Consider the following 57,671-nt stretch of genomic DNA (forward strand, 5'->3'; position numbering starts at 1 on the left):
CGTGCTTACCTTTTGCTAGGTGAATTTCTAGTTTCACCCAACACTTTTTCCAATACATAGACGTGGCAACGATTGAATAACCTTGGCGGTCTCGCGCACCCATTAAGCGGTCAATTTCTCGTTTGTTCAGCAACAATTTGCGAGCACGCTCTGGGGCTGCGATGACGTGGGTAGAGGCTTGATTCAGCGGACTAATTCTACACCCTACCAAATACGCTTCGGCATTCTGGATAATAATGTACGCATCGGTAATGTTCACTTTACCGGCACGAATACTTTTAATTTCCCACCCTTGAAGCTCAAGTCCGGCTTCGAACTTGTCTTCTAGGAAATAGTCGTGACGCGCTTTTTTATTCTGCGCGATATTTCCTGTGGTGTTTTTGTTGGCTTTATTCTTTTTCATGCTGGCTATTATACTGATTGTTCAAAGGAATGTCTTTAGTTGTCATTGTTATCTTATATTGGGGCATTTGGTTCAAAACCGAATACGAGCGAACCAAATTTTCTGTGATACAATGCGGCCAAGAGTTTTAATTGTAGTGGAATCAATGCCAAGTATTCATAGAAGCGCGCTGGTAGCCCATAGCGCAGAAGCCATGTTTAACTTAGTCAACGATGTAGCTTCCTACCCAGAGTTTTTGCCAGGCTGTACCGATAGCAAAATCCTCGACACGTCAGCGCAAAGCATGAAAGCGTCATTGTTAGTTGCAAAAGCAGGTATTAAGCAATGGTTTACAACGCACAATGTTTTAGAGCCAGGTAAAAGTATTCAAATGCAACTGGTCGACGGTCCGTTTCGCTCGCTTACCGGTGGCTGGACATTTTCAGCGTTATCAGAAGAAGCCTGTAAAATTGAATTAAACCTAGAGTTTGAATTTAGCAATAAGCTAGCTGAAATGGCTTTTGGTAAAGTGTTTAACAGTTTAGCCAGCAGTATGGTTGCAGCGTTTACAGACCGAGCGCGGAGCGTGTACGCATGAGTAAGAAGCTCATCAATATTGAGGTTGCCTACGCGTTACCCACCAAGCAAACTATCATTGATGTTGCTATTCATGAAAATGCGACGGTGGAAGAAGGGATAAACGCGTCTAACGTGCTTGAGCAGTTTCCCGAGATTGATTTGAAAGCAACAAAAGTGGGTATTTGGAGCCGCGTGGTTAAGCTTCGCGACACGCTTACCGATGGCGACCGTATTGAAATTTACCGCCCGCTTATTGCTGACCCTAAAGAAATCCGCAAGCGCCGTGCTGAGAAAGCGAAAGAGGAAGGGCGCGCTGACAAAATCACAGGTGGAAAGGTAAATCCACTTAAGGCGAAGTCATAGCAGTCAGCTGAGCGCTTCTACGCCAGCGCCAAAGATAGATACAAAAATGGCCTTCAAGTGAAGGCCATTTTTTTAAAGAAGACAAAGGCTATTAGCTTTTTTCTGAAATACTGCCTAACTCCAGGAAAGGAGAGGCATCAATATCTTCAGCATCCATCATGCTAGCAATTCGCTGAACGGTAGCGACCATTTGGCTTTGCTCCCACTCTTTAAGCTGTGAAAAACGCTCGACAAAGTGTTCTTGAAGCGGGCGAGGTGCGTCAACCACTGCCTCTTTACCGCGTTCGGTTAAGAATACGCCCACTTTTCGTTTATCTTGCGTACTTCTTATGCGCGTAGCTAAGTCTCGCGATTCTAGTCTATCTAGAATATTCGTGATGGTTGCAGGGCTTAAGTTAATATTCTCTGCAATTTCGCGCACCATTATACCCGGGCGCTCTTCAATATTTTGCATCACCAATAACTGTGGGCCTGTTAAACCCACGTGTTTACTTAGCTGCTTGCTGCGTAGGTCTACAGCGCGTATTACGCGCCGTAGTGCCACTAATAGTTCTTCTTCTTTTCGCATGTTACTTCCAACAAATGCGTAACCCAGCGGTTACTTAAGCAAATGAATAAAATGTTGGTGCTTATGATAGTGATCGATGACGTCATTAATGACCGAAATCTTCGACCAGCCCATAATATCATAGTTCTGACCACCTTCACTAAGGTGCACTTCGGCGCGATAGTACGTGGCCTTTTTGTTTTCGTCCAGTGCTGGTGCGTCACTTGGACCAAATTCAGGCTGTTCTGTCGATACAGGATGCACAGCATAAATGAACTCAGGGTCATTGCCCATATCAACGGTTAATACGAGTGCTTCGTCCGTATCTTCAATTTTTATTTCAAATTGCTGCGCTTTAAACTCCTCGCTTACTTCTGTTAGCGCAGGCTTCACCACTTTGTTGATGTAACGACGAACGGCAGTTTCATCTGGAAAGGTCACAATATTTTCAAGGCGCTCTTTCCAGTTTTTGTCAGAGTCATTATGCTGCGGTGTACCCGTTAGTACTTGTAAACTTTCACGTTTGTACGCCTCGATACGAAGGGCTTTCAATAGTCCCGATATAGCGATAAGCAACACAATAGCAAATGGCAGTGCGGCGGCAATCGTCATAGTTTGCAGCGCGCCAAGCCCACCAGCGTAAAGCAGCACTGAACTCACCACACCAACGCCAACAGCCCAGTATACTCGTTGCCACAACGGCGTATTGTTTTCACCGTGTGAACACAGCATATCGACAACCATGGCACCCGAATCACATGAGGTTACAAAGAACACAATGACCATCAATACTGCTATAAGGCTTAGTACTGAAGCGAAAGGGAACTGCTCTAAAAATACAAACAGTGCCACTGAAGTATCTTCATTTACCATTTGTGCAAGTACGTCTTTACCTTGCACTAACACCTGATCAATAGCGGCGTTGCCGAATACGGTCATCCAAAATAGTGTAAATGCTGATGGAATAAGCAGTACGCCCATTACAAATTCACGGATGGTTCTACCGTATGAGATACGCGCGATAAACAGGCCAACAAACGGTGCCCATGCTAACCACCAACCCCAGTAGAAAATGGTCCAGCCACCAATCCAATCTGTTTTCTCATAGGCGAACAGGTTAAATGTGTTGCGCACTAAATCAGACAGATAAGCCCCTGTGTTTTGCATAAACGCTTGTAGTAAAAATACGGTTGGGCCTAAAACAAGAACAATTAAAAGTAGCAGTAAGGCTAAAACCATATTGGTTTCTGAAAGACGGCGTATGCCTTTTTCCAGGCCAGTAGTTACAGAAATTACGGCTAAACCAACAACGCCTGCCATTATAGCTATTTGAACACCAGTATTTGACGGTAGACCAAATAAATAGTTAAACCCCGCATTTACTTGCGAAGCGCCAAAGCCTAGCGACGTCGATACACCAAACACCGTTGATGTAACCGCGAATATATCAACCACGTGCCCCGGCCAGCCGTAAATCCGGTCACCAATTAATGGATATAAAGCTGAACGCAGTGTAAGAGGTAAGTTTTGACGGTACGCAAAATAGCCCAAAATCAGCGCCACTACCGCATAAATTGCCCAAGCATGAACACCCCAATGGAAAAATGTGGTTTTCATTGCTTCGCGAACAGCATCAATACTTTCAGCCTGTGCAGTGGGGGGCGCTAAAAAGTGCATTAAGGGCTCGGCAACGCCAAAGAACATAAGCCCAATTCCCATTCCTGCTGCAAACAACATACTAAGCCAAGTCCCAAAGCTAAATTCGGGGCTTGCGTGATCTGGGCCTAACTTAATTTCGCCGTAGCGTGACATGCCGAGGAAAACAACAAACACCACAATTACTGCGACAGTAAATACATAAAACCAACTACCGTTGGTCACAATTGCGCTCTGAAGCTTTTGGAAAAGCGCGTCTGCTGTTTCAGGAGTACCAGCAGCGAAGATAAGTAAACATAGGATTAAAGCTGACGATGTAATAAACACCGGCTTGTTGAGTGGAGATTTATTTTCGTTCTCAATCACGCAGTAAATTCCTTTCACCTTTTATAAATTTCGGTTTATACGCAGAAATATACCGCATGGAGCATTTTTTATAAACATCAGATGAAATTATTTGATTTGTATGTATTTGGTCAATGAGTCAAAGTGCAGTCTTTTTTTTGCAGTTGTTTTTACGATAAAAATTAGACTTTCTGCTAGGTTTTAGGTGTTTTTGGTTAATTATTAATCGTTAGAGTAGAAATAATTAATAGATTGTGTATCGTAATATATGATCTTTTTGATATGTGTTTTAAGTAAACACTGTCCGAAGAATAAAAAAACAATTGAAGGAAACACACACAAATGCGAAAAACTCAGCTTAGCTGTGCAATCATCGCTGCACTGGCATCCACCTCTCTGGCTGCGCAAGAATCTAAGGCGCCCGCTAAACTTGAAACCATAGAAGTTACCGCCACGAAAAGAAGTGAATCAATCCAAGATGTCCCTGTCGCAGTCTCTGCGTTAGATGGAAAAGCATTAGAAAACCTCGGTATTGATAACTTCCAAGACTACGTAGAGTTTTTACCGAATGTGGTATTCCAAGGTACAGGTCCAGGGCAAAACGAAATATACATTCGTGGTGCGGCGACCACGCAATCAAGCATTACCCTGTCATCTGTTCAAGCACTTCAGCCCTCAGTGGCTTTCTATCTTGATGAAATGCCTGTTTCTATGGCTGGCCGAAACTTAGATATTTTTGCTACCGACGTTGAGCGTGTAGAGGTTCTACCTGGGCCGCAAGGTACGTTATTTGGTGCGAGTTCTCAGGCAGGTACAGTCCGCCTAATCACAAACAAGCCAGATCATTCTGGATTTGCTGCAGGCTTCGATACCAGTATCTCTACCACAAAAGGCGGAGATATGAGTAACACGGTGGAGGCATATTTCAACGTTACTCCAACTGACAACCTTGCGCTGCGTGTGGCTGCCTACAATGAAAGTCAGGGCGGTTGGATTGACAACATTGAAAATGAGCCAGGAAATGGTGGTTACATTGGAAGTGCAGTAGTTATTGATCGTATTTCTGGAAATGCATTGCAGAAACAGGGCATCGATCCGGCTGCTATGGATGCACGTCGTGAAATCAATGGTTTTACCCGCAGTGAAGCCGCCGTTGTATCGCCAAGAAACAGTGAACATGTTGAAGATAACTTTAATGACGCGGTCTACTCAGGGGCGCGATTCGGGTTGTCTTACATTATCAACGAAGATTGGGATGTTCTGGTTCAACACACTCAACAAACACTTGATACTGAAGGTGTGTTTGCCTACGACCCCACAGTGGAAGGCGAAAGCTCGGCAATTCGCTTTCAAAGCGATGAAAACTCCGACGAATTTGGCTTAACCACATGGACCCTAAATGGTCGTTTGGAAAAACTAGATGTGGTGTATACCGGTGGTTACCTCGATCGTGAAATAGACACGCTTACCGATTACACAGGCTACACCAACGGCGGCTTATTTTCCGCGTACTATGTGTGTACGCACTATGAAACGCCAGATAATCCAGATGACGCGCGCTGCCTCGATCCGAGTAAATACTACAAAGAAGACACTACTAGCACTCGCTTAACCCACGAACTACGTTTCAGCACAACGATGGATACACCATGGCAGCTGACGGCGGGTGTGTTTTATGACGAACAGGAAGTAGGCTCAGTAGGCCAGTTTAAAATCGCAAGCCCTGAAATCTTTGAGAACCTTGCAAGTTCATGGAATGCGCTGGCGGGTGACCGTGGAATTAACAGCGATGGTGGCCCTTTCTCTCCTGAAATTAGCTTTGTAAACGATGTTACGCATACTATCGAGCAGATCGCAGTATTTGGTCAGCTAGGCTATGAAATTACTGATACGCTTACCGCTACCATTGGTGCACGCTGGTATCAAATTGACGATATTTATCGCGGCGCTACATCAACACGCGACGTAACAAGCCGATTAGAAGCCTATGGTCAAGGCGTGCTAGATCCCGCCGTTTATGATGGTTTGGGTCTTGACGGCCAAGGTGTTGTCGATGCTATCCAAGATGGTTCATTGGAAATTGGCTTACTAGACGGTGACGGAGTACTCACGGTTGACGATACCATCTTCAAATTTGGCCTCGACTGGAAAGTAAATGAAAACGTATTGCTTTTCGCGAACTATTCAGAAGGCTTCCGTCCACCAGTAACAAACAGACTAGGCGGTGACGCAGCGGCAAATGACACTGGGGCGTTTGCGGATTTCCGTGTTCCGGTTTACTCAACAACAGATACGCTGGATAACTACGAAATTGGCCTGAAAGGTGACTTCTTAGACGGTATTTTGCGTGTTAATGCCACTGGTTACTATTCAGAAATCAGCGACTTGCAAACGTCGCGTTTTGATCCTGCGAATATTAGTTTCTTAGTCTTTACCGATAATGTTGGTGATGCAGAAGTTAAAGGGATTGATGCAGACATTACTTGGTTAGCGACAGATAACCTAGTCATTAACGCGGCATTTAGCGTACTGGATACTGAACTGGTTAGTATTAACCCTGAACTAGAAGGTATTGCGGCTGGCGTAGGCAGTGAGCTTCCGTACTCTGCTGATTTCTCAGGTAACATTAGCGCACGTTATTTCTTTGAGTTAGACGGCGGTAAAGAAGGGTATGTTAATGCATCACTTACCTACACCGGCGACCGTCTTGCTGGCATGGTGATGAACGCTTATGCCATGGAAGATGCAACTCGATTGATTTATGGCACGGGCTCGGGTCTGAAAATTAAAGATGAGGGTGACGAGTTTAAAGGTGCAACGTACCCAGGTGCAGATGGTGAAACAATTCGCGGTGGCCGCTACATTCAGGAAAGTTACGTGATTGGTAATGTATCTGTGGGGATGACGTATCAAAACTGGAAAGTTGAAGCATTCGTTGACAACGTTTTCGACAAATCAGCAATCTTGAACATTGATACACAGCAGTATACGCCTAAGGTTGTGACTAATCGCCCTCGTACTATAGGTCTTCGCTTCTCTTACGATTACTATTAATAGTCGTTTGTCGTAAACGAAGAAGTAGATTGTACACAGTGCATTAAACGGCAGGCCTAGGCCTGCCGTTTTCATTACTTATCTTAGAAAAATTCGGTAGTATTAAATACATACCCTTTTGGCTTTCGCCAATTATCACCTGCGCTACCAAGAATTATAACGAAGGCTATGACAACAGAAGATTTTCAACATCAAGTTCGCGCTATTAAGCAAGCGCTTCAACGCGGTCAGTTATCAACTGCGAAATCGTATATTCAAGATTTATTGCCCTTGTCGCTAAATGAGCAGCAAGAAGCAGAAGTACTTTATTTGGCCGCTGTCACTTACAGGCTCTCGAACCAACATAGCGATGCTTTTAAGGCTATCGACACTCTTCTATCTCTTCGCCCAGATTACGGCAGGGGATACCAAGAGCTTGCTTACTGTCATGAAGCTGTGGGAGACCAGCAAAACGCAGCAAGTGCGTTCTTTAAAGCAACGCATTTTAACCCCGCTCTTATAAGCAGTTGGAAAAAGCTGCTCTTAATCTATCAAAATCATCGTGACGCTACCGCTGAACAAATGGCATCAAATCAGATTGCGCATTTGCAGTCTCTTCCTCCGCCAATTCTGGGTGCCTACGACCTTATGTACGAAAAGCAGTTCGCTGCGGCAGAGCAAGTGTGCCGCCAATTTTTGGCTAAACAGAAGCATCACCCTGAAGCTATGATGTTGTTGGCTGAGATTGGTATGCAGTTGAAGGTGTACAGTGATGCAGAATTTTTGTTGGAAAGTTGTGTGGAATTATACCCGGACAACGAGCGAGCGGCGCTAGCGTATCAAAACGTGCTTTCAAAGTTGGGTAAGTTTCCAGAGGCCGTAAACGTTGCGCGACAAAGACTCTCAAAAAGCCCAGACAGTTTTGTTATTAAAACCAGTCTTGCCCATGCGCTTGTTGGTGTAGGGCAATTAGATGAAGCGATAGATATTTACCATGGCGTACTAGAACAAACGCCAGATAGACCTAAAGTTTGGGTGTCGTTGGGTCATGCACTAAAAGCCAAAGGCGATACTGCCGATGCGGTTAATGCTTACGAAAAAGCGGTAGATTTTGCCCGCGACTATGGTGATGCCTATTGGAGCTTGGCGAATACGAAGACGTATAAGTTTAGTGACAAGATGCTTAAGCAAATGACTGAGCAAGTCAGCAATGATGCAATTAACTTAGATGATAGAATTCATATTTGTTTTGCGCTCGGGAAAGGGTTTGAAGATAACGCTCAGTATGACAAGGCCTTTGCGTATTACCAGCAAGGTAATGCGCTTAAACGCAGTACGCTTCAATTCGATATTGGGAAAACCGAGCAAGCATTAGATGCTCAGCAACAGGCTTTTAGTCAAGACGATTTCAAAAAAACACAGGGTTGCCAAGCGCCAGACCCTATTTTTATTGTCGGCCTTCCACGTGCTGGCTCTACACTGCTTGAGCAGATCCTAGCGTCGCACTCTAATGTCGACGGAACCATGGAGCTGCATGACATTCTGGGTATAGCGTCTTCGCTCAGCCACCAATCTACGCCATATCCGTTCAATGTTTCAGCATTGAGTGAAGAAACACTGGCGAAACTTGGTGAGCAATATATTCAGCAGACCCGTGCATATCGCCAAGGCGCACCGTTATTTATTGACAAAATGCCCAACAATTTCATTCATATTGGGCTTATTAAAAAGATACTGCCTAACGCTAAGATTATTGACGCGCGAAGGGATCCAATGGATTGCTGTTTTAGTGGGTACAAACAACTATTTGGTGAAGGGCAGGAGTTTAGCTACTCGCTAAGTGATATTGGCCGATATTACAATGCGTATGAAAAGTTGATGTCACATTGGCATACGGTGATGCCCGGCGACATTTTAACGGTGCAGCACGAAGATGTGCTCGACGATTTAGAAGGGCAGGTTAAGCGTATTCTGGCGTTCTGCGGTTTAGAGTTTGAAGAGGCATGCTTAGCGTTTCATAAAACCAAGCGGATAATCAAAACTCCAAGTTCAGAGCAGGTTCGTCAGCCTATTTACAAAACGGGGATGGGGCAGTGGAAGCCATTTGAATCTAACTTGGAAGCGCTGAAGGACGCGCTTAAGACGCAGTAGAAGCGCCTTGCGTTGAGTAGCCGTACCTAGCCTGACTCGACTGAACTTGGGCTTTATCCTAAGCCAAGCTTTTGAAACTAGACGGTTACTTATTTACAGCGTTACAGCACCTTTAGAATAAAACGAGGCACGATTTTTACCGTGCCTCGTGTTTTTTGACACTTAAAGGCGTCAAGCCTGTGCCATTAGAGCTATTCCTAACGCTTATGGCTGATAAGGTAACGAAGATTGGTGAAGGATAATTCTAATTTTACCGTCGTCGCATTGCTTGAAGACAAAGCTCTTGTTCACAAAAATATGGCTGTCGTCTGCACCAATAAAATGTACGTTGCATTGAACAATGGCTAACTCGCCGTTCAATATGAAATCTTCCTTGCTATACCAAACCTTTACCCAAGGCTTAAGCTTGAACCCATTGTCGTTGGGGTAGTCGCTATTGCCACCTACGAAGTATGAAAGCGCCCCTTCTTTTGTTGGGCGAAATGTTTGAGCACCAAACGTTAAGGTAGGCTTAAATAGCACCTTGCCATTATCATAATCGTAGTTTTCAGATAAAACCTTTGATGCGAAAGCTTTCACATCGCCACCTTCAGCGTGTACTTTTCCCACCGCAACAACATTGTCGCACCAAGTCTGAAGGGCTGTATGTACCATCTCTTCTGTAAACATGACGCTAACTCCTTTAATTAATGGTTATGTTATACTGTATCAATTGCGTTTAAACAATATCGCTAAATCAATGAAATGTAACTGATTATCCGTGATAGATAATTGCTATCAGCGAAAGGTCACGGAGCATGCGATGATGCTAGCCACTAAAGAAATTAGGAGCTTCCGCTAACTATTATAAGAACTGGTTTTAACCTATACTTCATACAAAATAGACGCATTGCCATAATAATAATGAGATCTCTATTAGCCACCATTTTATTATTCCTAGCGCTTTTTGTATTTCATGCAAATGCCGCGATTAAAGATATTCAGCCTCTTTGCCAGGATAGTGTCGACGAATGTTTATCGAAAATCAGAGCGCAGCAATCTCTATTAGATAAGAACACACCACCATGGTGGGACCTTCAAGTAAGAAGGTTTGATATCTTATTTAACTTTCAACGTTATGATGAGCTTTATGCCCTTCTAAGACCATGGCTTGAGGCTACAAATTTGAAAGGAATGCCAGAGTACAAGCCACTAGTTTCTCTGTTTTTCGGCAAGTGGTTACGTGCCAGCGGCCGAGAGCAGGAAGCAAGAATAGCGTTAACTAAATCTTTGACGGGCTTGAGAGCACAATATGAAAAGATGCCGTCCCCTCAATTAGGTATAAGAATTTTAAATCTTTTGACTGTGCTTGGTAAAACGAAAGAAGCGCAGGACTTTGCTGAGCAACTGGAAGGTGAAAACTATAATGCGCCTGTCTTTTACCATGAGATCTTTGCTGAGCTTGGGCACGCCGCGCTAAAAGAAGGCGATAACGCAAAACATATTGAATATCGAATTAAATCGTTGAATTGGGCGTTGAAGCTACCCGATTATCAACAGCAAGCTATCGCCTACAGCAATTATGCTGTAGCGCTTCGCAACAATAGGAATTATCAGGAGGCAGAGCAGGCTTTCCTGAATGGTTTAGCATGTGCGGAGCAAGCGAAGGATATCGCTCAAATTAACAGTATTAAGTTACGGATAGCGGAAAACGCTACGCTTGGCAACGACCCTGAAAAAGCGAGACGTTGGCTCAAGCAAATATCTGTTGAGGGGCTTCCATCTTTACAGCTATCGCGCTACCGAAAATTGGTAAAAGATAACGCACCGCATTAATCGTTAGGTTCATTTCGATTAGCTGCAGGCAAAATGCACATTGCGGCACGCTTTTTTTACCAATTGTTAGATTCACTAATACTTACGGCGCTTCAGTCCAGTCTCGGCTAAAATCTTTGCCGAAATTTCTTCTATAGAATATTTAGTACTGTTCAAAAACGGAATTTTTTCCTTTCTATACAGGTTCTCAACTTCACGAAGCTCCATCCTACATTGTGGTAGCGATGCGTATTTACTGTTTGCACGTCGCTCTGAACGTATCTGATGTAGTCTATCGGCTTCAATCGTTAGCCCGAAGAGTTTGTTTTTAAATCGTCTTAGGGCAGGAGGCAGTTTCAGCATGTCTCCCATGTCTTCTTCTGTAAAAGGGTAGTTCGCTGCTTTTATTCCGTATTGAAGGGCTAAGTAAAGACTTGTTGGCGTTTTACCCGAGCGTGAAACACCAGTAAGAATGATGTCTGCTTCATCATAATCTTTTAGATTAGAGCCATCGTCATTAGCCAATGCGTAGTTTACGGCCTCAATTCTAATATCGTAGGTGGTTTCGTGAATACTGTGTGTGCGATGTTTTTCTGGTTTTGAAGGAACACCCAATACTTTTTCCAGTGGCGCTACGAATTGATCGAGAAAATTATAGTTAATGCCCACAGATTTCGAGATTATTTTGCGAATATCTACATTCACAATTGTATAAAAAACGAGCGGCCTTTCTCCGGTGTCTTGAAAACTTTCAGAAATTTGCTGTAAAACTTTGTGAGCTTGTTCCTCAGTTTCAACGAAAGGAATGGTGTTGTGATTGAAAGAAACGGGAAACAGGGAAAGCAGGGCGTGGCCGAAGACCTCTGCAGTGATGGCTGTACCATCTGAAATATAAAAAGCTGTGCGCACAACATATCCTTAACATTGGTGTAATTTTATTACAAAAGTAATAAAGGGTTTACATTCTGAATTTCCCCATTCTAAGATGATTTCGTCGAAAAGCTACACGGTTCTTGTGAATGATGGCAAATATCAATAGGTTTGCTGTCAAACGTAATGGACAGCGTTAACAGTGGTTTTCACCACATATCGACTACAATTTGATGAGTTTCAGGTGACAAAAAGCACAAACCTGAAATTAACCTCATACCCTACACATAAAAAAGCTGGAGGCTTGGGCTGTGCAAGAATACGTACTTTGGTATCAAGAACTGGGCATGCATGATGTGGGTCGCGTAGGCGGCAAAAATGCATCATTAGGCGAGATGATTTCAAACCTGGCGAACGCCGGTGTGCAGGTGCCGGGAGGTTTTGCTACCACCGCCGAGGCATTTAATGAGTTTCTAGAGCAAAGTGGCCTAGAAGCGCGCATTCACGAAGTCTTAGACTCGTTAGACGTAGATGACGTAAACGCACTGACCGAAGCGGGTAAGAATATCCGCCAGTGGATCATCGACACACCTTTCCAAGGAAAGCTAGAAGAAGAAATCAAAACTGCGTTTGTCACATTACAGGGTGATGCAGGTGAAGAAGCGTCATTTGCAGTGCGTTCATCAGCCACGGCTGAAGATATGCCTGATGCGTCTTTCGCAGGTCAACAAGAGACTTTCCTAAACGTTAAAGGCTATGAAGCCGTGCTTGTGGCAATTAAGCACGTGTTCGCATCGCTATTTAACGACCGCGCTATTTCATATCGCGTTCACCAAGGATACGACCACAAAGGTGTGGCGCTATCTGCAGGCATACAACGCATGGTGCGTAGTGATATCGCATCATCAGGCGTTATGTTTACTATCGATACAGAGTCTGGCTTTGAAGACGTTGTATTTATTACCAGCTCATTTGGTTTAGGTGAAATGGTGGTGCAGGGTGCGGTTAACCCTGATGAATTCTATGTTCACAAACCAACACTTGATAAAGGCCTGCCTGCTATCGTTCGTCGTAACCTTGGTAGTAAGCTTACTAAAATGGTGTACTCAGATGATGAAGCACACGGTAAGCAAGTGTCTATTGTCGATATTGATGCAGCTGACAGCAAAACCTTCTCGTTGACTGATGACGAAGTAATGGAGCTTGCTAAACAGGCGCAGATCATTGAAAACCACTACAAGCGTCCTATGGACATCGAGTGGGCAAAAGATGGCGCAGACGGCAAACTTTACATTGTTCAGGCTCGCCCTGAAACAGTACGCAGCCGTGAAGACTCACAGAGCATCGAACGATTCCAGTTGAAAGGTCAAAGCAACATTGTTTGTGAAGGCCGTGCAATTGGTCACAAAATCGGTGCTGGTGTAGCGAAAGTGCTTGATTCGATTGAAGAGATGGACAAAATCCAGGCTGGTGATGTTCTGGTAACTGACATGACAGACCCTGACTGGGAACCTATCATGAAGAAGGCTTCTGCTATTGTTACCAACCGTGGTGGCCGTACTTGTCACGCTGCAATCATCGCGCGTGAGTTAGGTATTCCAGCGGTTGTGGGTTGTGGTAACGCGACTGACAGTATCAAGAACGGCGACAAAATTACTGTGTCTTGTGCTGAAGGTGACACTGGTTTTATCTACGGTGACGAACTAGAGTTCGACGTAGTGACCTCACGCATTGACGCAATGCCTGACCTACCGCTGAAAGTCATGATGAACGTGGGTAACCCTGACCGCGCATTTGATTTTGCTCGCTTGCCAAACGCAGGTGTTGGTCTTGCGCGTCTTGAGTTTATTATCAACCGCATGATTGGTGTGCACCCTAAAGCACTACTTAATTTCGACAGCCAGCCTGAAGAGTTGAAAGAAGAAATTAGCGATATGATTGCAGGCTACGAGTCGCCTACGGAATACTACATCGAGAAATTGGTGGAAGGTATTTCAACCATTGGCGCTGCATTCTCGCCAGAGAAAGTTATTGTTCGTATGTCAGATTTCAAATCGAACGAATACTTCAACTTAGTGGGCGGTTATCAATACGAGCCAGACGAAGAAAACCCAATGTTGGGTTTCCGTGGTGCAAGCCGCTACATCTCTGAAGATTTCCGCGATTGTTTTGCCCTTGAATGTGAAGCCATAAAGCGCGTTCGCAACAAAATGGGCTTGACCAATGTTGAGATCATGATCCCGTTTGTTCGTACATTAGAAGAAGGTCGTCAAGTTATCGAGCTTCTTGAAGAGCAGGGACTTAAGAAAGGTGAAAATGGCCTTCGCGTTATTATGATGTGTGAACTGCCATCAAACGCTTTGCTTGCTGATAAGTTCCTAGACATTTTCGACGGTTTCTCTATTGGGTCTAACGACTTAACGCAGTTAACCCTAGGTCTAGATCGCGACAGTGGTCTTATCGCGCACTTGTTTGATGAACGTGATGAAGCGGTCAAAGCATTGTTGTCAATGGCAATTCAGGCAGCGAAGAAGCGTGGAAAATACGTAGGCATTTGTGGTCAAGGTCCATCAGATCACGAAGACTTCGCCGCGTGGCTGGTACAAGAAGGGATTGATTCGGTATCACTTAATCCTGATACCGTGGTTGAAACCTGGCTTTACCTGGCTGAAAAGCACGGTTAATCACGCAGCTCGGATGTGAAGGCTAGAAAGCTTAAGGGCTATTTAGTTTTCCATCTAACGTCGTGTTATTTCACGACGTTATCGCTTTGATATTATTGAAAAAGAGACCATAAGGTCTCTTTTTTTGTTAGGCAACGTAAAGTGATGGCCACTCATCTAGAAGCAAATCTTTGCTCAAGTTTCATTCCTTAAAAAAACTGTGGTTATTTAGCAAAACTATGCATTTTTGCGTGTTGATAACATGACTTTGTGTAATTAAAAATGTAATATTACAAAGTGACTTTCACTTTGAATCTTTGATTAATAATTAACTTGGTTGAATTCTCATGGCACATAATGACAGCGCAGTTTCAGTAAATACTTCCGAAGAAAACGTTATGCAATCACGCTCTGTGGTAGAGCAGTTGGCGGAAGCGCAAAAAGAAATTAACGAGCTTAAAATGCAGTTAATGTGGATGGAACGCAACTACGAGTAAGAATAACCTATTAGAATAAGGCGGGAATTAACCGTCCAACACTGAAAGTGTTTTCCTTTTAATTGTAAGCTTACAGGTTGATTTACAGTTTGAATAAAAGGAGGTCATGTTGGCCTCCTTTTTTGTTTCTAATGGTTGTTTGTTTGCTGCTCTGTAGCAATGGCTTAGTTAGTTGGAAATGGCGAATATGCTAATGACTAGGTTTTTTCGCCTTTTTGATGTGCAACAAAACTCAAGACCTTCTTATATTACTTGGTTAAATTATGTCCGGTTGGATTAGTGTGCTATTGTAGATAGCGTTTGGCTAGCAGTATGCATGAGGCAGGGAGGGAAACTGAGATGGCTTATAAATTTAAGTTTTTTGCACAACCTGTAATCAGTAACATCAGAACGTTCTGTGAAGCAGCGCTGGTTGAATTCACTATAGGTCTGATATGTGCAGTTTTCGCCTATGCAAGTTATGGTGTTTTTATTCACCTTTTTGTTGCTTGCGTTGTTATCTCGATAGCGTGTTTTTGCCTAAGTATCTATAACTTATATAGTCTTTTCTATTATTCATAAAGCAATTCGTTTTTTCGCTACTATTGAGACACACCAGAATACAGCATACATCCATAAAAAAGGGTTAACACAGTGTGTGTTAACCCTTTTTGATATGATTGCTTGTCTTAAATAGCGTTAGTATTTATTCATCAAACCAGCGATTAAGCCGAATCTATAGAATGCTTACGCTTTAAGCTGGTTACCAATAGGTAGCTGGCGAATACGCTTACCGCATGCAGCAAAAATGGCATTGCACAGCGCTGGCGCATACACGGGGGTTGCAGGTTCACCTACACCTGCTGGCGGCGCATCGCTTTCAATTACTTCAACTTCTACCTCTAGTGGTGAATCGCTCATGCGCGGTACACGGTAGTTGTGGAAGTTACTCTGCTGTACACGCCCTTTATCAAACGTTATACCGTCACTGATAGCTGTTGTGATACCGTAAACCGAGCCGCCTTGGGTTTGGTTTTTAACCGTATCGGTGTTAACTACAGTACCTGCATCAATAGCTACCCATGATTTAATCACGCTAAGATCGCCAGCGTCAGACACCTCAACTTCAACCACAGTAGCAACGTAAGTTAAAAAGCTACGGTGCGCAGCAATACCCAGTCCGCGGCCTTTAGGCATGTTGCGGCCCCAGCCTGCCATGTCAGATACTTTCTCAATTACACTACGAAGACGGCCTGTATCCAAAGGATAAACCGACTTATCACCCCAATAGTTTTGATATTCGGCTTTTTGATCCGTCACATCAATAATTCTATCAGGACCAATTACTTCCAATAGGTAATCTTTAGCGTCTTTGCCTGCTTTGTGGGCTGCTTCATTAATAAACGACTGTACAGCAAACGCGTGGAAGATGTTCGATACTGAACGCATCCATCCAATACGGGCTTTGGCTGGCGCTTCACCGCGCTCTAACTTCATGTTGGGCGTAAGAATAGGGTTATCCGTAAAGCCCAAATCTAACTCAAAGCTAAAGGGGGCGTTCGCGCCCTCTTGGAACGTAGAGGCAATAGGTGAAAACGCGGTTCTGTGAAGATAAGCGTCAATTTTACCGTTTTCATCTAGTGCAGCTTCAACATGTTGAGCAGAAACTGCGTGATAGAAGCCGTGCTGAATATCATCTTCGCGTGTCCATTGAACGCGAATTGGCTTACCCGTTTTCATTGATAGGTATGCCGCTTCCGCTGAAAAGTCAGGCTTAGACTTACGCCCGAAAGCACCACCTAGCATGGTAACGTGAACATTGATTCTTTCTTTGTCCATGCCAACCATAGCGCCCACGGTTTCCATATCAGCCTGCGGATTTTGTGTTGCTGCCCATACGTCAACGCGATCTTTATAGTACATGGCAGTAGCACATGGTGGCTCCATTGGGGCTTGTGCTAAATGCGGCACGTAATAGTCAGCAACCAGTTTGTCGCTGGCTTTTTCTAAAACGCTCAACGCATCGCCTTTTTCTCTAACAAGCGCTTGAGGGGCATTTACTGTGTTAAGCAACTGCTCTTTAAAGTTCGCTGAGTTATAGTCGCCATTTGCGCCATCGTCCCAGGTGACGTCTAACGCTTTGCGGCCTTGCCATGCTGCCCATGTGTTGTTAGCTATAATGGCTAGCCCACCTTTTGGCTGGAACTGGGGCGCACCTTTTGGCGCTGGAATTTCAATTACATCAACAACGCCATTAACCGCTTTTGCTTTATCTGCATTGAAGCTTTTCACCTTACCGCCCACTACAGGAGGGCGTTCGATTATAGCAACAAGTGCTTTTGGCTCGCGCACGTCGGCGGCGAAGGTTGCTTTACCGGTAACGATATCTTGAAGGTCGATATGCGCCATACCGGTATTGATGTAACGCCATTCTTTCCTTTCTTTAAGCTTAAGCTTATCTGCTTCTGGCGGCGTAATGCTTAATGCATCGTCTATTAAGTCTTTATACGCAAGCGTTTTACCTGAAGTGTGTGTTACCACATGCTGCTCGGCAACACAGGTACTTGGCTCAACACCCCAACGCTTAGCTGCTGCATGTTGCATCATATAACGCACGCTTGCGCCCATTTCTCGAAGACGCTGCATATTGAAGCGGATACTACGCGAGCCATCGGTGTTTTGGTCACCGTATTTGGGGTCGCCTTTGCCTTGAATAACAATGACTTTGTCCCACGCCGCTTCCATCTCGTCAGCTACAATTTGCGCAATGGCGGTTCGGATCTGTTGACCCATTTCGCTGCGGTGACACGTTACTTCAACCATGCCGTCAGGGCGAAGTGCAATGAACAAGTTTGCGCGCTTTGCGTTTTCCGCCGGCTTTGCTAATACGCCAGCCATGGCGCGAGGTGCACCACCCATAAAATAGGTACCAAGAACCAGTGCACCCGCCGCTGCTGTAGATTTTAAGAAACTGCGGCGATTCATATCAAAATAGGTATTCTCACTCATGCTTCTTCTCCCGCTTGGGTTGGGTCAAAGTAGCTCACGCCGGCGTTGCCGCTTATTGATTTCGACGCAGACTTAATGGCCTTGTGAATGCGAGGGTACGTGCCGCAACGACAGATGTTGCCCGACATATTCTGAACAATTTCTTCGTCACTTGGCGTTGGGTTGGTTGATAATAGACTGGCAGCTTGCATGATTTGCCCACATTGGCAGAAACCACATTGTGGTACTTTGTGTTCTACCCACGCTTTTTGGACAGGGTGATCGCCATTTTCGCTTAGCCCTTCAATAGTGGTAATTTTTCTGCCTTGAACGGCTGACACTGGTAATACGCAAGAGCGTTGTGCCATGCCATCAATGTGAACAGTACAAGCGCCACATTGCGCCATACCACAGCCAAACTTAGGTCCTGTAAGATTTAATTCGTCACGAAGGTACCACAACACTGGTGTTGATGGGTCACCAGAAAATTCGTGTTTGTTACCATTAACGGTAAACGTGATCATGGTCTTGTCTCCATAGGTAAGCGAAAGATATGACTTGGACCAGATTGTTTAAACCTGGCCTACCCAAGCAGCGCAATGCGGGGTCAACGCATTACACAAAATCATATCGATACGGTTACATTGCCTGATGATACGAACTATCTAAGATGCTGAGCATGCTCAGATAATTGCCACTATTATTATTGTTAAAGGCTTCGCAATTTATACTTTAGATTACGTTAACACGCATTGCATCATTACGCATTTACATAAGTTTAATTGCTAACACTTTGCGACAAAGTGGTGAGAGATGGAGAGGGGGGCGAAACGCACTGTGCGTTATGGCGTGCTCAACTTTCTATAAGCACACCTGTTAGAACAAAAACAATTAGCGCAGCTTTCGCATAAGAAGAAAACGATCAATTCTACGGGCACCACTCGTCATTGTTTTTTGGCTGTATTTGAGCCAGCTTCGCGCTTTTGGCCAGTCGTAACTTAAGAGCACTAAACCGCCTACCACTAACAAGATAGAGCCCGGAAGTAATGTTAGAACAATACCGCCGATAAACAAGATTGCTCCAAGGGTAAGTCTTACTATTCGCATGTATAAACACTCGGCTTGGTGAAGTTTTCATCTCACAGTTTCGCCCAAAGAAGCACATTTGCCAATATGAAAAATGTAAATGTTTGTGCTTAAAGTGTGAGTCAGTCGCTGTTGGTAAAATCCACAGATTGTTGGATAAGTAAGCGGTTAACACCTTCGGTGAATACATTGACATGATTGCAGTGGAAAGCAGGGGTGAAATAAAGTACAAAGATAGAAAAGACGTTCGCTACAAACTAGGGGGAAAGGTGGCCTAGAAGGTAAGTGATACGCGGATATTGTCTAGCGGTGCTAGATAAGAAACGATAATGATAATAATGAGAGCTAAGAATGGCAGATCAACCAGAAAACCAACCAATCAGTGATGAAGAACGCGCAACGTGGGTACGAGAACAGTTTCAAAAAGCTAATAAGTTTTTAGCAGAGAATGGTGTTTTGTTCGAATCTGTTGTTACAGAAGAAAGCCGCTATTTAATTCCTTACCTTGCAGTATGGAAAATTAAAGCGATGGACAGCAAACGCTATTGGGTAATTAGTGGTGATTTGCCGTCAGACTATACATCGGTAGATAACGCGAAAGATGCAAAAGAGGCACTTCGCCACTTTGCTATGCATTGGCAGTTAAAGGCTGAAAACCTGATCAATGCAAAAGATGCAGATAAAACGCAAAAAGAATTTGGCGCATTGCTTATCAATCGTGCTGAGAACTTATTTGCTATGCAAAATACGCCAGATCTTTGGGTTTAAAGCTTTAAGTCAGCAACCTAATGAAGTTGAGTCACGTCCGGAAGAGGAAATCGCTCTGCCGGGCATTTTAGACGTTGTCTTGGAACGCCTGCGTCCATAAATACTTGCCCGTCGGGAATAAAACCAATGGATTGGTGATAGGACACGCTTTCTAAATTGCAGACTACTTTGATAATGGGGACGTTGTTTTGCTTTGCCGTGTTAATCAGAGCTTCAAACAAAGCGCGATAAACAGGCAATGTTCTGTGGCAGCGCTTAACAGCAATTCGGCCTAGTTCGCCTCGTTTGGTTAAGCGCCCAGTGGCAATGGGTTCGTTTTCATCATTGACGATAAGTACATGGCACGCCGAGCTGTCGTGTTCGTCGAACTCGCTTGCCTCGGGGACGCGCCACTCTAAAACAAATACATGTTCCCTTAGTGCTTTCAGTCGATGTTTATCCTTTTCCCAATCGACGTTTTGTATCGTAAACGCCATACTTACCTGTTAACCTTCGAACCATTCCCAGTAACCATTATTGATAAGTGTAGTTAAGGTTTCTAAAAATGTAAAAGAAGGCGCGTCTTGGCAACACGTTGCGTTCAAAACGCCTCCTGATGCCAGCACTTCAAACCATTCTTGGTCACTTTTGCCAAACTCGAACTGACTGCCATTTACAAAGAGCGCGCGAGGAAGACCACGCTTACCGTCACATAGTAACGCACGCACACCCGGTGCAGGAACAAAGCTAATGCCTGCGGCAAACTCATTTGAAATTTGCTCTAGCGATACTTCGTCTTCTAGCGGATATTCAGGAATGCCTTGTTCACTCATGGCTTCTAGAAGTGCCAAAGTAAAGTCTTCACCGTTTATCGCATCTATGAGCTGCTGCTTAAGAACGGCAACATCGCTTGGATTTACCCAAGCACGATTGCCTTGCATAGAGCGGCTTGCATCGGTAAAGCGATAATTATTTGCGCCTTTATCCAACATCATCGCCAGGCTTTCCGCTAGTTGCAGATTGTCCGGAGCACGATAACCCACAGAGTAGGTCAGGCTATCTTCAATTGTCGCTCCATCATGAGGCCAGCCCGGTGGTACGTACACCACATCGCCAGGCTCAACCACAACATCTATAACAGGGTCGAAGCCTTCAATTTGTCTTAATTTTGGATGTGGAAAAACTTCTTTATAGTCCGCCGGCTTGCCCACACGCCAGCGTCTTTGGCCCTTACCTTGAACTAAAAATACATCATATTGGTCGATGTGAGCACCAACGCCTGCACCATTGGTGGCGAAGCTCACCATCAGGTCGTCCAATCGCCAATTAGGGATAAAAGAAAAGGGATCTAGTAGAGGGGTTACGTCGGGCACATATTTATCTACGCCTTGAACTAGTAATGTCCATTTGCCCTGACATGCTTTGTCAAAATCGGTAATTGGCCCTTGTTCAACATGCCAGCTGCCTTTCACGTTGCTAATAATACGTGCATCCACTTCCGACTCTTGTGCTAGACCGGCAAGATCGTTCTCATCGATAGGATCTACAAAGTTGTCAAAGAAGTGTTTGATGACTACCGGCTTTTGCTGCCAGTAGTTTTTTAGAAAGGTTTCTGCATTAAAGCCGTTTCCAGATTGTGCATCAATAATGTACGAATTGTCGTTTGTGGGCATAGTGTCTCTTATAGTAAGCCAATCAAATGGGTTTAATCTGTTGATTTAAGTATTGTGCGTGGCGTTACAAATATGCGGTAAGCGTTAGCACTTTGTCAAAAGCGAGGTTGAAGCTTATGGGGGGCATTATCGATTATTAAAACGTTTATTGCTACCTTGCATTTGCTTCACCTGATTCAACAGGGAGAGCCGAATTCATAACGGTTCGCATAGATAATTACCCACTCAGCGAAACTTAACATGTTCGTACTCGCGGCGAGTTACTGCAGGTGTATTTCATCTAACTTAGAAATCACGTGCTTTTTAGCTCAATGTTTACATGGCATGGGTGGTTATCAGATGCGCTAGACAGGAGTTAGCAAACGTATGCGCTCATTAGCATTGTTTTCGTGTGCAGCTGTTTTGGTAGGAATGTGGTTTCTTTGCAATATTCGCTACACATTTTTGACTCACTGAGTTTCCGCTCGTCGTGTTCACGCGTTGAAAGCTCAGTGTTAGCGTTTATATTTGAACCACAAGTGAAGTACGTATTAAAGGAACAAGGGTTATTCGCACTCGCGCTAGAGTGATGAATAATCTGTCGTTTAACCAGGCTGTAAGACTTCTCACAAATAGCAATTGTATTAGGTGCTGTGTATTGCTCTAACATTGCAGCCCTATTTACCGTAGTCCCCCAAATATCAAAGCCTGCAAGCGGGCGAGAAGATTGGCCGGCAAGTAAAGAGCCTGTCGCAATGCCAACTCGCAGTTGGCTTGAAGATGAAGCTAAAAGGTCGTTGCTATTTACAAGCTCGCGAGCGCGAAATGCGAATTCGATGGCGTTCACCAGAGCGTTCAAAAGCGAGTGTGTTGTACTACTGTGTTCGCCGCTAAAACTAACCGCAATATATTGATCGCCGTTTGTTTTTAATGGCGAAAGGTGTAAATCAGCGGCAAGCACATCGAATTCAGAAAACAGGCTATCTACAAGTCTGGCGCATGTAATGTCGCCATATTTAACTGAGAGTTGTTGGAAGCCTGATAGGTCACAAAAAATGACGACGGCATTTTTTATACAGCTTTTTAAATTCGCGGCACTACTTTTGGTTTCTAGCGTTGGACTTAACACCTTCGAAACCGTGGGAGAAAGTACAACACAGTGTTTTTCCTGCAATGAGAAAGGAGTGTGGTTCGTGTTGCGTAAATCCATTTGCTTGCTCCCACGGGTAGGTGAAAATTCAATGTAGAGAAATTTAGGAATAAAAAAAACGCGGTACTAATGACCGCGTTTTTCAGTGTAGTGGAAAGCGTAAGGGCTTATAACTGATCTACAAGCCTGATTGCATCACCAATGTATGTAGCAGGCGTTAATGCTTTAAGCTCTGCTTTGGCCGCTTCTGGCATATCTAGGTTATCAATAAACTCAGCAATGACCTCAGCGTTTACTTTCTTACCACGGGTCAGCTCTTTTAGCTTCTCGTATGGCTTTTCAATACCGTAACGACGCATAACAGTTTGAATTGGCTCTGCAAGCAGTTCCCAGTTGTTGTTTAGCTCGTTAAGTAAGCTTTGCTCATTAACTTCTAACTTGCTGATCCCTTTCAAAGTGGCCTGATAAGCAATGACTGCATATCCTACACCTACGCCAAGGTTACGTAGCACGGTTGAGTCAGTAAGGTCACGCTGCCAGCGAGAGATAGGAAGCTTAGCTGCTAAATGGTCAAAAATAGCGTTCGCCAGGCCTAAGTTACCTTCCGAGTTTTCAAAGTCGATAGGGTTAACTTTGTGTGGCATGGTAGAAGAGCCGATTTCGCCAGCTACCGTTTTTTGCTTGAAGTGACCCAGTGCAATGTAGCCCCAAACGTCACGATCGAAATCGATAAGAATTGTGTTAAAGCGCGCAATGGCATCAAACATTTCTGCAATATAGTCATGCGGCTCTATTTGCGTAGTGAACGGGTTCCAGGTTAGACCTAGTGAGGTAACAAACTTCTCTGAAACTTCGTGCCAATCTACATCTTTATACGCTGACAAGTGTGCATTGTAGTTGCCCACTGCACCGTTAATCTTACCAAGTAACTCAACACCTGCGATTTGGCTACGCTGACGCTTTAGGCGTATAGCCACGTTTGCCATTTCTTTACCCATGGTGGTAGGTGAAGCAGGCTGACCGTGAGTACGTGCCATCATAGGTACGTTCTGGTAGCGCTTAGCAAGCTCTACTAGCGCTTCAATTAATTTGTCACAGTAAGGAAGAATAACGGTCTCGCGGGCTTCGCGAAGCATTAAGCCATGTGAAAGGTTGTTGATGTCTTCAGACGTACACGCAAAGTGGATAAACTCATTTACTGCTGAAAGCTCACTATTGTCGGCAACCTTCTCTTTAAGAAAGTATTCAACCGCTTTCACATCGTGGTTTGTTGTGCGCTCGATTTCTTTGATGCGCATGGCATCTTCAACACTAAATTCAGCTACTATTTTGTCTAGTAGTGCATTTGACGTGTCTGTAAAAGCAGGAACTTCTTCAATTTGTGGGTTAGTAGACAGCATTTGTAACCAACGTACTTCTACTTCTACACGGTATTTTAATAAGCCGTACTCACTGAAAATACTGCGTAATTCTACGCTTTTGCCAGCATATCGACCATCGACAGGGGAAATTGCAGTTAACTGACTCAGTTCCACCTTAAGCTCCTCACTAGTTTATTAATCGTAGTGCTTTAACAGCACTGTTAAGAATGTGTTTGCGTTTAAATAAAATGTTTCTTCGTTTTCCACCCATCTGACGCCACATTACTGCAGCCCTAACACCTGCAAGCAAAAGCGCACGCACTTTATGCTGAGTAGCAGGTTGGCTTAAATAATCTGGGTTACCAGCTACCTGAATACGCGGTGCTAGCGGACTGATGATATCGCTGTAAATGCTCGCTAAAGAGGAGACTATTTGTGGGTTTTGGAAATCGATGTGAGCAAGCTGGCGCTGAACATGGGAAATACGTTCGCCCAGTTCCTGCATTGCTTTAGGCTTTCTCGCTAGCTTTCTTTCAAGGCCTAGAATACTAGCAATATAGCGGGTTAATTCCGTATCTTTTGTTGCTTGTTTGTCAGATAGCTGTGCTGCGAGTGTGGTGTAACCGGTTTTTAAGTTAGCGAGCTGGCCGAAAACCTGTTGAGGTGTTTCTGGGTCAGTAACCAGTATGCTCGATAAGCTGGCCTCTATAGCCTCGTTGTCGGCTGAACCTCGTCTGGCAAGCTGCTGAACCAGCGCCGCAGCTTGACATACACCAGCAAGAGCTAGGTTATTTTCTATGTCGGTATCTAACATCAGCGAATATAACTCTCAATAATACCGCCGCCAAGGCAAACTTCGTCACTATAGAACACCGCTGACTGCCCCGGCGTTACCGCCTTCTGCGGCTCATCAAACATCACTTCAATGGTGTCGTCTTGAGTTGGCGTTATTGTACATGGGATATCGGCCTGACGATAACGGGTTTTAACTACCGCGCGCACAGGCTCTGTAATTGTTTTTCTATCCACCCAGTGTAGCTGCTTTGCTACCAAGCCTTTCGAGTATAGGCGAGGGTGGTCGGCACCTTGGCCCACAATAAGTACGTTGCGTGCAACATCTTTATCTACCACATACCAAGGGTCATCACCGTATTTGGCTAATCCACCAATGTGTAAGCCTTTACGTTGACCTAGCGTGTGGTACATCAAGCCTTCGTGTTGGCCAATTTCTTCGCCTTCTGCTGTTTCAATAACGCCAGGCTGAGCTGGAAGATAACGTGCTAGGAAGTCTTTGAATTTGCGTTCACCAATAAAGCAAATCCCGGTAGAGTCTTTCTTATCATGAGTGATAAGACCTTGCTCCTCGGCAATTTTGCGAACTAATGGCTTTTCGATGTCACCCACAGGGAAGAGCGTTTTAGCAACGTGCTCTTCGCCTAATGTGTAAAGAAAGTAGCTCTGGTCTTTGTTGTTATCAAGACCGCGTAGCATTTGCCATTTACCGTCAACTTCTCGGCGACGAACATAGTGACCAGTAGCAATGTAGTCAGCGCCAAGGTCTTCTGCTGCAAATTCAAGAAACGCTTTAAACTTAATTTCTTTGTTGCACATAATATCTGGGTTTGGCGTACGGCCCGCTTTGTATTCCTCTAAGAAATACTCAAACACGTTATCCCAGTATTCTGCTGCAAAGTTAATGGTGTGCAGTTCAATGCCAAGTTTGTCAGCAACCGCTTGTGCATCTTTTAAATCTTCCGCTGCGGCACAGTATTCATCGTTGTCGTCTTCTTCCCAGTTTTTCATGAAAAGACCTTCAACCTGATAGCCCTGTTGTTGGAGTAGGTAGGCTGAAACAGACGAATCGACACCGCCGGACATTCCGACGATCACTTTTTTGCTGGCGTTAGATTCAATATCACTCACTATGGATTGCACACTCATTTGATTAATAAAAAAGAAACCGTATTTGTTAAATCAGTCACCAATTAACATGTTGATAAATATGCTAAGGCGCTTACCCACTCAGTGGGCCATACCACTAATCAGCCACTTACAAATAGGCCCGTTTTCGAGGTCGCGGATTTTATCAGATTCCGATAGCTAATTCACATTTAATCCTTATCTGATTAAGTAATTAAATATGTGCCAAGCGGCCGTTGGTCTTTGCTGTAAAAAATTGTCTATATGCAAAGATGAACAGGAACCTTTAACAGCGCTAAAAATCCGTGACGTTTCGGTGCCTCTTTTAGTGTGGTCAAGGAAGGTGATTTCAAGTATTAGAAATTGAATTGCCTTTAAAAGTGAACGTAGCTGCCATTATCAATACCATCAATGGTCCAATTACCCACGCGATATCTGATGAGCCGAAGGGTGGGGTAGCCGACGTGCGCCGTCATACGTCGCACTTGTCTGTTTCTGCCTTCTGTAATGGTAATTTCTACCCAGCTAGTAGGGATCGACTGTCTAAAGCGTACGGGCGGATTCCGCGGCCACACGCTAGGTGCTTCCATGGCCTTTACTTTAGCGGGGCGAGTCATTCCATCTTTTAATTCCACGCCGTCACGCAGCGCCTGCATTGCTTTTTCGTCCATAATACCTTCAACTTGCACCCAATAGGTTTTGCTGGTTTTAGCTTTTGGGTTAGCAAGTTTATGCTGAAGCTTTCCGTCATTGGTGAGTACGAGAAGACCTTCCGAATCTCTGTCGAGTCGTCCTGCGGCATACACACCGGGAACATCAATATAGTCCTTTAGGGTTTCTCTACCGTCTGCATCAGTAAATTGAGAAAGAACTTGAAAGGGCTTATTAAAAAGCACCACTTTAGCGTTTGAAGACATATTACTTCCGCTTGTTTAAATTCAAAATTTCGGGGGGGGATTTTACGACAAATGACGATGCTTCGCATGGGAAAATCAACCGCAAATAGTGGTTTGCTCAATGAAGTTTGTCGATAAATTCGGTGATCTTATGAGTTAAGACAATGGTATGACTTGTAACTCAAACTTTCGACCCTATACTAATGGTCGCTCCCATTTTTATAAGAGAGCGCATCTGCATAATTATTAGACAGTTTTAGCAGTGATAAGCGGGCTTGCTTATACATCGTATCTCGAAATTGCGTACGACTAAGTAGTCGAGTGCAAAGCCATGAGATGCATATTGCTAACATAGGGAATTGAATAATATGTAGGGAAGAAAACAGCAAGTGACCTAGTGCTTAATAAAAGCAAAAGGTGGAAAACATCAAATACGTTTCGCAATGACTGTGGGCGTGACATGAACATGTTGCGGGTTGTTGCGACCTAATGGACTAAAGACGACAGTACCCTGTCGAGAAAATTGAGGTATATAATGACCAAGTCTAAGATCATCTACACGAAGACTGATGAAGCGCCAATGCTGGCGACTTACTCACTTCTTCCAATCATCCAGAAGTTTGCTGCGGCTGCAGATATCGACGTTGAGCTAAGCGATATTTCACTTGCTGCACGTGTTTTGGCAAATTTCCCTGAGTATCTTTCTGAAGAACAAAGAGTGCCAGACGCGCTAGCTGAACTGGGTGAGATGACCCAAGACCCGAACGCTAACATCATCAAGCTTCCAAACATCAGTGCCTCAATTCCACAGCTTCGTGCAACTATCAAAGAATTAAACGCAAAAGGCTTTAATGTACCAGCGTTCCCTGATTCACCTAAAACAGCTGAAGACGAAGAAATTCGCGAGCGTTACGGTAAAGTATTAGGTAGTGCGGTAAACCCTGTGCTACGTGAAGGTAACTCGGACCGTCGAGCACCGACAGCGGTGAAGAACTATGCCCGTAAGCACCCGCATTCAATGGGTGAGTGGTCTCAAGCTTCTCGTTCGCACGTAGCGCACATGCGCGGTGGTGATTTCTACTCTGGTGAGAAATCAGTGACAGTTGAGAAAGACGGTCACGTTAGCATCGAATTTACGGGTAAAGATGGCAGCAAGAAAACCCTTAAACCGCGTGTAGATTTGCTAGCTGGCGAAGTTATCGACGGCATGTTTATGAGCAAAAAAGCGCTGTGTGAATTCTTCGAAGAGCAAATTGAAGATGCGAAAAACACAGGCATTCTTTTCTCACTACACGTAAAAGCGACCATGATGAAGGTGTCTCACCCAATCGTATTCGGTCACTGTGTAAAAGTATTTTACAAAGACCTATTCAACAAATGGGGTGACCTGTTTGAAGAGCTAGGGGTTAACCCTAACAACGGTCTTGGTAGCGTTTACGACAAAATTGCAAGCCTACCTGAGAGCCAACGCTCTGAAATTCAAAAAGATATCAACGCATGTTATGCCGACCGTCCGCCAATTGCGATGGTTAACTCTGACAAAGGTATCTCGAACCTTCACGTACCTAGTGACGTAATTGTTGATGCCTCTATGCCTGCAATGATCCGTAACTCGGGTCAAATGTGGGGACCAGATGGAAAGGCGCACGACACTAAAGCAGTTATTCCAGAAAGTACTTATGCAACCATTTACCAAGAAGTTATCAACTTCTGTAAAACGCATGGTGCATTCGACCCGACAACGATGGGTACAGTACCTAACGTTGGTCTAATGGCGCAAAAAGCAGAAGAGTACGGTTCACACGACAAAACGTTTGAACTAGAAGCAGACGGTACTGTTTCAATTGTTGACCAAGACGGCAATGTTCTTATCTCTCACGATGTTGAAGAAGGTGATATCTGGCGTATGTGTCAGGTGAAAGACGCACCTATTCAAGATTGGGTGAAGCTAGCGGTAACGCGTTCACGTCAATCTGGTATGCCTGCGGTATTCTGGCTAGATGACGAACGTGCTCACGATGCGCAACTTATCAAAAAAGTTGAAAAGTACCTACAAGACCATGATACCAACGGTCTAGACATTCAAATTATGTCTCCTGTACGCGCTATTCGCTACAGCATGGAACGTGCAATTCGCGGTCTGGATACCATTTCAGTAACGGGTAACGTTCTTCGTGATTACCTTACTGATTTGTTCCCAATCCTAGAGCTTGGTACCAGTGCTAAAATGCTTTCAATTGTTCCGTTGATGGCTGGTGGTGGCCTTTATGAAACGGGCGCGGGCGGTAGTGCACCTAAGCACGTGCAACAGTTCGTTGAAGAAGGTCACTTGCGTTGGGACTCACTCGGTGAATTCCTGGCACTTGCTGTATCGCTAGAAGATGTTGCTATTAAGCACAGCAACACCAAAGCAAAAGTTATTGCTACTGCACTTGATAAAGCAACGGAAAAACTACTAAACAACGGTAAGTCTCCGCTTCGTAAAGCAGGTCAGTTGGACAACCGTGGTAGCCATGTTTACCTAGGCCTATACTGGGCTGAAGAAGTAGCGAACCAAACGGAAGACGCAGATCTAGCTGCGCAATTTAAGCCAGTGTATGAAGAGTTGTCTGCGAAAATTGACGACATCTTGGCTGAGATTGATGCAACGCAAGGTAGCGCGCAAGAAATTGGTGGTTACTACTACCCTGACGAAGACAAGCTTTTCGCAACCATGTCTCCAAGTAAGACATTAAAAGCTATCTTAGGCGCATAGTATTTTGTGTATATGCGTTAGGCTTATAGGTCTAGCGCATAGAATAGTACTCTCAAACCTGAGAAGCTATTTCAAAACAACGTTTAAAAGCCCTCTCTTCAAACGAGAGGGCTTTTTTTATGTAGAACCACTATACCTACGCTAACACGCCGCGATTACGAACATTTTAAACCTAGCTGAGTAGGCAATGGTCTACGCGGACTGGTATAAGGGGTAATAAGGGGTAGGGCGATATACCTTATGTTTTGGAAACGAATGTATAAGCGGGAGATAAAAGGAACAGGAAAAAAGCTCGTTGATTGTCTAATTTGAGCTAGTACGCAACTTTAATACACAACGTTAAGATAACGTAATGCTTATTTTTGTGGGGAAAATTTAAACGCACTTATCCGCACGAGCGCTTTACCGCACCTACACATTTTGAATGGCAAGAAAAGCAAAAGCCCGACGTAAAAGGTCAGGCTTTAAAAATTCTTTTCTTAACGCTCTGGTTCTTCTTTGAAGCCAATGTTCTCAGCGTGAAGACCTTTAGGCCCTTGCTGAACTTCGAACGTTACTTCTTGACCCGCTTTTAGCGAACGGTAGCCTTCCATCTGAATCGTTGAGTAATGCGCAAAAATATCTTCGCCGCCGTCCTCAGGAACGATAAATCCAAAACCCTTTGCGTTGTTAAACCATTTAACTTTGCCAACCGCCATACTTCGACTTCCTCTTAATCCTTGAACTCACGAGTATATGCCCCCATTATAGATCCGGAGACACGGTGGAAAGAGTATTGATTGTAGCTGCTACGCAGTAAGTTATGTCGTAGCTAACGTGCAATACTCAAAACCACTATACAAAATGTAGATTTTTTAACCATATTATGTCAAGGGCAAATGTGAATAAATTTATCCAAAAGTTTGTACACATATGTGCCATTAAACCACTATTATTAAGTTATGAGTAAAGACAACGCTATTAGTATCGAAAAGGAAAAACAGAAAGACGCGCAGCGACAGAAGCCGCAGCCGCCTCCCATGTATAAAGTGTTGTTGAACAATGACGACTATACACCGATGGATTTTGTCATTGAGGTACTCATGCAGTTTTTCAATATGGACGCTGAGAAAGCCAACCAACTTATGCTGACCGTTCATTATCAAGGAAAAGCCGTGTGTGGCATTTTTACTGCTGAGATAGCAGAGACAAAAGTGATGCAGGTTAATCAGTACGCACGCAAACATCAGCACCCGTTGATGTGCACGATGGAGCAGGCATAAGGTTTTTTGTAGAGGGCGAGCAATATGTTAAATAAAGAATTAGAACAAACGTTAAATAACGCGTTTGTATTTGCCAGAGAGCATCGTCATGAGTTTATGACGGTTGAGCACTTGTTGTTGGCATTGCTTGATAACTCAGCTGCTCGCGATGCGCTCAAAGCATGTGGTGCCGATATTGAGGCAATTAAAAGCGAACTGTTAGCTTTTGTTAAAGATACTACGCCTCTCATTTTAGATGACCAGTTAAACGAACGCGAAACTCAGCCCACGCTCGGTTTCCAGCGCGTGCTGCAGCGTGCGGTATTCCACGTTCAGTCGTCTGGTAAGGACGAAGTTACTGGCGCCAACGTACTTGTTGCTATATTCAGCGAGCAAGAGTCTCAGGCCGTTTATATTCTCAAGAAGGCGGATGTAACGCGCTTGGATGTGGTGAATTTCATTAGCCATGGCGTAAGCAAAGCGGATGATGATGAGCCCGTAAACCCTGAAGCGTCGGAAGAGGCTGAAGCAGGCGAAGAAGGTGGCTCAGCATTGAGCAAATACGCAACTGATCTAAATCGTCACGCGAAAGACGGCAAAATAGACCCGTTGATTGGCCGCGATTCGGAAGTAGAGCGCACTATTCAAATTCTATGTCGTCGTCGCAAAAACAACCCGCTGCTTGTGGGTGAAGCGGGCGTAGGTAAAACGGCGATCGCAGAAGGTCTTGCATACAGAATCGTTAACGAAGACGTGCCTGATGTTATTGCTGAAAGTACTGTTTATTCACTGGATTTAGGTGGCCTTCTTGCTGGTACCAAATACCGTGGTGACTTTGAGAAGCGTTTGAAAGCAATTCTGAAAGAGCTTGGTAAAGACAAGAACGCCATTTTGTTTATTGATGAAATCCATACCATTATTGGTGCAGGCGCTGCGTCGGGCGGTGTAATGGACGCGTCAAATTTACTTAAGCCTAAGCTATCAAGCGGTGAACTACGCTGTATTGGCTCAACCACATATCAAGAGTATCAAGGTATTTTTGAGAAAGACCGCGCCCTTGCACGTCGTTTCCAGAAAGTTGACGTTACTGAACCTAGCGTCAGCGATACCACAAAGATACTGCTTGGCCTTAAGAGTCGCTACGAAGAGCACCACAATGTGCGTTTCACACAAAAAGCGATTCAAGCTGCGGCGGAATTGTCGGCTAAATACATCAACGAGCGTCACCTTCCGGATAAAGCCATTGATGTAATGGATGAGGCGGGTGCAAGCCAGCGCTTATTGCCGCCTTCTAAGCGCAAAAAAACGATAGGTGTGGGCGACATTGAGCAAATTATTGCAAAAATGGCGCGTATCCCTGAGAAGTCTGTATCGGCTTCTGACAAAGAGGTGCTTAAGAACCTTGGCCGCAACCTTAAAATGGTCGTGTTTGGTCAGGATAAGGCTATAGAGACGCTTAATGACGCTATATTGCTATCACGTTCTGGACTTGGAGCTGAAGCAAAACCAATTGGTAGCTTCTTATTTGCCGGTCCAACTGGTGTTGGTAAAACAGAAGTAACCCAACAGCTGGCTAAAATCATGGGTGTTGAGCTTGTACGTTTTGATATGTCTGAGTATATGGAACGTCATGCAGTTAGTCGCCTCATTGGTGCGCCTCCTGGTTACGTTGGTTTTGACCAAGGCGGTCTGTTAACAGATGCGGTAATCAAAAACCCGTACTCAGTAGTGCTGTTAGATGAAATTGAGAAAGCGCATAGCGATATCTACAATATTCTTCTTCAGGTTATGGACCACGGTACGCTGACTGATAACAATGGACGTAAGGTTGACTTTAGAAACGTAGTGTTAGTGATGACCACCAACGCAGGTGTTCAAGAAACCGTACGTAAATCTATTGGCTTTAAGCAGCAAGATCACAGTCACGATGCGATGTCTGAAATCAATAAGGTGTTTACACCTGAATTCAGAAACCGCCTGGACGGTATTATTTGGTTTAACCATCTTGATCCTGAAATCATCTTGCAGGTGGTAGACAAGTTCATTATTGAGCTTCAGGCACAGCTTGACGTTAAAGGCGTGTCGCTAGAGGTCACTAGTGCAGCCCGCGCTTACATGGCTGAGAAAGGCTATGATAAGGCAATGGGTGCACGTCCTATGGCGCGCGTCATTAAAGATGACCTGAAGAAAGAGTTAGCGAACGAGCTATTGTTTGGCGAGTTATCTAAAGGCGGAAACGTTAAAGTAGACTGCGTTGATGACAAACTTACCTTTGAGTACACAGGTGTAGGTGCAACGTCTGAAGAAGCAGAGCCAACCTAATGTAATAAAGCATGTAGCGCTAGGTAGAAAGACTAATGTCGTCTATCAAGCGCTATATCTTCGTTAGTAACTTTGTTTTTAGCGATAGTGCTTCGAGGATGAAATAGGTAAAACCCAGATACGAAAAAGCCCGATCTTAATCGGGCTTTTTTTATGCGTTACCGCTTAAATGGCTCATTATCTTGCGCGATAAACGATACGACCTTTGGTCAAATCGTAAGGAGTCATCTCAACGGTGACCTTATCGCCAGTAAGAATACGGATATAGTTCTTACGCATTTTACCAGAGATGTGTGCAGTCACTACGTGACCGTTTTCTAGTTCAACGCGGAACATAGTGTTAGGTAGCGTGTCTAACACAGTACCTTCCATTTCAATACAATCTTCTTTTGCCATGTAAAGCAGTTACCTCAGTAATTCAAAATTTTTGCCGCGCAGACCTTACCCAATCTTGGGTTCGGTGTAAAGCAATTAAGTGGGTATTTTACTATTTTTGCTAAATAGATGCCATTCATTGTCACTAAACTGCTCAAATGGCAAAAATTTGTGTTTATAAGACATTTTTTGACAACCCTCTACGTAATAGCCCAAATAAACATAGTGGTGGCCTAAACGCCTCGCTTCCTCAATTTGCATGAGTATCATCCATGTTCCTAAAGACGCAGAGCTATAGTCAGGGTCGAAAAACGTGTAGAGCGCAGAGAGGGCACCCATATGTTCGTTAGCATCGACGACGTCAGTGACAGCCACTGCAATGAGCTTGTCGCCATCATAGGCCTCTAGGTAATGGGTTGTCATCCAATCACACAAAACGAAATTGTCGAACTGGGTTCGTGAAGGCGGATACATACTACCGTCGGCATGTCGCTCCGTAATGTAGCGTTCATACAACGGGTAGTATGTGCTTTTAGTTTCACTAACTAGCTGAACGCGAAACCCTTGGTTGGCCTTTAACAGCCTTTTTTGACTGCGAGAGGGGGTGTAAGCATTTACCGGAATTCGCACCGACTTACACGCCTTGCAGGCTGGGCAGTGTGGACGGTAAATTTGTTCACCGCTTCGTCGAAATCCCACTTGAATAAGTTGCGAGTATCGCCACGCCTGAAAATCATTATTTTCGGCGTATACTAATAATTGCTCTTGCTCATCGGGCAAATAGCTACATGAAAATGATTGGGTTATACCAAACTTCACGGAGTAATCACTCTTGGCTTCCAACGATTAAGGTAGTCTTCTGACAGGCTACCGTCTTCAGTTAAAGTGTGGTTGTTGTTTTCCAGTTTTTCAATAAAGTTTTCACGGGATAACACATTCGCACCAAGGGATGACAAATGATCGGTAGGAAGCTGGCAATCAATAAAGGCCATATCGTGAGACTTCATGTGCTCAACCAACGCCATCATAGCAAGTTTTGAGGTATTACTTTCCCGGTGAAACATCGATTCACCGCAATATACCTTGCCAATTCCAACGCCATATAGTCCACCCACCAATGTTTCGCCGTCCCAAACTTCCACAGAGTGTGCTAAACCCAAACCATTGAGCTGCCGGTAAGCCCCAATCATGTCATCGGTAATCCATGTTTCGCTATTGAGTTCACCTGTGTTTGGGTTTTTACGAGGGGTTGATGAACAGGCTTCAATTACTCGGTCGAACGCATAATTTAACGTTACCGTGTATTTTTGTTTTCGAGCAAGCTTCTTAAGGCTTTTCGATGCGACAAAATTGTCGAGTTCAATAATGGCTCTGGGGTCGGGTGACCACCACAACAGCGGTTCGTCATCACTGAACCAAGGGAAAATGCCCTGTGAGTAGGCAGAAAATAAACGTGCAGGACTGAGGTCGCCACCAAATGCTAGCAGGCCGTTAGGTTCGTCTAATGCAGTGTCGACTGGAGGGAAGGGCGCGCCTTCTTCGATGTAATGTAACGCTATCATAATCGGGCCAGAAAAAAGCCCCACTGAACAGCAGGGCTTGGGAAACAGTATTAACCTTGTTCGGGCATCGTACCGTCTAAGTATTTTTCAGCATCTAGCGCCGCCATACATCCTGTACCTGCTGATGTAATGGCCTGACGATAAATGTGATCGCTCACGTCACCTGCAGCAAAAACACCTTCAACGCTTGTTTGCGTCGCATTGCCGTTTGTACCGCTGTTTACAACGATATAGCCATCTTTCATTTCAAGCTGCCCATCAAAGATATCGGTATTCGGTTTGTGACCGATAGCAACGAATAGACCCATAACATCAAGCTCTTCAGTGGCATCACTGTTCGTATCTTTAATACGGACTTTGGTTACACCCATTTCGTCACCGAGCACTTCATCTAGCGTACGGTTTAAGTGTAATACCACGTTACCGTTTTCTGCTTTATCACGAAGGCGTTGCTCAAGAATTTTTTCACTTCTAAAGCTATCTCTTCTGTGAATAACATGTACTTCTGATGCAATGTTTGAAAGGTAAAGCGCCTCTTCAACAGCGGTGTTACCTCCACCAATTACCGCTACTTTTTGATTGCGATAGAAGAAACCGTCACAGGTTGCACAAGCAGATACACCTTTACCCATAAACGCTTGCTCTGATTCAAGACCAAGGTATTTAGCTGAAGCACCTGTAGCAATGATTAGTGCGTCACACGTATAAGTACCGCTATCTCCGTAAAGCGTGAAAGGGCGCTTCGAAAAGTCGGTCTTATTGATGTGATCGAAAATAATTTCAGTATCGAACTTTTCAGCATGCTTTTGCATACGAACCATTAGATCAGGACCAGTAAGGCCCTCAGGATCGCCCGGCCAGTTTTCTACTTCTGTCGTGGTAGTAAGCTGTCCGCCTTGTTGAATACCAGTTAACAGTACAGGTTTAAGGTTTGCACGTGCAGCATAAACCGCTGCTGAATAACCTGCAGGGCCTGAACCCAAGATAAGTAGACGGACGTGTCTGCTTTCTGCCATTTTCCTCTCCAAATAATTCACCCAATAGGGTTACTTATAAAATTTCTCTTAGAAAGCTAGGTAGGGGCGAAAATCTGTAAATCAAGCTCAACACCTAGTTACTTTTATTATAGTAATTTGCCAGCGCAACATCTGCAGGTCGTTATTCACTTGCTTTAACAAAAGTAACAACAAAGCCATGCAGCACAATGTTTAGGCTTAAGCTCTATATGATGCCTTTAAGCGAGAAAAATGTCACTTAAAGATAGATTGAACTTATACCTTTTAATTATTAACGTACGGTATGTTAGTTACACAATGCCGATCTTCACAGCAGACCATAAGGCAGCCGCCACATCAACGAAACTTAATTAACTACAGTGCAATCGTATTTGATAAGATCGATGTTGATAGTTTATCGCTGTAATTACGTACTGATTTAGAAGAACCAGTTTGTATTAGCCAAAAAGCGGATTACAATTTAGTTATAACTATCGAATAATGACGTGAGTGATATCAGTATTAATGCTGATAGTAAGGTTTATCAAAGAGGTGAGGCATGTCTCAATCAATAATGACAATGTTGAAAAACGGTCAGCAGTACATGAAGACATGGCCTGTAAGAAAAGAACTCTATGCCTTTTTCCCAGAGTGTAGAGTTGTAGCAGCGACTAAGTTTGCAATTAAAACCATGCCGCCAGTGGCTATGGTTTCATGCGCGCTGCTCTATCAGAGTTTAGGCGCCGATTATCTACCTCAAACCATTACCATAGGTGCTTTCTTCTTAAGTCTGCCTATGCAAGGTTTGCTTTGGCTAGGACATCGCTCTGACCAATACCTTCCACCACAACTGAAAAGCTGGTATCAAGAAATCCACTCAAAAATGCGCTCGCAAGGTGTAGCTATGACCAATGCTAAATCAAAACCAAAATATAAAGAGCTAGCGCAACTTCTTAAGACAGCGTTTAACGATTTAGACAACGCATTTACTAAACACTGGTTTAATTAACAGCACGTATCCTGTAAATACCGCTCGCCAGACAGCGTCTTGGGTCAATTGGCTTTTAGGCTGCCAACGTCTGGTGCGCGAAGCAAGGCCTGACACTTCCTACATTTGTATTGTGCCCCTTTTGAAATGTTATTGTGTCTGCGTGTACTTAGCGCATAAGTGTCACAGTCACACACATAATGAAAAGTGCGGGCTACCCGTTTCACGTCAAATTGATGGGTAGCATTAGGCGTGCAGTTAAATACGCTGCGCATTATCGACTGCCATTCTTTGCCGTGGGGCTGAACTCTGCCAAACAGAACCCATACCAATAAATGGCTGACTTCGTGTGGTACCACGTCACTTAAAAAGGCATCGATATTATCTTTAAACAGAAGTGGGTGAAAATTCACGCGGTTTTGCTGTAAAAACGCAGTGCCCGCATTTTTCCCCGACCGTCTAAAAGTGATGGTCGGGCGCTTGAACGTTTGCTTGAAGTATTGCTCTGCTTGCTCATAGCAATAAAAAACAGCGTCGGTAATAACGCGACGCTGTTCTTGAGTTAAGTCATTTGAAGCGATGTTGCTGCCTCTGTCTTTTTACTGTTTCTACTTATTTGCTGCGCGTATTATTTAACGTCACAAGGTAAACATAGCACGTAGGTACCCTTAGGGTCGTTTAGTTGGTTTACTAAACTGAACTCTTTAAGTACGCGCTTAAATTCATTTACCAGTGCAGAGTCAGCATGGGCAAATTGCCATTTGCCCACAAACGTCATTGCCTGGCCAAAGAATTCCTTCCAGAAAATTTCCTGGGCACTCAGCGTACGTTGTACGTAGAATGTATCATAATTTTCTAGCTCGGCGAGCTCGGCCGCAGCAACTACAGCATCGTCAACCGTACCAAGCTGGTCTACCAAGCCAAGTTCAATTGCATCTTCGCCAATCCACACGCGTCCTTGGGCAACCCTATCCACTTCTTCTACCGACATACCACGAGCATTTGAAACCAACGACAAGAAGTTTCCGTAAGTGTTTTCAACGTTGCGCTGAAGAATCTGACCGAATTCTGGTGCTAGTGGACGCACAGTAGAGAAGCCTGCAAGCTCTGTAGAGCCCACACCGTCACTGTGAATACCTAGATAATCCAGTGAATTCTCGTAGGTCATAAACATTCCAAACACGCCAATCGAGCCTGTAATTGTGCTAGGGCTTGCAATTATTCTATCGGTACTTGCTGCAATCCAATAACCGCCTGAAGCTGCATAGGTGCTCATAGAAGCAATAACGGGCTTACCTGCTTGTTGTAGCTGCAACACTTCCTGACGGATAATTTCAGAGGCGAATGCGCTGCCTCCAGGAGAATCAATCTGTAGAACCACTGCTTTTACGTTGTCATCAAGACGAGCCTTACGCAGAAGACGCGCAGTGCTGTCGCCACCTATAGTACCGGCTTTTTGATTACCGTCTAAGATGGTGCCCTTGGCAACTACAATCGCCACTTTATCCATATCTGACTCGATAACCGGCATAGGCGGGTTAACAACTTTAAGATAGGTATTGAACGAAGTGAGGTTAACGCCGTGATTGTTTTCATCTTCACCGACTAACTCAGTAAGCTCCAATCTTACTTCTTCGCGGGTCTTCAATGCGTCTACCCAATTATTCTCAAGCGCATACTGTGCGAAATCGCCGCCTGCCGCTTCAAACTTTGCTAATAAACCTTCAAGGGTCTCGTCAAAGTTTGCTTCATCGATACCGCGAGCTGCTGCTACATCCGCTTTGTATTGCGCCCAGTAACCATCTAACCACTGTTTCTCCGCTTCTTTTGCTTCTTCAGACATATCATTTCGCATGATAGGCTCAACAGCAGATTTATAAGTACCAACCCGGAAGATATGCGTGGTTACTTTTAACTTTTCTAGCATGTCTTGGAAGTACATGCCATAACGGCCGTAGCCTTCAAACATTAACCCGCCCATTGGGTTCAGATAGATGCTATCAGCGTGTGCTGCCAAGTAATATTGGTCTTGGGAAAAGTAATCGCCAATGGCATAAACGGGCTTTTCAGATTCTTTAAATGCGTCAATAGCATTAGCTACGGTGCGTAACTTGTCTAAACCACCGCCGGTAAGACCTTGAAGGTCAAGAACCAAAGCTTTAATACGGCGATCCTTTTGCGCATTTTCAAGCACTTTCACTACATCGCGTACCAGTACTTCTGGGTTTTCAGGTTCACTGCCTAGCGATTCTTGTAAGAACTGTTCGAAAGGATCAATGCTTTCTTTTTCTATAACTAGCTTGCCGTTAAGCGTAAGAAACAAAGCACTGTCTTTGTTTACGGTAAACTGTTCATCGTCCTGACCAGTTATTGCGATTATCAATCCAACAAAAATAACAATGAATATCAAATTAAAGAAAAGTTTGCGGGTGAAGTTAAGCACCGTCCACAAGCCAATAAACAAGGATTTAGTCCAATTTCCTTTGGCTGCCATTTTAATCACTACCTTTTTTTGAATTAACTAACCAGAGCAAGATAGATCAGGCATACCTTACTCACGTACTGCATTCTATTATGTTACCTAAATCGAGTAAGATCGCGAACTTAATTGTAATTTTTTGTGAGTGTCTTTGTTTTCGGCGACTTACGATGACTTTTATTCTGCGTTCTTTTTTTCGTCTTGTTCCAGCCACTTTCGAATGAGGGAGGCAATACGTTTGTGACTATCCTCGCTCATCGTCATAAGAAATTTTCCATTCTTTGCTTTATAGCCGGTTTTTCCATGGCCCTTTTTCATTAGTCGCAAAAACGGTGAGGGCTTATTTTCGCGCGATGAAATTTTTTTCATAAAGTGCCGTTCTTATTTCTTAATCACACAAAGTAGGCAAAACAATGACACACATTTACCAACAAATCATAGCCCGACTGCAAGTGGCAGATGGCATTCCTTTACTTTTATTGCGCTTGTATTTAGCACCAGTGATGATACAGGCTGGCTGGAATAAAGCATCCAGTTTCGACAGTATTGTAGATTGGTTTGGTAACGATGATTATGGGCTTGGTTTACCAATGCCTTTTGTAATGGCGTTCTTAGCTACAGCCGCAGAACTCGTGGGCGGTGTTCTATTGTTATTGGGTGCATTGACCCGCTTGGTGAGTATTCCATTAATGGTAACCATGATAGTCGCTATGGTGAGTGTTCACGCTAAGAATGGATGGCTCGCTATTGCTGATGCGTCTTCATGGTTGGCCGACGGTACAATCTTACTGAATGAAAACATTATGGCTGCGCCAGAAAAGCTTGCGGCAGCTAAATCATTGTTACAAGAGTATGGCCATTATGACTGGCTTACATCCAGCGGTAACTTTGTGGTACTTAACAACGGCATCGAATTCGCTGCGACCTATTTTATTATGCTTTTAGTTTTGTTTATCTATGGTGGTGGACGCTTCTTTAGTGTCGATTACTATATGAATAAAGCCATGCGTTCTAAAAGTAATTAGGGACGCTCCATTTCCTGTACAAAAGGCCGGAATTTTCTGGTCTTTTTCGTTTATGAACCGTAGGATCTAGCAATCAGGTTAGGTAAATTATTGTTGTTGGCACGCTTTTCTCGATTATGAAAATCGAAGCGTGATAACAGCAACGCGAAAAAATAAAGTAGGGACGTAAATGGACGCATTAACATTGTTACTCAACAGAAGTTCTCAGCCTCGATTGGAAGCGCCAGCACCTAGTGGAGATGCCTTAGAGAATATTATGCAGGCTGCACTACGTGCCCCAGACCATGCTTGTCTTACTCCGTGGCGTTTTATCGTGTGCACAGGAAAAGGGCTGGATAAGCTAGGTGCACTCTATGAGCAATCCGCTATTGAAAATGAAAAGTCGCAGAAAGAAATTGAACGTGCCGTGCAGCTTCCTCACCGCGCACCTATGGTTATCGTAGCCATCGCAAAGCATGTGGAACATGAAAAGGTACCGCGTGTTGAGCAGATAGCGTCGGCAAGCTGTGGCGTTATGGCGATGCAAATGGCAGCAGTAGCACAAGGGTTTAACGGCATGTGGCGCACCGGAGGCTACGCACACTGTGAGACGGTAAGAAACGGATTAGGTTTAAGTGAAGAAGACGAGCTGGTAGGTTTCTTATATTTAGGAACACCAGCGTTTGAGCCTGCACCTAAACCGCAAAGAAATAGTAACGACTACTTTGAATTCTGGCAGTAGTTGATACCTATTCGAATAAACTGCCGCATTAGATAGCTAGCTGCGGGTAATAAGGGTCTTATTTTTATAAGTAAACTAAAATAAGACCCTAACATTTAACCTAGAAAGATAGGTCTACATTATAACCAGCGAACTTCCTGATATTAATAACGCGATCGCCATCTAGCATCCAGTATTGCCCTTTGATACCTTGCAATACACCAGTAAATGACGGTGTCTTATCTAAGTTTAAAGATTTTATCTTTACCGGATAATCTTCAACAGGGTAATGAATATCATGGATAGGCGTAGTCACTTCTGATACTGCTTGAAGCCCTTTTTCTTGCTTCAGCGCTTCTAGCTCACTTTCAATTTTACCCATTAATTCGGTTTTGACCTGTTCTAAATCAACCTCGTCAGGTTTGCCCTTTAACATTGTTCGCCAATTGGTTTTATCTGCAATGTGATCTTTGCATAACGTTTCAACCAAACCACTGGTAAGCCTGTCAGGAACTCGCAGCATTACGGTAGCTTGCGTAGCTCCTTGATCCATCCACCGCGTAGACACGCCTTCGGTGACTTGACGAGTGATGCCCACTTTTACCGTACCTGTGTTAGCCAAATAAACAAAATGCTCACTAAAGCAATGTTCTTCACCCCACTGAGGTTCTCTGCACGTCCCTTCGTGGTAATGGCACTTTTCTGGTTTGATAATACAGCTATCGCATTGTGCCAGCGATATCAAACACGGGTAGCAGTATCCTTGGTTGAAGCTTTTTTTGGTTTTGCGGTTGCAGTGAACACAGTTGATTTCACCAGAGTAGGTTACCGTTACTTCCTTGCCGATAAGAGAATTGATATCTACCAACTCATCACCAATTGGAAGCGAGTAGTGCACGGTATTGTTTTCATCGGCGGAGGTACGCATTTTTTTAAGCATACCCGAATATGTTGTTGTCACTTGTTGAAACCTTTTTCTTAAAAACTTTATTTGTAACGCTGTTAGTCGCTTAATTCGCCGCGCAAGTTTTGCGTTAATAGATGGCTTATTTCCTCAAAAGGAAGCCCTTTACTTAATAAGTAGTGCAGTTTCGCGAGGGCAGCCTCGGGCGTCATATCGCTACCCGATAAAACTCCTACTTCTTGTAGGCCATGGCCGGTGGCATAGCCACCCATGTTTACGCGACCGCGCATACACTGGGTACAATTCAAAACAGGAATTTCTCTGGCTTTTGCGTATTTTAACTGTGCAATAAGCTCAGGGTTCTGAGGTGCATTGCCCACACCATAGCTCAGTAAAATCAGTGCATTCACCGGCTGCTGCAGCGTGTTTTTTATGACCTCCGGCGCAATACCTGGATACAAACTAACCATGCCGATCGGTTGGGCTTTGACGTTCGATACCGTTAAGGTGTTATTTGGTGTCTTCGCTAATTCACCGGCTTTCAGACGAATGTTAATGCCAGCTTCTAACAGTGGAGGAAAGTTAGGGGAGTCAAAGGCACTGAACCCATCTGCATCTACTTTACGGCTGCGGTTGCCACGAAGTAGTCTGTTGTTGAAGAACAGTCCGACTTCGGCAATGGGGAAGTTCGCGGCAACGTATAACGCGTTTAGAAGGTTGACTTGACCATCTGAGCGAAGCTCTGCCAGTGGAATTTGAGAACCGGTAACAATGACAGGTTTTGACAAATCCTCAAGCATGAAACTCAACGCCGAGGCGGTGTATGCCATGGTGTCTGTACCGTGCAAAATAATGAAGCCATCGTACTTGTCGTAGTTGTCGGCGATATCATCGGCAATACGCTGCCAGTCAGACGGATCCATGTCTGATGAATCGATAAGGTTATCGTATTCATGTAGTGTAAAAAGGGGCATTTCAGAACGGTGAAACTCCGGCATCTGTTTCAGTGTGTCTGACAAGAAGCCTGCAGCGGGTACGTAGCCTTGCTTAGACGGCTTCATACCAATAGTTCCACCTGTATAGGCAATATATATATGTTTGCGCATGAAATGACCTTACCCTTAATTTGGGAATACTTTTCAAAAGGGGATAGCGTAATTTGACGGGCATTCTAACAATACCCACGGGTTTGTCACCCTGAAATACGAAGGCACAAAAAAGCGGTGAAGATCACCGCTTTTATTCTGTATCAACTTTTTAGCAACGTTAGGCTGAGCCCTATGCTGAAGTTCGGTACTACTTAACTTCTTTACCCGCTGCTTGTTGGTCTGCATGGTAGCTCGAGCGGACCATAGGGCCACATGCTGCATGCGTGAAGCCAATTTCTTTTGCGTAGTCACCAAGGGCGTCGAATTCCTTAGGGTGTACGTAGCGCTTAACCGGGTAGTGGTGGCGGCTTGGCTGAAGGTATTGACCCAATGTAAGCATGTCCACATTGTGAGCGCGCAGATCATTAAGTACGCCTTGAATTTCTTCGTTCTCTTCGCCCATACCCATCATCAGACCAGATTTGGTCATCACGTCAGGGTGTTGCGCTTTAAACTTCTTAAGCAAATCCAACGACCATTGGTAATTCGCGCCAGGGCGACATTCACGGTATAAACGCGGGATCGTCTCTAAGTTGTGGTTAAACACATCAGGCACGCCGTTTTTGAAAATCTCAAGTGCACGATCCATACGTCCACGAAAATCGGGTACTAATACTTCGATTGTCGTTGTTGGACTGTGTTCGCGAATGGCGTTAATACAATCTACGAAATGCTGAGCGCCACCGTCGCGAAGGTCATCGCGGTCAACAGAAGTAATAACCACATAGCGCAAATTCATTTCTGCAATGGTTTTAGCCAGCTTCTCAGGCTCTTCTGCGCTCGGAGGCAGTGGTTTACCGTGGGCTACGTCACAGAAAGGACAACGACGGGTACAAATATCACCAAGAATCATAAAGGTGGCTGTACCGTGGTTAAAACACTCGGCAAGGTTAGGACAACTCGCTTCTTCACACACAGAGTGAAGATTGTTTTTGCGAAGTGTCTGTTTGATGTGATCAATTTTCTCGGTAGTACGAGGAAGCTTGATTTTAATCCACTCCGGCTTGCGCAGCATTTCTTCCTTTTCAGTAGGAATAATAGTGACGGGAATGTGTTTTACTTTTTCATCATCACGGAGTTTTACCCCCGCTTGAGGTCGTGCATTACTCATCAAAACCTTCTTTGTATGTTGGCTGTGCAATGGAAAGCGCTTCTAGCAACAAATGCGTTAATTCATTACCAGCGGTCTCAAGCGTAGTTGGACCATTGAGGCGCGCGGTATCGATCATTTCCATACCGGCATAACCGCAAGGGTTAATACGCTGAAACGGTGATAGGTCCATATTAACATTTAAAGCTAAGCCATGAAACGAGCAGCCATTACGTATTCTTAAACCTAATGAACAAACTTTCTTCTCATCGACGTATACGCCAGGCGCATCGGGCTTTGGGTACGCGGTTACGCCATATTTTTCGAGTAGTCCGACCACCGCTTCTTCCATAGCAGTGACTAAATGACGAACACCCAGTTTTCTGCGCTTAATGTTTAGCATCAGATAAATAACTTGTTGCCCTGGACCGTGGTAGGTCACTTGGCCGCCCCGGTCAACCTGAACAACAGGAATGTCACCAGGCATAAGTATGTGTTCAGCTTTGCCCGCTTGTCCTTGCGTAAAGACAGCATCGTGCTCAACAAGCCAAATTTCATCCTGGGTGTTTTGGTCGCGTTCATCGGTGAAGCGCTTCATCGCCTCGAAGATAGGCTCATACGGCTGACGCCCTAACTGACGTACTATAACGCCGTTTGCGTCAGACGCTATCGACTGCTCATTCACTTAAAGTACAACCCTAACCAGCTCTAATTTGGCAAGTTCAGTGTAAATGGTTTCCATGTGCTCTTTGCTGGTTACACGCACACTGATAGAAACCGAGTGGTAAGTACCTTTACTACTTGGTTTTACGTTAGGCGAGTAATCACCTGGCGCGTGTTGCTGAAGGCAGCTCACTACCTGTTGAGGTAGGTCTTCATGAGCAACGCCCATGACTTTAAACGTTTGGTTTGTTGGAAAATCTAGTAATTCGTCGAAACGGGTATCCATGCGATATCCTTGGTACTTAAAATATCATATAAAAAAACGGCCAGATTGTAACAAATCTGGCCGCTTCACAACTAGCTTTTTAACGTATTCAGTAAAGGTGTTTACTCGTCGTCAAATCCTAGCTGAAGCATAATGTAGTCTTTCATGCGATTAAAGAAGCTGCCTTCTTTTACTTCTTGAAGGGTAACTAGGGGATAACTAGCCACATCTTCACCGTCTAGTTGTAGATAAAGTTTTCCAACAACCTGACCTTTTGCAAGTGGTGCTTCAAGCTTGTCATCAAGTTCGAAGTTAGCTTCTAAATTAGCCGCCTGACCGCGTGGAATAGTAATGGGGGTAGATTGATTAATTCCAAGGTCTACTGTCTCTCTATCACCCATATAGATGCGGTGAGCAACGAAACTATGACCGGCTTGGTATGGCGTAAGTGTCTCGTAAAAACGGAAGCCATACTTAAGTAGCTTTTTGTTTTCAACTTTACGTGCACGTTCGCTATCAGTCCCCATAACTACAGAGATTAGACGCATACCGCCTTGCTCTGCAGAAGTGATTAGGCTGTAGCCCGCATCAGACGTGTGGCCAGTTTTAATGCCATCAACGTTTAAGCTTTTGTCCCACAACAGGCTATTGCGGTTGTATTGCTTAATGCCGTTGTAGGTGAATTCCTTCTCGCTATAAATCTTGTACATTTCTGGCGTTTCTGCGATAAGCGCGCGAGACAGAATCGCCATGTCACGAGGGGTAGTGTAGTGGTCAGGGTCGTGAAGACCGTGAGCATTAACCCAGTGAGAACCACTCATGCCAAGTGATGCCGTGTGTGCATTCATCATGCTGGCAAAAGCAGATTCTGAACCTGCTACGTGTTCTGCCATAGCAACACAGGCGTCGTTACCTGACTGCACAACAATGCCACGCAGTAAGTCACGTACTGAAACTTGTGTACCTACTTCAATAAACATTTTTGACGAGTCAGGGAATTTCTTCGCCCATGCGTTTTCCGAGATAGTCACTTCGTCGTCTAAGCTGATGTTACCGGCCTGTAATTCTTTGCCAATAACATAAATAGTCATTATTTTCGTTAAGCTCGCAGGAGCAAGCTGCATGTCCGCATTTTTAGATGCAATCACATGACCCGTTTCAAAGTCGGTTAGAAGAAAACCTTCTGCGGCAACTGAAGGAGCAGGCGGAGTGACTACGGCAGCATTTGCTGTGTGTAGTAAAGTGCCTATCACCAAAAAGGCAAATGAAAGTAATGACGGTTTAGCGCGTTGAATTATTCTGAGCATGGTTCTAATTTCTTTGACCGTTTTATCCGTGTGAGTTAAAGCTTACCCTATTGTTGCGATGACCGCGAAACGATGACCGCAAAACATGGCTACCCAATTTTAGCTTTTGTCCAGTTCGTAACCGAATTCTGTTGTTTCACCTACTTATTAGCTGAGGTGACGAGAGATCTTAACGAAAGGCTGCTTATAAGACTAGGTTTTATCAAAAAAGTTTACGCGATTGTAGGTATTAGGCGAAGAAACCGTGATATTGCCTGCTGAATGACACAATGCTGCCACAATGTCGTTGTTTTTATGAGCGTGCGACAACCCAACTAACTACATGGTCTGCGTAATCGCGTAAGCGTTGGGATAGCCATTTTGCTTTAATTGTTCAAGAACCTCCGCGACGACTGCTTCATCGTGGATAGGGCCTAACTGTAGTTTATAAATGTTATCTGCTACTGGCAGGTGAGCGGGAATTTGATATAACGCCGATAGCACGTTAGAGATAGATTTTGCTTTCTCGGCGTTTGAAAGCGCAGCAACTTGAATATAAATCGCATCACTTACCGCGTTGCTACTTTTCTCACTGCTGCTTGTGTTGGTATCCGCGGTGTTCGAAGAGGGGGCTAATGGCGGGGTGGGTGAAGTTGCTGCCAAGGCCGGTGCGGGTACTACCGCAATACCCAAGTATTCATCGTAAGTAACGGTTGGACTGTTTCCCACCGTCACATTGTTTTGTTCGTCAAAGTGGATAACTTCAAGTTTGACTCGCGCTGTGCCTTTGCTGTGGTAGCCTAGTTTTACTGCGGCTGCATACGACAAATCGATAATTCTATCATCGTGAAAAGGGCCGCGGTCGTTAACGCGGACGATCGCTTGTTTGTTATTTTCCAAGTTAGTAACACGCACGTAAGAGGGCAGTGGCAATGTTTTGTGAGCCGCGCTCATGGCAAACATATTGTAAGTTTCGCCATTTGAGGTTAAGTGACCGTGAAACTTCTGACCATACCAACTGGCATAGCCGACCTCTTCATAGCCTTTGCCACTATCCATTGGCGTGTAGTGCTTGCCCAGTACCTTGTAAGGCCTGCTGTTAAACATGCGGTAGGCTTCGTATTTTGGTACAGCATCAAGTGTTTCTGGTTTCTTGGCTACGTGCTTAGGCGCTGAGTCTTGCTTTTGGGTATAGCGACCAGATTGTGTAGGTGCACTTTGGCATCCCACTAATGCCAAAACTATAAAAACAGCTGAGCCATAGCGAAAGAACTGCCCGTTTGCCAGATTCTGGTTAACAAGACCCGCATTAACTAAACCCGCTTTTACAAAATCAAGTACCGAAAAAAGGCGCTGCAACATACAAGTTATCTAGACATTAAACGTTTCTGAGTGGCAATGGCCATAAGAATGCCAAAACCTGCCATTAAAGTCACCATAGATGTTCCTCCAAAGCTCACTAGAGGAAGGGGAACACCCACCACGGGAAGTAATCCGGACACCATGCCCATGTTTACAAATACATAAACAAAAAAGGTAAGGGTAATACTGCCACCAAGCAATTTTGCATAGGCGTCTTGTGCCCGGCTAGAAATTATAAGGCCGCGCATAATTATAAAAATGTATATTGCCATTAAACACATTACACCGGTAAGACCAAACTCTTCGCTGAATACTGAAAAGATAAAATCGGTGTGACGTTCGGGTAAAAACTCGAGTTGTGATTGCGTGCCTTGCAGCCAGCCTTTGCCGTCTACACCACCAGAACCAATGGCAATTTTAGATTGGATTATGTGGTAGCCAGAACCTAGTGGATCGCTTTCCGGGTTCAAAAAAGTAAGAACCCGCTGCTTTTGATAATCCTTCATTAAAAAAAACCACATCACAGGCGCAAACGCGCCAATGAGACCGCCCACTACTGAAATAAGACGCCAGCTCATACCTGCCAGGAATATGGCAAAGATACCTGAACTGGCGATGAGTAACGAGGTTCCTAAATCGGGCTGCTTTGCAATGAGAATGGTGGGCACGACCACCAAACCAAACCCAACGATAATGTGGGTCGTGCGTGGCGGCATAGTGAATTTACTGATATACCATGCAACCATCATAGGCACGGCAAGCTTCATCAGTTCAGAGGGCTGAAAACGGATAAAGCCCAGATCTAGCCAGCGCTGTGCGCCTTTGCCCATATCACCAAATAATAATACGGCAATTAGCATGAGCAGACCTGCACCATAGGCATAGGTTGAGAAAAACCTAAACACGCCCAAAGGGGCTTGGGCTAATCCGAACATAACGATAAAGCTAAATCCCAGCCTGATAAACTGGCGCTCCATTTGCTCCATATCCTGACCTGACGCCGAGTACAGAGTAAATAGTCCAACACAACTTAGCACGAGTAGCCCGACTAACAGCCAGCCATCGATGTGAATGCGCTGAAGAAAACTTATTTTATTAGGGTTTATGGTGGTTCTCTTCACTAGTTTGTCCCTAATTCATTATCAGTGTTTGCCGAGTCAGCTTCGGCAGTTTCAAAAACTCGGTCCCTGAAATAGAAATCCATGATTTGACGGGCGACGGGTGCTGCGTTCTTACTACCTCCGCCTACGTTTTCAAGAACCACGGTTACCGATATCTCTGGATCATTGAAAGGGGCAAAGCCAACATACATGGCATTGTCTCGAAGACGCTCATCAATTTTAGTAGCGTCATATTTTTCATTTTGGCCAACGGTAAACAACTGCGCTGTTCCTGTCTTACCCGCAGAGTCGTAAGGGGTATCTGCAAATGCATGACGCGCGCCGCCTTCTTCGCCACTCACAACATCGCGCATGGCGTTTAACACCACATCCAAATTGTTACGGTTCTTAATCTCTATAGGCCGCAGCGACTTAAGCGGGATAAGGTCGACAGAACTATCGGTGTTCATATAACCGCGAATGATTTGTGGAATATAGCGTTCCCCAGCATTGATCAGCGTGTTAACAGATGTATTTAACTGTACCGGCGTGGTGGTCCAATAGCTCTGTCCTATACCAACGGGGATGGTGTCACCAATATACCAAGGTTGATTAAAGCGAGCGCGTTTCCAGCCTCGGCTAGGCATGTTGGCATCTGACTCTTCGTAAAGATCGATACCCGTGAAATCTCCGAATCCGAATTCGTACATAGATTCACTGATTTTATCGATACCCAATTTATACGCTAGCTCGTAATAATAAGTATCGCACGACACTTCTATTGCTTTTGATACGTTAACTTTTCCATGTCCCCATCGACGCCAATCGCGCCACACGTGCGACACATTTGGCAATTGATAGCGACCTGTATCGTTAATGGTGTAGTCTTTGGTGATAATGCCTTCTTCTAGTCCAACAAAACCAAGGTGTGGTTTAATGGTAGAAGCGGGAGGGTATTGTCCTTGTGTCGCCCTGTTAATTAGCGGGCGGTCTGGCGAATTCAGTAGAGCAGAGTAATTCTTGCTGCTGATACCGTGCACGAATAAATTGGGGTCGTAACTAGGGTTAGAATAAAGTGCTAGTACGCCACCTGTTTTAACATCGGTAACCACTACAGCGCCGCGCATGCCTTCTATTATTCGCTGGGCTTCTAACTGAAGCTCTAAATCTAGGTTAAGTACGATATCTTTGCCCGGTGTTGGTGGCTCAACACTGAGTACACGAATAATTCGGCCTTGGTTGTTTACTTCGACCTGCTGATAACCCACTTTTCCATGAAGCAGCTCTTCGTGATATTTCTCTATGCCTAGCTTACCGATATCGTGGGTTGCGGCGTAATTATCTTCTTGGCCTGCTTCAACGAGTTTTTGTAAGTCTCGCTTGTTAATGCGTGCAACATAACCCAGTGCATGGGTAAGCGTTTCTTTATAAGGGTAATGACGAGCTAAACGCGCTTCAATTTGAACACCTGGAAACTTGTGTTTGCTGGCAGAGAACAGCGCTACTTCTTCTTCGCTTAGCTGAGTGCGAAGCGCAACGGGTTTAAATCTTCGCGTTCCTTTAAGCGTAGAGTGAAAGCGATCAATTTCATCGCTGGTGATGCTCATTAATTCGGTCAGATCTGCAAGGGTTTGTTCAATATCATCCACTTGCTCTGGAATAACTTCCAAACTGAAAACCGGACGGTTCTCAGCTAAAAGCACGCCGTTACGGTCATAAATGAGACCGCGGTTAGGCGCTACGGGCAGCACTTTAATTCGGTTACCGTTAGACCGGGTTTGATAATCTTCAAACTGGGTGACCTGCAAAGAATAGAGGTTGTTAAGTACAATGCCCAACATGGCCACAACAATAATAAAAGCAATGGTCGCTCGGCGCGCGAACAAGTTCGCTTCAGCGGAGTGGTCCCGTATTGCTTGACGTTTTCGTTGCATTGACTTCCTTTGCATTAATAAAGCGACCAATTACTCACGGTGATAAGGGTGATTTTGTGTCACCGACCACGCGCGGTATAAGCTTTCTGTAAGAATGATCCTAACAAGTGGATGGGGTAGAGTTAAGGCTGATAAGGACCACTTTTGTTCCGACGCAGCAATACATTCTGGTGCTAGCCCTTCTGGACCACCAATAAGCAGACTTACGTCGCGCCCGTCCATTTTCCAATTGTCGAGTTGTTTGGCAAGCGTGGGAGTGTCCCAAGGTTTACCCGTTACTTCTAACGTAACAATGCGATTTCCTTTGGGAATAGCGGCTAGCATTTGCTCGCCTTCTTTTTCCAAAATGCGCTTAATATCGGCGTTTTTGCCTCGTTTTCCGGCGGGTATTTCAGTAAAGGACACTGGCATGTCGCTAGGGAAACGACGAATAAACTCATCCACGCCTGTACTTACCCAGCTTGGCATTTTTGTTCCGACCGCGACGATTTGTATACGCACTTCTTTTACCCTTACCGCAGGAATTAGTATTTCACTTATACAATAAAGGCCATACGCATTTGAGTATGGCCTTTATTGACCGTGTTACTGCATGTTTATAGCAGGCGTTTACGCCACTACGACCACAGTTTCTCTAGCTGGTAGAAATCACGGGTTTCATCTTGCATAACGTGCAAAATAACATCACCAAAATCAACCAGAACCCATTCGCCGGTTTCCTTACCTTCCACGCTTCCAGGTGCGTGGCCCGCTTTCTTCGCTTCTACCATGACATTTTCTGCAATAGATGAAACGTGGCGCTTTGAGTTACCTGAACAAATGATCATGGTATCTGTAATACTTGATTTGCCGCGAACGTCTAGTTCAATAACATCACGGCCTTTCATATCGTCAATTTTGTCTTTAACAAACTGTTTGAGCTGTTGACTCTCCAAGAGTTTTCCTCACTTACTTAACTTTTATATAACTGATGTTCGTTTATGTAATCTAAAACGCTTTCTTCTAACCATAAGTTAGATAGGTCAGCATTTGAACTGTTTGGCGTACCCGATTTCTCGGACGTGGCAGCACTTGCTAGTACGTCACGAATTTCAGTAGATGAAACACTAAAAAGCGGTGTGTTGGTTAACACTACATGGCCTGCAGGCTTTGCGTGAATAACACTTTTATCGTTAGCCACATGACAATCTAACCAAGCTTGTATTGCGGGAGGAGGCGAAAATTTCTCATCGTCTCTGCGCATAACCACTAAGTGACAATAATCGAGCAGGTGTTCCCACTCGTACCATTTGTCCAGATTATACAGTGAATCTGCGCCAATGAAAAAACAGATTGTGTCATCGCTTTTCTCTTTAAGTGCACGCAGTGTTTTAACTGTATAAGAGGGTGACGGAAGCGTCAGTTCAATTAACTCTGGAATAAGTCTGTCATTGTTTTGGGCGCAAAGTTCAATCATTTTTACCCGATGGCTTTCTGACACACCTACTGACTTATGCGGAGCCAATTTACAAGGCATGAGATGAACGTGGTTTACGCCAATTTCATCTGCCGCTTTTAGTGCCGCACCAATATGGCCTTTATGCGGCGGATTAAACGTACCACCAAGAATGGCTTTCACCGTTGGATATGCTCGAGAAGCGCCGGAAAGACTCACTTAGACTTGCCCATTATGCCTGTAACAAAGGAATTTCGCGAAGGTCCATACCCATGAACATCATGCACAGGTGACACATTTCAACGTAAGGGCGGGCAATGACATTTTGTTTGAATGCATGATCTGACTGAGTCAACGCTTTTTGGATGTCTTCTAGCTGCGCGACGCTCAAACGATTCAAGGCACTTTGATAAAAACCTTGTCTATTACGCCAAATACCGAATTTTTGCCACTGAATGGGGGCACCGCTTTGCTGCGCTAGTTTTAGTTTCCATAACTGTTCCCACTCTCGAATCAGCGCCCAAATAATGATGTTAGGCTCCAGACCCTCACTCTCTAATCGGTATAGCATTTTTATGCAGCGGGTACTGTCGCCGCTAAGCATAACGTCAACTAGTTGAAACACGTTGAAACGCGACTGATCGACCATCGCCTTTTCAATTTGTTCGTCTGAAATAGACTGGTGTGGATAGAGTAGGGCGAGCTTATCAATTTCTTGCTTAGCAGCAAGCATGTTGCCTTCGCAGAAATCAGCAATCATCTTAGCACCCGACGCTGATACGGAGAGTTGGTGGGCATTTAACTGCTGGTTTAGCCATGCATTGAGCTGCTTGCCTTCCAACGGGTAACACAATACCGACGCGCCCAAATCATCAAGCACTTTAAACCATTTGCCGCGCTGCACGTCTTTGCCAATTTTGGGGCCGTGAACCAGCAACAAAATATCGGGGTTTAATGATGCCGCGACTTCTTGCAGCATTTTACTGCCTTCAGTGCCCGGTTTTCCCGTAGGCAGCTCTAGTTCAATAAACTGTTGGCTTGAGAAAAGCGACATGCTTTGCGTGGCTTCAATCAACTGATTCCAGTTAAAGCCCGTTTCAGCAACAAGTACTGTACGTTCTTCAAAGCCATTGGCTTTTGCTTTAGCGCGTATTTGCTCAATGACATCAAACTTCTGCTGGGGTTCATCTCCAAACACCAGATAGCACGGGCGAAGTGCCTTGGTGATATCTTGGCTAAATTGGTTTGGATAAATCTGCATGAAAAATTCTGATGTTTACTGACTAACGGAAGTTGATGCATTTGGTGCAGCGGCTGCCTGACTGGAAAGGCGTCTGATCATGATATCAGCGGCTTCATCGCGCATTTCACTTAGCATCAATTCAAGTTCGCGAGACTTTGCCAACACTTGGTCAGGGTCGTCTTGATAGTCACGTACTACTTCAAATTGCACCATTACCGCTTCCTTACCAGGAAACTGCACGCGGTAACGCACAACATATATCAGTTCATATTCAGCAACTTGACCCGAAGGATAAACCGACAGCAGCTGACGTTCTAATTTCTCTGGAAGCAAATAGATGTTTACGTTTTGGTTAGAGCGCGATGTTTTATCTACGCTAACACTGGATAAACCGTAAACGTTTAAGCGTTTATCAAGCGCACGCGCCAAGGGCGCGTGTGCTCGGGCACTTTCAATAGCAACGGTGTTTATGTCGTCAGGTAAGCTAGGGCTACTTCGCAAATGAAAGCCACAGCCAGTAACCAATACGGTTCCCAACACAGCGACTGCGAATTGTAAGTGCTTTTTCATCAGTATCTGACCTAGTTAGCTACAATGTTTACAAGCTTGCCAGGCACAACAATCACTTTACGAATGGTCTTACCTTCGATGAATTGCTGAACGTTAGGCTGTTCTTTCGCAGATGCTTCAATGCTCTCTTTGCTTGCATCAGCAGCAATTGTCATCTTAGCGCGCACCTTACCGTTAACCTGAACAATGATAAGCTTCTCGTCTTCAACCAATGCGGCTTTATCAGCCTGTGGCCATGGCGCTAAATCGATATCTTCACTGTGACCCAACACTTTCCATAGCTCGTGAGCGATGTGCGGCGTAATAGGGTTTAGAAGCAACAAGATAGATTCACAGGCTTCGCGCATAATTGCGATGTCCTGCGCGTTTTCTTGTGGTGCTTTTTGAAGGTGGTTTAACAATTCCATCACCGCTGCAACCGCAGTGTTAAAGGTTTGACGACGGCCTAAGTCATCAGACACCTTTTCAATGGTCTTATGTACTTCACGGCGAAGTGCCTGTTGGTCTTTCGACAGTGCCTTAACATCAATCGCTTCTGGCGTGCCTTTTTCAACGTGTTCGGTCACTAATTTCCAGATACGACGTAAGAAACGGTTTGCACCTTCAACACCAGAGTCTACCCACTCAAGGGTTTGCTCCGGTGGCGCAGCAAACATGGTAAATAAACGCACCGTATCGGCACCGTATTGGTCAATAACTTCTTGCGGGTCGATACCGTTATTCTTCGACTTAGACATTTTCGTCATACCGCCGTGAATAACTTCTTCACCGTCAGCGGTTAGCCATGCTTTAACAATACGGCCTTTGTCGTCTTTTTCAGTGCTTACTTCGGTAGGCGAGAACCAGGTTTTCTTACCCGACGCGTCTTCACGATAGTACGAGTCGGCTAATACCATACCTTGACACAGCAAACGCTTGAACGGCTCATCAGAGTTTACCAAGCCTTCATCGCGTAACAACTTGTGGAAGAAACGCGAGTAAAGTAAGTGCAAGATAGCGTGCTCGATACCACCAATGTACTGATCTACTGGTAACCAGTAGTTAGCTGATGTTGGATCAAGCATGGCGTCGTTGTTAGTAGCACAGGCATAGCGCGCGTAGTACCACGATGACTCCATAAAGGTGTCGAAGGTATCCGTTTCACGTAACGCGGCTTCGCCATTGTATGTGGTTTTTGCCCACTCAGGGTCAGCTTTAATTGGCGAGGTAACGCCATTCATTTCTACGTCTTCAGGCAAAACAACCGGTAGTTGGTCAGCAGGAACCGGAACAGATTCACCGTTTTCCAAATTTAGCATTGGAATAGGTGCGCCCCAGTAGCGCTGACGGCTTACGCCCCAGTCACGAAGACGGTAATTTACTTTGCGCTTTCCACAGCCTTTGCTTTCAAGTTCATCAGCAATACCATTAAATGCGGCATCGAACTCAAGACCGTCGAACTTATCTGAATTGATCAAGCTACCTTTTTCAGTAAATGCAGAGGCGGTAAGGTCGCACTTATCTTCATCACCTGCGTTTGGCGCAATGACTTGTTGAATAGGTAGGTTGTATTTAGTCGCAAATTCCCAATCGCGCTGGTCGTGGCCAGGAACAGCCATTACCGCGCCTGAACCGTAGTCCATCAACACGAAGTTAGCGACCCAAATTGGAAGCTTTTCACCGGTTAGTGGGTGAACAACCTCAAAACCCGTGGCGAAACCTTTCTTCTCCATGGTTGCTAATTCAGCTTCAGCAACTTTGGTGTTTTTACATTCGTCGATAAAGGCCGCTAAATCTGGGTTCGATTTTGCTGCGAATTCGGCAAGAGGGTGCTGCGCAGCCACTGCAACGTAAGTAACGCCGTAGAAGGTATCTGGGCGCGTGGTATATACCGTCAAATCGGCAATGTCGTTAACCGCTGACGCTAAATCGAAGGTAATTTCAACACCTTCAGAGCGGCCAATCCAGTTTGCCTGCATTGCGCGTACTTGGTCTGGCCATTCTTCAAGCTGTTCTAAGTCTTGTAAAAGTTCTTCGGCGTAGTCAGTAATTTTAATAAACCACTGAGGGATCTCTTTTTGCTCAACCAGCGCACCAGAGCGCCATCCGCGACCATCGATTACCTGCTCGTTAGCCAAAACAGTTTGGTCCACAGGGTCCCAGTTCACAGTAGAGTTTTTCTTGTAAACAAGACCTTTTTCGTAAAGGCGTGTGAAGAACCACTGTTCCCAGCGATAGTAATCTGATTTACATGTGGTTACTTCGCGATCCCAGTCGTAACCGAAACCCAACGAGCGAAGTTGGTTTTTCATGTAATCAATATTTGAGTATGTCCATTTCGCAGGTGCAGTGTTGTTGTTAATTGCTGCGTTTTCAGCCGGAAGACCAAAAGCATCCCAACCCATAGGCTGCAATACATTTTTACCCTGCATGCGCTGGAAACGGCTGATCACGTCACCAATGGTGTAGTTGCGCACGTGGCCCATGTGAAGTCGGCCACTAGGGTATGGGAACATAGACAGGCAGTAGAACTTTTCTTTTTCTACGTCGTCATTTGCTTTAAACGATTGGTTTTCTTCCCAGTATTGCTGAACGCGTTGTTCAATGTCTTTCGGATTGTACTGATTATCGGCCATGAAACTTAGGCTTCCGCATTAAAAGTTAAAACGTTTATGGGGCGGCATAAGGCGAGTTTGTAGCAACGCCAACTAACCGCACGTGGGATTCACCCACTTAACATACATATAGCCCAATAGAATAACCCAGCGCTAAGCCATGCCTCAATAGCTTAATACCGAACTTGGCAATATTTATTGTTGCTTGCTTGAAAAGTGAGCATTAATGACACAGTTTACGCCGATTGAACACCAGAACTCGCCCCATTTGCTCATCTTACTTTCTCTTGGCGCCATCTTATCTTGTCGATAAACAGGCCCCGGTGTCACATCTAATTATTGTCACTAAACGCGGTTAGCGCATTTAGTTGTTGCGCCTGCACTTTGTCGACTACTCGAACTAAATTGGCGGCGTCTTCGTTAGATGCTTTTTGGCCATTAAAGTGAATATTGCCTGAGGCGTGGTAGGTAAGGGTGACTTTAGTTTTCGGTATGCGACCGTCTTGTGTGTTTGCATCCGATGAAGTGCTCGATGCTATTGTGCTGAATTCCCATGTCAGTGCACCTGACATACCCATTTCTTGAAGCGGGCCTAAGCCACCTGTCATCACCACTTTTTTGTTCGGTTCAACATAGCTTACCTTCATATGCGCTGCACTCGCCGTGTCTGTCGTTTCACAGAAACAGCCACCAGCCTGCTCATCTATGCGCAAAGCACCTTTCCACCATGTGTGGTCTTTCGGCCACCACATATCCACATGTTGAATAAAATGAGAGTACACGACTTCAACTGGCGCATAGCTTTCACTCTCATTGGTGATAGAAAACCCTGAGTTATCTGCATAGTTTACGTTAGCAATACTCATTGAAGAAAATGCCGTACCCAGAAAAGTAGCAAGGAAAGCGGAGGTGAGCAGAAGGGGTGAGCGAGTTTTCAATTTTTTTGTCATTGTTATTACCCTGTTTTTGTTCATTG

Annotated in this window: 53 protein-coding genes (1 of these 53 running past the window's edge); 14 read left to right on the forward strand and 39 right to left on the reverse strand. The window is 44.7% G+C overall.

Annotation, left to right across the window (positions count from 1 at the left end):
- A protein-coding gene (smpB, locus tag BZA03_RS04160) for an SsrA-binding protein SmpB (RefSeq protein WP_014949307.1) crosses the window boundary here: on the reverse strand, nucleotides 1–403 show its 5' portion. 77 nt of this gene lie to the left of the window's left edge; the window shows 403 of its 480 coding nt (coding positions 1–403); its start codon is at nucleotides 401–403; its stop codon lies beyond the left edge, outside the window.
- 145 nt (nucleotides 404–548) lie between these two features.
- Between smpB and BZA03_RS04165 the strand changes: the two genes are divergently transcribed.
- Together BZA03_RS04165 and BZA03_RS04170 are read left to right on the forward strand one after the other, a co-directional pair.
- Entirely contained in the window at nucleotides 549–980 is a 432-nt protein-coding gene (locus BZA03_RS04165; protein WP_014949308.1) for a type II toxin-antitoxin system RatA family toxin, read from the forward strand.
- Nucleotides 977–1,324 (forward strand): RnfH family protein, encoded by a 348-nt coding sequence (locus BZA03_RS04170; RefSeq protein WP_014976384.1) that lies wholly within the window; start codon nucleotides 977–979, stop codon nucleotides 1,322–1,324. Before BZA03_RS04165 ends, BZA03_RS04170 begins: the two co-directional genes overlap by 4 nt.
- A gap of 91 nt (nucleotides 1,325–1,415) precedes the next feature.
- Here the strand turns inward: BZA03_RS04170 and BZA03_RS04175 are convergent, their stop codons facing one another.
- Nucleotides 1,416–1,892, reverse strand: coding sequence for a MarR family winged helix-turn-helix transcriptional regulator (locus tag BZA03_RS04175; protein ID WP_012518305.1), 477 nt, complete (start codon nucleotides 1,890–1,892; stop codon nucleotides 1,416–1,418).
- A gap of 30 nt (nucleotides 1,893–1,922) precedes the next feature.
- Nucleotides 1,923–3,893, reverse strand: coding sequence for a choline BCCT transporter BetT (locus BZA03_RS04180; protein WP_110288054.1), 1,971 nt, complete (start codon nucleotides 3,891–3,893; stop codon nucleotides 1,923–1,925).
- 321 nt (nucleotides 3,894–4,214) lie between these two features.
- On the opposite strand from BZA03_RS04180, the gene BZA03_RS04185 reads away from it, so the two are divergent.
- Together BZA03_RS04185 and BZA03_RS04190 are read left to right on the forward strand one after the other, a co-directional pair.
- Nucleotides 4,215–6,926 (forward strand): TonB-dependent receptor, encoded by a 2,712-nt coding sequence (locus BZA03_RS04185; RefSeq protein WP_039229498.1) that lies wholly within the window; start codon nucleotides 4,215–4,217, stop codon nucleotides 6,924–6,926.
- 168 nt (nucleotides 6,927–7,094) lie between these two features.
- Nucleotides 7,095–9,056, forward strand: a complete 1,962-nt coding sequence (locus BZA03_RS04190) for a sulfotransferase (protein WP_110288055.1) — start codon at nucleotides 7,095–7,097, stop codon at nucleotides 9,054–9,056.
- A 204-nt stretch (nucleotides 9,057–9,260) separates the two neighbouring features.
- On the opposite strand, the gene BZA03_RS04195 is transcribed toward BZA03_RS04190, so the two are convergent.
- Nucleotides 9,261–9,725, reverse strand: coding sequence for a hypothetical protein (locus BZA03_RS04195; protein ID WP_014949313.1), 465 nt, complete (start codon nucleotides 9,723–9,725; stop codon nucleotides 9,261–9,263).
- A 234-nt stretch (nucleotides 9,726–9,959) separates the two neighbouring features.
- Between BZA03_RS04195 and BZA03_RS04200 the strand changes: the two genes are divergently transcribed.
- Complete coding sequence (locus BZA03_RS04200; protein ID WP_039229490.1) at nucleotides 9,960–10,871, forward strand: hypothetical protein; 912 nt, start codon at nucleotides 9,960–9,962, stop codon at nucleotides 10,869–10,871.
- Nucleotides 10,872–10,946: 75 nt separating this feature from the next.
- Here the strand turns inward: BZA03_RS04200 and BZA03_RS04205 are convergent, their stop codons facing one another.
- Nucleotides 10,947–11,759, reverse strand: a complete 813-nt coding sequence (locus BZA03_RS04205) for a pyruvate, water dikinase regulatory protein (RefSeq protein WP_014949315.1) — start codon at nucleotides 11,757–11,759, stop codon at nucleotides 10,947–10,949.
- A 272-nt stretch (nucleotides 11,760–12,031) separates the two neighbouring features.
- On the opposite strand from BZA03_RS04205, the gene ppsA reads away from it, so the two are divergent.
- Nucleotides 12,032–14,404: a phosphoenolpyruvate synthase gene (gene ppsA / locus BZA03_RS04210; RefSeq protein WP_014949316.1), complete on the forward strand. Its 2,373-nt coding sequence runs from the start codon at nucleotides 12,032–12,034 to the stop codon at nucleotides 14,402–14,404.
- A 326-nt stretch (nucleotides 14,405–14,730) separates the two neighbouring features.
- Nucleotides 14,731–14,880 carry a hypothetical protein gene (locus BZA03_RS20400; RefSeq protein ID WP_155279892.1) on the forward strand — a complete coding sequence of 50 codons (150 nt, stop codon included), beginning with the start codon at nucleotides 14,731–14,733 and terminating at the stop codon, nucleotides 14,878–14,880.
- 726 nt (nucleotides 14,881–15,606) lie between these two features.
- On the opposite strand, the gene BZA03_RS04220 is transcribed toward BZA03_RS20400, so the two are convergent.
- From BZA03_RS04220 to BZA03_RS04230, 3 genes are all read right to left on the reverse strand, one after another.
- Nucleotides 15,607–17,868: a molybdopterin cofactor-binding domain-containing protein gene (locus tag BZA03_RS04220; RefSeq protein WP_110288056.1), complete on the reverse strand. Its 2,262-nt coding sequence runs from the start codon at nucleotides 17,866–17,868 to the stop codon at nucleotides 15,607–15,609.
- A complete protein-coding gene (locus tag BZA03_RS04225) occupies nucleotides 17,865–18,371 on the reverse strand; it encodes a (2Fe-2S)-binding protein (RefSeq protein WP_014949319.1) in 507 nt (168 codons plus the stop codon). Before BZA03_RS04225 ends, BZA03_RS04220 begins: the two co-directional genes overlap by 4 nt.
- 367 nt (nucleotides 18,372–18,738) lie before the next feature.
- The gene (locus tag BZA03_RS04230; protein WP_014976394.1) at nucleotides 18,739–18,954 is read right to left on the reverse strand and encodes a PGPGW domain-containing protein; all 216 of its coding nucleotides are present in this window, start codon (nucleotides 18,952–18,954) and stop codon (nucleotides 18,739–18,741) included.
- Between the two features lie 330 nt (nucleotides 18,955–19,284).
- Between BZA03_RS04230 and BZA03_RS04235 the strand changes: the two genes are divergently transcribed.
- Complete coding sequence (locus BZA03_RS04235) at nucleotides 19,285–19,701, forward strand: DUF4826 family protein (RefSeq protein ID WP_039232670.1); 417 nt, start codon at nucleotides 19,285–19,287, stop codon at nucleotides 19,699–19,701.
- Nucleotides 19,702–19,718: 17 nt separating this feature from the next.
- Here the strand turns inward: BZA03_RS04235 and BZA03_RS04240 are convergent, their stop codons facing one another.
- From BZA03_RS04240 to BZA03_RS04270, 7 genes are all read right to left on the reverse strand, one after another.
- Complete coding sequence (locus tag BZA03_RS04240) at nucleotides 19,719–20,177, reverse strand: GNAT family N-acetyltransferase (protein ID WP_014949322.1); 459 nt, start codon at nucleotides 20,175–20,177, stop codon at nucleotides 19,719–19,721.
- A gap of 9 nt (nucleotides 20,178–20,186) precedes the next feature.
- Nucleotides 20,187–21,353: a JmjC domain-containing protein gene (locus BZA03_RS04245; RefSeq protein WP_110288057.1), complete on the reverse strand. Its 1,167-nt coding sequence runs from the start codon at nucleotides 21,351–21,353 to the stop codon at nucleotides 20,187–20,189.
- 355 nt (nucleotides 21,354–21,708) lie between these two features.
- The gene (locus tag BZA03_RS04250) at nucleotides 21,709–22,542 is read right to left on the reverse strand and encodes an adenylate/guanylate cyclase domain-containing protein (protein ID WP_110288058.1); all 834 of its coding nucleotides are present in this window, start codon (nucleotides 22,540–22,542) and stop codon (nucleotides 21,709–21,711) included.
- 107 nt (nucleotides 22,543–22,649) lie between these two features.
- Entirely contained in the window at nucleotides 22,650–24,017 is a 1,368-nt protein-coding gene (gene purB, locus BZA03_RS04255; protein WP_039229483.1) for an adenylosuccinate lyase, read from the reverse strand.
- Between the two features lie 13 nt (nucleotides 24,018–24,030).
- Nucleotides 24,031–24,657: a high frequency lysogenization protein HflD gene (gene hflD, locus BZA03_RS04260; RefSeq protein WP_014949326.1), complete on the reverse strand. Its 627-nt coding sequence runs from the start codon at nucleotides 24,655–24,657 to the stop codon at nucleotides 24,031–24,033.
- A complete protein-coding gene (gene mnmA / locus BZA03_RS04265) occupies nucleotides 24,657–25,784 on the reverse strand; it encodes a tRNA 2-thiouridine(34) synthase MnmA (protein ID WP_044556785.1) in 1,128 nt (375 codons plus the stop codon). The genes hflD and mnmA overlap by 1 nt, the downstream gene beginning before the upstream one ends.
- A gap of 353 nt (nucleotides 25,785–26,137) precedes the next feature.
- On the reverse strand, nucleotides 26,138–26,680 hold the full coding sequence (locus tag BZA03_RS04270; RefSeq protein WP_014976399.1) for an rRNA large subunit pseudouridine synthase E: 543 nt from the start codon (nucleotides 26,678–26,680) through the stop codon (nucleotides 26,138–26,140).
- 514 nt (nucleotides 26,681–27,194) lie between these two features.
- On the opposite strand from BZA03_RS04270, the gene BZA03_RS04275 reads away from it, so the two are divergent.
- Nucleotides 27,195–29,414 carry an NADP-dependent isocitrate dehydrogenase gene (locus tag BZA03_RS04275; protein WP_075176505.1) on the forward strand — a complete coding sequence of 740 codons (2,220 nt, stop codon included), beginning with the start codon at nucleotides 27,195–27,197 and terminating at the stop codon, nucleotides 29,412–29,414.
- Between the two features lie 479 nt (nucleotides 29,415–29,893).
- On the opposite strand, the gene cspD is transcribed toward BZA03_RS04275, so the two are convergent.
- Nucleotides 29,894–30,112, reverse strand: coding sequence for a cold shock domain-containing protein CspD (gene cspD / locus BZA03_RS04280; protein WP_014949330.1), 219 nt, complete (start codon nucleotides 30,110–30,112; stop codon nucleotides 29,894–29,896).
- A 243-nt stretch (nucleotides 30,113–30,355) separates the two neighbouring features.
- Between cspD and clpS the strand changes: the two genes are divergently transcribed.
- Both clpS and clpA read left to right on the forward strand, forming a co-directional pair.
- Nucleotides 30,356–30,676 (forward strand): ATP-dependent Clp protease adapter ClpS, encoded by a 321-nt coding sequence (clpS, locus tag BZA03_RS04285; protein ID WP_014949331.1) that lies wholly within the window; start codon nucleotides 30,356–30,358, stop codon nucleotides 30,674–30,676.
- Between the two features lie 24 nt (nucleotides 30,677–30,700).
- Nucleotides 30,701–32,977, forward strand: a complete 2,277-nt coding sequence (gene clpA, locus BZA03_RS04290; protein ID WP_014949332.1) for an ATP-dependent Clp protease ATP-binding subunit ClpA — start codon at nucleotides 30,701–30,703, stop codon at nucleotides 32,975–32,977.
- Nucleotides 32,978–33,154: 177 nt separating this feature from the next.
- Here the strand turns inward: clpA and infA are convergent, their stop codons facing one another.
- The 4 genes from infA to trxB form a co-directional block, all read right to left on the reverse strand.
- On the reverse strand, nucleotides 33,155–33,373 hold the full coding sequence (infA, locus tag BZA03_RS04295; protein WP_014949333.1) for a translation initiation factor IF-1: 219 nt from the start codon (nucleotides 33,371–33,373) through the stop codon (nucleotides 33,155–33,157).
- Nucleotides 33,374–33,448: 75 nt separating this feature from the next.
- On the reverse strand, nucleotides 33,449–34,171 hold the full coding sequence (locus BZA03_RS04300) for an arginyltransferase (protein WP_014949334.1): 723 nt from the start codon (nucleotides 34,169–34,171) through the stop codon (nucleotides 33,449–33,451).
- Complete coding sequence (aat, locus tag BZA03_RS04305; RefSeq protein ID WP_110288086.1) at nucleotides 34,168–34,914, reverse strand: leucyl/phenylalanyl-tRNA--protein transferase; 747 nt, start codon at nucleotides 34,912–34,914, stop codon at nucleotides 34,168–34,170. Before aat ends, BZA03_RS04300 begins: the two co-directional genes overlap by 4 nt.
- 50 nt (nucleotides 34,915–34,964) lie before the next feature.
- A complete protein-coding gene (gene trxB / locus BZA03_RS04310) occupies nucleotides 34,965–35,930 on the reverse strand; it encodes a thioredoxin-disulfide reductase (protein WP_014949336.1) in 966 nt (321 codons plus the stop codon).
- 538 nt (nucleotides 35,931–36,468) lie between these two features.
- Between trxB and yfbV the strand changes: the two genes are divergently transcribed.
- On the forward strand, nucleotides 36,469–36,918 hold the full coding sequence (yfbV, locus tag BZA03_RS04315) for a terminus macrodomain insulation protein YfbV (RefSeq protein ID WP_014979203.1): 450 nt from the start codon (nucleotides 36,469–36,471) through the stop codon (nucleotides 36,916–36,918).
- Nucleotides 36,919–36,962: 44 nt separating this feature from the next.
- On the opposite strand, the gene BZA03_RS04320 is transcribed toward yfbV, so the two are convergent.
- From BZA03_RS04320 to BZA03_RS04330, 3 genes are all read right to left on the reverse strand, one after another.
- A complete protein-coding gene (locus BZA03_RS04320) occupies nucleotides 36,963–37,478 on the reverse strand; it encodes a SprT family zinc-dependent metalloprotease (protein WP_309146368.1) in 516 nt (171 codons plus the stop codon).
- A gap of 47 nt (nucleotides 37,479–37,525) precedes the next feature.
- The gene (sppA, locus tag BZA03_RS04325) at nucleotides 37,526–39,391 is read right to left on the reverse strand and encodes a signal peptide peptidase SppA (protein ID WP_110288059.1); all 1,866 of its coding nucleotides are present in this window, start codon (nucleotides 39,389–39,391) and stop codon (nucleotides 37,526–37,528) included.
- A 162-nt stretch (nucleotides 39,392–39,553) separates the two neighbouring features.
- Nucleotides 39,554–39,745, reverse strand: coding sequence for a hypothetical protein (locus tag BZA03_RS04330; RefSeq protein WP_014949340.1), 192 nt, complete (start codon nucleotides 39,743–39,745; stop codon nucleotides 39,554–39,556).
- A 44-nt stretch (nucleotides 39,746–39,789) separates the two neighbouring features.
- Between BZA03_RS04330 and BZA03_RS04335 the strand changes: the two genes are divergently transcribed.
- Together BZA03_RS04335 and BZA03_RS04340 are read left to right on the forward strand one after the other, a co-directional pair.
- The gene (locus BZA03_RS04335) at nucleotides 39,790–40,401 is read left to right on the forward strand and encodes a DoxX family protein (protein WP_110288060.1); all 612 of its coding nucleotides are present in this window, start codon (nucleotides 39,790–39,792) and stop codon (nucleotides 40,399–40,401) included.
- Between the two features lie 169 nt (nucleotides 40,402–40,570).
- The gene (locus BZA03_RS04340) at nucleotides 40,571–41,122 is read left to right on the forward strand and encodes an NAD(P)H nitroreductase (protein ID WP_014949342.1); all 552 of its coding nucleotides are present in this window, start codon (nucleotides 40,571–40,573) and stop codon (nucleotides 41,120–41,122) included.
- A gap of 100 nt (nucleotides 41,123–41,222) precedes the next feature.
- On the opposite strand, the gene BZA03_RS04345 is transcribed toward BZA03_RS04340, so the two are convergent.
- The 16 genes from BZA03_RS04345 to BZA03_RS04420 all read right to left on the reverse strand — a co-directional run bounded on the left by BZA03_RS04345 (nucleotide 41,223) and on the right by BZA03_RS04420 (nucleotide 57,645).
- A complete protein-coding gene (locus tag BZA03_RS04345; RefSeq protein WP_014976406.1) occupies nucleotides 41,223–42,062 on the reverse strand; it encodes a DUF2797 domain-containing protein in 840 nt (279 codons plus the stop codon).
- Between the two features lie 41 nt (nucleotides 42,063–42,103).
- The gene (gene ansA, locus BZA03_RS04350) at nucleotides 42,104–43,111 is read right to left on the reverse strand and encodes an asparaginase (protein ID WP_110288061.1); all 1,008 of its coding nucleotides are present in this window, start codon (nucleotides 43,109–43,111) and stop codon (nucleotides 42,104–42,106) included.
- A gap of 190 nt (nucleotides 43,112–43,301) precedes the next feature.
- Nucleotides 43,302–44,264, reverse strand: coding sequence for a lipoyl synthase (gene lipA, locus BZA03_RS04355; protein ID WP_110288062.1), 963 nt, complete (start codon nucleotides 44,262–44,264; stop codon nucleotides 43,302–43,304).
- Nucleotides 44,257–44,928 (reverse strand): lipoyl(octanoyl) transferase LipB, encoded by a 672-nt coding sequence (gene lipB, locus BZA03_RS04360; RefSeq protein ID WP_014976409.1) that lies wholly within the window; start codon nucleotides 44,926–44,928, stop codon nucleotides 44,257–44,259. Before lipB ends, lipA begins: the two co-directional genes overlap by 8 nt.
- Nucleotides 44,929–45,192 (reverse strand): DUF493 family protein YbeD, encoded by a 264-nt coding sequence (gene ybeD, locus BZA03_RS04365; RefSeq protein WP_014949347.1) that lies wholly within the window; start codon nucleotides 45,190–45,192, stop codon nucleotides 44,929–44,931. It lies immediately after the preceding gene.
- A gap of 101 nt (nucleotides 45,193–45,293) precedes the next feature.
- Complete coding sequence (locus BZA03_RS04370; RefSeq protein WP_014949348.1) at nucleotides 45,294–46,478, reverse strand: D-alanyl-D-alanine carboxypeptidase family protein; 1,185 nt, start codon at nucleotides 46,476–46,478, stop codon at nucleotides 45,294–45,296.
- Between the two features lie 318 nt (nucleotides 46,479–46,796).
- Nucleotides 46,797–47,819 carry a septal ring lytic transglycosylase RlpA family protein gene (locus tag BZA03_RS04375; RefSeq protein WP_110288063.1) on the reverse strand — a complete coding sequence of 341 codons (1,023 nt, stop codon included), beginning with the start codon at nucleotides 47,817–47,819 and terminating at the stop codon, nucleotides 46,797–46,799.
- 5 nt (nucleotides 47,820–47,824) lie between these two features.
- On the reverse strand, nucleotides 47,825–48,940 hold the full coding sequence (gene rodA, locus BZA03_RS04380) for a rod shape-determining protein RodA (RefSeq protein ID WP_039232696.1): 1,116 nt from the start codon (nucleotides 48,938–48,940) through the stop codon (nucleotides 47,825–47,827).
- Complete coding sequence (gene mrdA / locus BZA03_RS04385; RefSeq protein WP_110288064.1) at nucleotides 48,940–50,853, reverse strand: penicillin-binding protein 2; 1,914 nt, start codon at nucleotides 50,851–50,853, stop codon at nucleotides 48,940–48,942. The genes rodA and mrdA overlap by 1 nt, the downstream gene beginning before the upstream one ends.
- A 30-nt stretch (nucleotides 50,854–50,883) precedes the next feature.
- A complete protein-coding gene (rlmH, locus tag BZA03_RS04390; RefSeq protein ID WP_014949352.1) occupies nucleotides 50,884–51,354 on the reverse strand; it encodes a 23S rRNA (pseudouridine(1915)-N(3))-methyltransferase RlmH in 471 nt (156 codons plus the stop codon).
- Nucleotides 51,355–51,470: 116 nt separating this feature from the next.
- Nucleotides 51,471–51,788, reverse strand: a complete 318-nt coding sequence (gene rsfS, locus BZA03_RS04395; RefSeq protein ID WP_014949353.1) for a ribosome silencing factor — start codon at nucleotides 51,786–51,788, stop codon at nucleotides 51,471–51,473.
- A gap of 17 nt (nucleotides 51,789–51,805) precedes the next feature.
- Nucleotides 51,806–52,507 carry a nicotinate (nicotinamide) nucleotide adenylyltransferase gene (gene nadD, locus BZA03_RS04400; protein WP_232379148.1) on the reverse strand — a complete coding sequence of 234 codons (702 nt, stop codon included), beginning with the start codon at nucleotides 52,505–52,507 and terminating at the stop codon, nucleotides 51,806–51,808.
- Between the two features lie 13 nt (nucleotides 52,508–52,520).
- Entirely contained in the window at nucleotides 52,521–53,549 is a 1,029-nt protein-coding gene (holA, locus tag BZA03_RS04405; protein WP_014949355.1) for a DNA polymerase III subunit delta, read from the reverse strand.
- A 15-nt stretch (nucleotides 53,550–53,564) separates the two neighbouring features.
- The gene (gene lptE, locus BZA03_RS04410; protein ID WP_014976413.1) at nucleotides 53,565–54,101 is read right to left on the reverse strand and encodes an LPS assembly lipoprotein LptE; all 537 of its coding nucleotides are present in this window, start codon (nucleotides 54,099–54,101) and stop codon (nucleotides 53,565–53,567) included.
- An 11-nt stretch (nucleotides 54,102–54,112) separates the two neighbouring features.
- The gene (gene leuS, locus BZA03_RS04415; RefSeq protein ID WP_075176514.1) at nucleotides 54,113–56,716 is read right to left on the reverse strand and encodes a leucine--tRNA ligase; all 2,604 of its coding nucleotides are present in this window, start codon (nucleotides 56,714–56,716) and stop codon (nucleotides 54,113–54,115) included.
- A 311-nt stretch (nucleotides 56,717–57,027) separates the two neighbouring features.
- The gene (locus BZA03_RS04420; protein ID WP_110288065.1) at nucleotides 57,028–57,645 is read right to left on the reverse strand and encodes a hypothetical protein; all 618 of its coding nucleotides are present in this window, start codon (nucleotides 57,643–57,645) and stop codon (nucleotides 57,028–57,030) included.
- Between the last annotated feature and the right edge of the window lie 26 nt (nucleotides 57,646–57,671).

This window comes from Alteromonas sp. I10, from assembly GCF_003201515.1.
GTDB classification, from domain to species: Bacteria; Pseudomonadota; Gammaproteobacteria; order Enterobacterales; family Alteromonadaceae; genus Alteromonas; species Alteromonas macleodii.

Bases quoted from the DNA above. Each gene is read 5' to 3' on its own strand.
- BZA03_RS04225 (WP_014949319.1), bottom strand. From the start codon at position 18,371: ATGATCACGTTTACCGTTAATGGTAACAAACACGAATTTTCTGGTGAC.
- BZA03_RS04240 (WP_014949322.1), bottom strand. From the start codon at position 20,177: ATGGCGTTTACGATACAAAACGTCGATTGGGAAAAGGATAAACATCGA.
- mnmA (WP_044556785.1), bottom strand. From the start codon at position 25,784: ATGAGTGTGCAATCCATAGTGAGTGATATTGAATCTAACGCCAGCAAA.
- lipA (WP_110288062.1), bottom strand. From the start codon at position 44,264: ATGAGTAATGCACGACCTCAAGCGGGGGTAAAACTCCGTGATGATGAA.
- trxB (WP_014949336.1), bottom strand. From the start codon at position 35,930: ATGGCAGAAAGCAGACACGTCCGTCTACTTATCTTGGGTTCAGGCCCT.
- BZA03_RS04245 (WP_110288057.1), bottom strand. From the start codon at position 21,353: ATGCCCACAAACGACAATTCGTACATTATTGATGCACAATCTGGAAAC.
- BZA03_RS04200 (WP_039229490.1), top strand. From the start codon at position 9,960: ATGAGATCTCTATTAGCCACCATTTTATTATTCCTAGCGCTTTTTGTA.
- sppA (WP_110288059.1), bottom strand. From the start codon at position 39,391: ATGGCAGCCAAAGGAAATTGGACTAAATCCTTGTTTATTGGCTTGTGG.
- BZA03_RS04170 (WP_014976384.1), top strand. From the start codon at position 977: ATGAGTAAGAAGCTCATCAATATTGAGGTTGCCTACGCGTTACCCACC.
- BZA03_RS04175 (WP_012518305.1), bottom strand. From the start codon at position 1,892: ATGCGAAAAGAAGAAGAACTATTAGTGGCACTACGGCGCGTAATACGC.
- cspD (WP_014949330.1), bottom strand. From the start codon at position 30,112: ATGGCGGTTGGCAAAGTTAAATGGTTTAACAACGCAAAGGGTTTTGGA.
- BZA03_RS04420 (WP_110288065.1), bottom strand. From the start codon at position 57,645: ATGACAAAAAAATTGAAAACTCGCTCACCCCTTCTGCTCACCTCCGCT.
- ansA (WP_110288061.1), bottom strand. From the start codon at position 43,111: ATGCGCAAACATATATATATTGCCTATACAGGTGGAACTATTGGTATG.
- holA (WP_014949355.1), bottom strand. From the start codon at position 53,549: ATGCAGATTTATCCAAACCAATTTAGCCAAGATATCACCAAGGCACTT.
- BZA03_RS04335 (WP_110288060.1), top strand. From the start codon at position 39,790: ATGACACACATTTACCAACAAATCATAGCCCGACTGCAAGTGGCAGAT.
- BZA03_RS04185 (WP_039229498.1), top strand. From the start codon at position 4,215: ATGCGAAAAACTCAGCTTAGCTGTGCAATCATCGCTGCACTGGCATCC.
- ybeD (WP_014949347.1), bottom strand. From the start codon at position 45,192: ATGGATACCCGTTTCGACGAATTACTAGATTTTCCAACAAACCAAACG.
- BZA03_RS04275 (WP_075176505.1), top strand. From the start codon at position 27,195: ATGACCAAGTCTAAGATCATCTACACGAAGACTGATGAAGCGCCAATG.
- BZA03_RS04195 (WP_014949313.1), bottom strand. From the start codon at position 9,725: ATGTTTACAGAAGAGATGGTACATACAGCCCTTCAGACTTGGTGCGAC.
- BZA03_RS04340 (WP_014949342.1), top strand. From the start codon at position 40,571: ATGGACGCATTAACATTGTTACTCAACAGAAGTTCTCAGCCTCGATTG.
- BZA03_RS04230 (WP_014976394.1), bottom strand. From the start codon at position 18,954: ATGCGAATAGTAAGACTTACCCTTGGAGCAATCTTGTTTATCGGCGGT.
- lptE (WP_014976413.1), bottom strand. From the start codon at position 54,101: ATGAAAAAGCACTTACAATTCGCAGTCGCTGTGTTGGGAACCGTATTG.
- BZA03_RS04220 (WP_110288056.1), bottom strand. From the start codon at position 17,868: ATGAGTGAGAATACCTATTTTGATATGAATCGCCGCAGTTTCTTAAAA.
- BZA03_RS04370 (WP_014949348.1), bottom strand. From the start codon at position 46,478: ATGCTCAGAATAATTCAACGCGCTAAACCGTCATTACTTTCATTTGCC.
- yfbV (WP_014979203.1), top strand. From the start codon at position 36,469: ATGTCTCAATCAATAATGACAATGTTGAAAAACGGTCAGCAGTACATG.
- aat (WP_110288086.1), bottom strand. From the start codon at position 34,914: ATGATAGCGTTACATTACATCGAAGAAGGCGCGCCCTTCCCTCCAGTC.
- clpS (WP_014949331.1), top strand. From the start codon at position 30,356: ATGAGTAAAGACAACGCTATTAGTATCGAAAAGGAAAAACAGAAAGAC.
- BZA03_RS04250 (WP_110288058.1), bottom strand. From the start codon at position 22,542: ATGGATTTACGCAACACGAACCACACTCCTTTCTCATTGCAGGAAAAA.
- BZA03_RS04235 (WP_039232670.1), top strand. From the start codon at position 19,285: ATGGCAGATCAACCAGAAAACCAACCAATCAGTGATGAAGAACGCGCA.
- hflD (WP_014949326.1), bottom strand. From the start codon at position 24,657: ATGTTAGATACCGACATAGAAAATAACCTAGCTCTTGCTGGTGTATGT.
- BZA03_RS04270 (WP_014976399.1), bottom strand. From the start codon at position 26,680: ATGTCTTCAAACGCTAAAGTGGTGCTTTTTAATAAGCCCTTTCAAGTT.
- clpA (WP_014949332.1), top strand. From the start codon at position 30,701: ATGTTAAATAAAGAATTAGAACAAACGTTAAATAACGCGTTTGTATTT.
- BZA03_RS20400 (WP_155279892.1), top strand. From the start codon at position 14,731: ATGGCACATAATGACAGCGCAGTTTCAGTAAATACTTCCGAAGAAAAC.
- BZA03_RS04190 (WP_110288055.1), top strand. From the start codon at position 7,095: ATGACAACAGAAGATTTTCAACATCAAGTTCGCGCTATTAAGCAAGCG.
- BZA03_RS04330 (WP_014949340.1), bottom strand. From the start codon at position 39,745: ATGAAAAAAATTTCATCGCGCGAAAATAAGCCCTCACCGTTTTTGCGA.
- BZA03_RS04165 (WP_014949308.1), top strand. From the start codon at position 549: ATGCCAAGTATTCATAGAAGCGCGCTGGTAGCCCATAGCGCAGAAGCC.
- mrdA (WP_110288064.1), bottom strand. From the start codon at position 50,853: ATGCAACGAAAACGTCAAGCAATACGGGACCACTCCGCTGAAGCGAAC.
- leuS (WP_075176514.1), bottom strand. From the start codon at position 56,716: ATGGCCGATAATCAGTACAATCCGAAAGACATTGAACAACGCGTTCAG.
- infA (WP_014949333.1), bottom strand. From the start codon at position 33,373: ATGGCAAAAGAAGATTGTATTGAAATGGAAGGTACTGTGTTAGACACG.
- BZA03_RS04375 (WP_110288063.1), bottom strand. From the start codon at position 47,819: ATGTTGCAGCGCCTTTTTTCGGTACTTGATTTTGTAAAAGCGGGTTTA.